Genomic DNA, 48,259 nt, shown 5'->3' with positions numbered 1-48,259 from the left:
CGCAGCGGACGGGACTCGAACCCGCGACCCCCGGCGTGACAGGCCGGTATTCTAACCGACTGAACTACCGCTGCGCGTCGGTGCAGGCACTTTCAGCCTACGTTCTTGCTTACGCAAGTATCTCGGGGAGTGGTGGGTGATGACGGGATCGAACCGCCGACATTCTGCTTGTAAGGCAGACGCTCTCCCAGCTGAGCTAATCACCCGTTTGCATCTCCGAGGCCGCGAAATTTACGCAGGTAGCGAACCTAAGTCAATAGCAGGATTGAAGTTTTTCTAAAAAAGACGAAATTGCTTCATTCCTCAAGATGCCATCAACTGTCAGACCGCTATCGCGAGCAGGCTCCCTCCTATAGGGGATCGCCGCTTCGGTCGCTATTCGCTGTAAATCATCTTCTTGGTCATGCCGCCATCGACGACGAATTCCTGCCCGGTGACAAACCCGGCATTCCTCGACAGCAACCAGGCGACCATCGCCGCCACATCTTCAACCGTCCCTACCCTGCCCGCCGGATGCTGAGCATGATCGGCATCGGCCAAAGGCTCGGCTCGACGCGCAGAAGGATCGCGCGCATCGATCCAGCCCGGACTGACGGCGTTGACGCGAATCTCCGGCCCCAAGCTGATCGCCAGCGCATGCGTCAGCGCCAGCAGTCCGCCCTTGCTCGCCGCATACGCTTCGGAGTCGGCCTCCGACTGCCGCGCACGGGTCGAGGCCAGATTGACGATCGAACCGTTGTGCGCGCGCAGATACGGCGCACAGTGCTTGGCCAGCAACATCGGCCCACTGAGGTTCACCGCCAGCACGCGATTCCAGTACGCCAGATCGAGGCTTTCCAGGGTGATGTTGTGCGGATCCGCCACCGCCGCGTTGCACACCAGCGCATCGAGACGACCAAACTGCCCCAACACCTCGGCAACGCCCAGCGCTACCTGGCCCTCATCGGCAACGTCCATGGCGATGAACCAGGCGTTTTCGCCCAGCACCTTCGCCACTTTCGAACCACGCGCGCGATCCAGATCGGTCAGCACCACCTGCCAGCCTTCGCTGATCAGCCACGCCGCAATCCCCAGACCGATACCGCGCGCGGCACCCGTGACCAGTGCAACGCGGCCATGGGTACCTGCTGTTGGCGTCGACAACTCGATCACAGCGCTGCCAGACCGCGCGCCAGATCGGCTTGCAGATCCGCCACGTCTTCGAGACCGACCGCGATGCGGATCAGGCTGTCGCGAATACCAGCTGCCTCACGTTCCTGCGGCGCCAGACGGCCGTGGGAGGTGGTGCTCGGATGGGTGATCGTGGTTTTGCTGTCGCCTAGGTTCGCAGTGATCGAAATCAGGCGAGTGGCATCGATAAAGCGCCAGGCGCCCTCTTTACCGCCCTTGACCTCAAAGCTTACAACCGCACCGAAGCCTTTCTGCTGACGCTGGGCCAGCTCATGTTGCGGATGGCTCTTGAGCCCGGCGTAATGGACTTTCTCGATACCGTCCTGCTGCTCCAGCCATTCGGCCAGTTGCTGGGCGTTGGCGCAGTGCGCCTTCATCCGCAGATTGAGGGTTTCCAGGCCTTTGAGGAAGATCCACGCATTGAACGGGCTCAGCGTCGGGCCGGCAGTGCGCAGGAAGCCGACGACTTCTTTCATCTGCTCGCCGCGACCGGCGACCACGCCACCCATGCAACGGCCCTGGCCGTCGATGAACTTGGTTGCCGAGTGCACGACGATGTCCGCACCCATTTTCAGCGGCTGCTGCAAGGCAGGTGTGCAGAAGCAGTTGTCGACCACCAGCATCGCGCCTTTGGCATGAGCGATTTCCGCCAGCGCGGCGATGTCGACCAGTTCAGCCAGAGGGTTAGACGGCGACTCAACAAAGAGCAATTTGGTGTTCGGCTTGATCGCCGCATCCCAACCCGACAGGTCAGCCAACGGGACGTAATCGACTTCCACACCAAAACGTTTGAAGTACTTCTCGAACAGACTGATGGTCGAGCCGAACACGCTGCGCGAGACCAGCACGTGATCGCCGGCACTGCACAGGCTCATCACCACTGCCATGATCGCCGCCATGCCGGTTGCGGTCGCAACGGCCTGCTCGGCGCTTTCCAGCGCAGCAATGCGCTCTTCGAACGCGCGTACAGTCGGGTTGGTGTAGCGCGAGTAAACGTTGCCCGGCACTTCGCCGGCAAACCGCGCAGCGGCGTCGGCAGCGGTGCGGAATACGTAGCTGGAAGTGAAGAACATCGGATCACCGTGCTCACCTTCCGGCGTACGGTGCTGACCGGCACGTACGGCCAGGGTATCGAACGCTACGCCTTCAAGGTCGCTGTCCAGCCGACCGGCATCCCATTCCTGACTCATGCTGTCACTCCTTGCGCTGTTCTCGAAAATAGAAAGTCAGATACAAAACCGGCCCCTCAGGGCCGGTAGAAACTCAGTTGTTGTACAGATCGATGATCGCACTGACCGCCTGGGTCTTGATCTTCGAGGAGTCGTTCCGCGCCTGCTCGATCTTGTTCAGGTACGCCTCGTCGACGTCGCCAGTGACGTACTTGCCGTCGAACACTGCGCAATCGAAGTTCTCGATCTTGATCTTGCCGCCACCAACCGCTTCGATCAAGTCAGGCAGGTCCTGATAGATCAGCCAGTCAGCGCCGATCAGATCCGCGACGTCCTGAGTCGAACGGTTGTGCGCGATCAGTTCGTGAGCGCTTGGCATGTCGATGCCGTAGACGTTCGGGAAGCGTACTGCCGGAGCAGCCGAGCAGAAGTAGACGTTTTTCGCGCCGGCTTCGCGGGCCATCTGGATGATCTGCTTGCAAGTGGTGCCACGCACGATCGAGTCGTCGACCAGCATCACGTTCTTGCCGCGGAATTCCAGCTCGATGGCATTGAGCTTCTGACGCACCGATTTCTTGCGAGCCGCCTGGCCCGGCATGATGAAGGTACGGCCGATGTAACGGTTCTTGACGAAACCTTCGCGGAATTTCACGCCCAAGTGGTTGGCCAGCTCCAGGGCCGCGGTACGGCTGGTGTCAGGAATCGGGATGACCACGTCGATGTCGTGCTCTGGACGCTCGCGCAGGATCTTCTCGGCGAGCTTCTCACCCATGCGCAGACGAGCCTTGTAGACCGACACGCCGTCGATGATCGAATCCGGACGCGCCAGGTAGACGTGTTCGAAAATGCACGGGGTCAAAGACGGGTTGGTCGCGCACTGACGGGTGTGCAGCTTGCCGTCTTCAGTGATGTAGACCGCTTCGCCCGGAGCCAGGTCGCGAATCAGGGTGAAACCGAGGACGTCCAGGGAAACGCTTTCCGAGGCGATCATGTACTCGACGCCTTCGTCAGTGTGACGCTGACCGAACACGATTGGACGGATGCCGTGCGGGTCACGGAAACCGACGATGCCGTAACCGGTCACCATGGCGACTACCGCGTAACCGCCGACGCAACGGTTGTGCACGTCGGTCACCGCGGCAAACACGTCTTCTTCGGTCGGTTGCAGCTTGCCGCGCTGGGCCAGCTCGTGAGCGAACACGTTCAGCAGCACTTCCGAGTCGGAACTGGTGTTGACGTGACGCAGGTCGGATTCGTAGATCTCTTTGGCCAACTGTTCAACGTTGGTCAGGTTACCGTTGTGCGCCAAGGTGATGCCGTAAGGCGAGTTGACGTAAAACGGTTGGGCTTCAGCCGAAGTCGAGCTGCCCGCGGTCGGGTAACGGACGTGCCCGATGCCCATGTGGCCAACCAGGCGCTGCATGTGACGCTGTTGAAACACGTCACGCACCAGACCATTGTCCTTGCGCAGGAACAACCGGCCATCATGGCTGGTGACGATACCGGCAGCGTCCTGGCCGCGGTGCTGGAGCACGGTTAGCGCGTCATACAGCGCCTGATTGACGTTCGACTTACCGACGATACCGACGATGCCACACATGCGACGCAACCCCTACTTAATGGATCTGAACTGAACAACACTCACTGAGGCGTTTTCGCCGACGGCAAGAGTTGCTCCTTGAACGGAAGATCAGCGGGTACGCTGATTCCGCTGGCAAGCCACTGACTGCTCCACCCGAGGATCAGGTTTTTGGACCAGTCGGCGACCAATAGAAACTTGGGAACGAGCTGGGATTCTTTCCACCACCCGTCCTGCTGTACCGGCCCCAGGCTCAACAGCCCGACCGCCACGACCACCAGCAACACGCCACGCGCTGCGCCGAAGGCCATGCCGAGGAATCGATCGGTCCCGGACAACCCGGTGACGCGAACCAACTCGCCGATAAGATAATTGATCATTGCGCCCACGATCAGTGTGGCGACAAACATGATGGCACAGCCCGCGATCACGCGAGCCGATGGGGTTTCGATGTATCCGGCGAGGTACTCGGACAATGAGCCACCGAACATCCAGGCGACGGCTCCTGCGATGATCCAGGTCACCAGCGATAATGCTTCCTTGACGAAGCCGCGGCTCAAACTGATCAAAGCGGAGATGGCGATGATTGCAACGATCGCCCAGTCAACCCAGGTAAATGGCACAGTGCAGCCTACAGACGGATAAGGCGGCGCATTTTAGCAGAGCGCATGCCTCTCGGTAAGCTGCGATTGTCAGTGCATTTCAATCGAAGCGATAGTTTTTAGCCGCGCTCAGGCTGGAAACGCACGACAAACCCTTTGAGGTTCTGTTGACGACCCAACAGATCACGCAGACGATCGGCTTCGGCGCGCTCGATCAGCGGCCCGACAAATACCCGATTCTTGCCATCGGCGGAACGGATATAGGCGTTGTAACCCTGGCTGCGCAGGGTTTTCTGCAGGCTTTCGGCACTGGCGCGGCTCGACAGGCTGGCCAACTGCACCGACCAGCTTACCGACAGGCCGTTGGCATCGACGCGACTTTGCGTGGTGTCAGGCTTGGACGAGGAAGCTGTGATTGGCTGAGCAGGCGCCGGAATCGGCTTGGCCACCGCAGGCGGCGCAGCGGGCTTGGCGATCAAAATAGGCGCAGTCGGTGCTGGCGTCGGCGCAACAGGTGCAGCAGGCGCCGTGTCTTGCGCGACTTCTTCATCCGTCGGCACCGGCTCTTGCGGCAGGGTTTGCGGCTCAGGCACGGCCACGGCCTCCATTTGCACCTGTGGCACCACGGGCGCTTGCGGAGCGGCCGGCGCATCGACAGTCACCTGACGCTGCTCATCCTCACGGGTAAACAACATCGGCAGAAAAATCACCGCCAGCGCCACCAGCACCAACGCGCCAACCATGCGCTGCTTGTACGCTTTATCCAGCAAAGCCATTTGCCGCTTCCTCCGTGGAGCGCCGGGCCAACCATTCAAGGGCCTCGGCGACACAATAAAATGATCCGAACAACAGAATCTCGTCGTCGCTGGTCGCTACGGCGCACTGCCCTTCCAGCGCAGCCGCGACACTGTCGTAAGACGTGACCGACGCGCCAAGGTTCTGCAATGCCGCCTGCAATTCAGCCACCGGGCGCGCACGCGGCGAATCCAGCGGCGCCACCGCCCAGTGCTCGACACTAGCATTCAATTCGCCGACAACACCATCCAGATCCTTGTCGGCCAGCAGACCAAACACCGCCAGGCGTTTGCCCACCGGCGGCCGCGAGGCCAGACGACGGGCCAGATACTCGGCAGCATGCGGATTGTGACCAACATCCAGCAACAAATTCAGGCGCTTGCCGTTCCACTCGAACGAGCGGCGATCGAGACGACCGACCACGCGAGTCGCCTGCAAAGCAGCGACGATCTGCTGCGGATTCCACGGCAAACCAAGCAACAAGTAAGCCTGCAACGCCAGCGCGGCGTTTTCCATCGGCAGATCCAGCAGCGGCAGGTCAAACAGCTCAACTGCCTGTCCTTGCGCATCGGTACCGCGCCATTGCCAGTGCTGATCAGTGATGCCGAGATCGAAATCACGACCCCGCAGGAAAAATGGACAGACCAGCTCACGCGCCTTGTCGAGCAACGGTTGCGGCGGATTCAGATCGCCACACAGGGCAGGCTTGCCCTGACGGAAGATCCCGGCCTTCTCGAACGCCACGGATTCACGGGTGTCGCCCAGATAATCGGCGTGATCGACACCAATACTGGTGACCAGCGCGATATCGGCATCGACCACGTTAACGGTATCCAGACGCCCGCCCAGACCGACTTCGAGCACCACAGCGTCAAGTTTTGCCTGTTGAAACAGCCAGAACGCCGCCAGGGTGCCCATTTCGAAGTAAGTCAGGGAAGTGTCGCCGCGCCCGGCCTCGACCGCAGCAAAGGCATCGCACAACTGCGCGTCAGTGGCTTCGACGCCATTGAGCTGCACCCGCTCGTTGTAACGCAGCAGGTGCGGAGAATTGTAGACACCAACGCTCAGGCCCTGCGCCCGCAGCAAGGAAGCCACGAAAGCGCAGGTCGAACCCTTGCCGTTGGTGCCGGTGACCGTAATCACCCGAGGCGCCGGCTGGCCCAGCCCCATCCGGGACGCTACCTGTTGCGAACGCTCCAGGCCCATGTCGATGGCCGACGGATGCAACTGCTCAAGGTAGGCGAGCCATTCGCCAAGGGTGCGCTCGGTCATAGGCCAGCAGGGACCGGTGGAACCACGATCGGCTCGATTGGCGCAGCAACGAATTTCGGCGTCGGCTTGCCAGTCATTTGTGCCAGCAGGTTACCCAGACGAGGGCGCAGTTCCTGACGATGGATGATCATGTCGATCGCGCCGTGTTCCAGCAGAAATTCGCTGCGCTGGAAGCCTTCCGGCAGTTTTTCACGCACGGTTTGCTCGATAACGCGCGGACCGGCGAAGCCGATCAGGGCCTTTGGCTCACCGACGATCACGTCGCCAAGCATTGCCAGACTGGCGGAAACACCGCCGTAAACCGGGTCTGTCAGCACGGAAATGAACGGAATACCTTCTTCACGCAGACGTGCCAGTACCGCCGAGGTCTTGGCCATCTGCATCAGCGAGATCAGCGCTTCCTGCATGCGCGCACCGCCGGAAGCGGCGAAGCAGATCATCGGGCAGCGGTTTTCCAGCGCGTAGTTGGCGGCACGTACAAAGCGCTCACCAACAATGGCACCCATCGAGCCGCCCATGAAGCTGAATTCAAAGGCCGAAACCACCACCGGCATGCCCAGCAGGGTGCCGCTGACGGAGATCAGTGCGTCTTTTTCGCCGGTCTGCTTTTGCGCAGCGACCAAACGATCCTTGTACTTTTTGCCGTCGCGGAATTTCAGACGGTCAACCGGCTCCAGATCGGCGCCCAGTTCGTTGCGACCTTCGGCATCGAGGAAGATGTCGATGCGCGCACGTGCGCCGATGCGCATGTGGTGGTTGCACTTGGGGCAAACGTCCAGGGTCTTTTCCAGTTCTGGACGATACAACACCGCCTCGCAAGACGGGCATTTGTGCCACAGACCTTCAGGGACCGAGCTCTTCTTGACCTCGGAACGCATGATCGAAGGGATCAGTTTGTCTACTAACCAGTTGCTCATGCTTTCTTTCTCCAGTACCGGCGGCCCGAACGCTCTGGTTCGCAGCCCCGCGTATGCCCTTCAGCTAAATTCATGTGTGTGGCGATGGTCGATGAATGGCCACGGTCAGCGCGAAACATGACCTGCGTGCCCTTCACAAACCCTCAGCCGCGCCTGCTTTGTGCAAGTGCATTGATGGACGGCGGCAGACTGCCAGCCGTCACATCAATATCGGCACCGCCGCTCTGTAGGAGCTGACGAGTGCAACGAGGCTGCGATCCTTTGATCTTGTTTTTTACGATCAAAAGATCGCAGCCTCGTTGCACTCGTCAGCTCCTACAGGCTCCTGCAGGTTCCTGCAGGTTCCTATTTGTCTTTTACTGCTTTGATAAATGCGCGGATCTTTGCGTGATCCTTGATGCCTTTGCTCGCTTCCACCCCGCCACTGACGTCTACGGCATAGGGTTTTACCCGGGCCACGGCGTCCGCAACGTTTTCCGGGGTCAGGCCCCCGGCCAGAATCAACGGTTTGCTCAAAGCTTGCGGAATCAATGACCAGTCGAACGCCTCACCGGTTCCGCCGGGCACTCCTTCGACATATGTGTCGAGCAGCACGCCACTGGCGCTCGGGTAGGCATCAACGGCGGCCGCAATATCATCACCGGCCTTGACCCGCAGCGCCTTGATGTACGGACGATGCCAGCCTTCGCAATCTTCAGCGACTTCATCACCATGAAACTGCAGCAAATCCAGCGGCACGGCATCGAGGATTTCCCCCAACTCGCAGCGGCTGGCGTTGACGAACAGGCCCACGGTGGTCACAAACGGCGGCAACGCCTGGATGATCGCTCGTGCCTGCTGCACGCTGACCGCACGCGGGCTCTTGGCGTAGAACACGAATCCGATCGCATCCGCCCCGGCCTCGACGGCGACCAGCGCATCTTCTATGCGGGTAATCCCGCAGATCTTGCTGCGAACGGCAGACATGTCGAGAAAAACTCCAAGGTAAAATCCGGGAAAGTCCCGGATGGTAACAAAAGCGTTCGTGGGCGTCAGCCGTCAAGTTCCGAGAAGCCCGTGAGGAAATGCGGGCCGATAAAACGCTCAGGCAACGGGAACTCGTCGTGGTACTCGACCTGCACCAGATACAAACCGTAAGGATGCGCAGTCACCCCACCGGAACGGCGCTCACGACTTTCCAGGACTTCTTTCATCCACTCCACCGGGCGCTCGCCAGCACCGATGGTCATCAGCACGCCGGCGATGTTGCGCACCATATGATGCAGGAAAGCATTGGCGCGGATGTCGAGCACGATCATCTTGCCGTGACGGGTCACGCGCAGATGATGCATCTTCTTGATCGGCGATTTGGCCTGGCACTGGCCGGCGCGGAACGCACTGAAATCGTGGGTGCCGATCAAGTATTGCGCGGCCTCGGCCATGCGCTCGACGTCCAGCGGACGGTGGTTCCAGGTGATTTCTTCGTTGAGATGCGCCGGACGGATCTGATCGTTGTAGATCACATAGCGATAACGCCGCGCGATAGCTTTGAAGCGCGCATGAAAATGCGCCGGCATCACCCGCGCCCAACTGACGCTGATGTCATGGGGCAGATTGATGTTGGCGCCCATGACCCAGGCTTTCAGCGAACGATCGACCGTGGTATCGAAATGCACCACTTGTCCGCAGGCATGCACGCCGGCATCGGTGCGCCCGGCGCACTGCAAGGAGACCGGCGAATTGGCGACTTTCGACAGGGCTTTTTCGAGCTCTTCCTGCACCGTTTTCACACCGGTCAGCTGACGCTGCCAGCCGCTGTAGCGCGAGCCTTTGTACTCAACGCCCAGCGCTACGCGGTAAAAGCCCTCGGGGGCCATTTCGGCGACCGGGTTATCTATGTTTGCCAAGGTGGGACAGCCTGCTGTTTTTGCAAAGGCGGGCATTATAAGGCTGTGGTTCAGGGATGCCAGTTTGAAGATCAAAAGATCGCAGCCTTCGGCAGCTCCTACAGGGGAATGCGATCTCATGCAGGAGCTGCCGAAGGCTGCGATCTTTTGACCTTAGAAACCAAACAAAAACGGCAGCCTCAATGGGCTGCCGTTTTTGTTTACCGCTGGACTGATTACAAGCTCGAGAGCATGTCCTTGGCCTCGCCACGCTGCTTCTCGTCACCCTCGGTCAACACTTCGTTGAGGATGTCACGCGCACCGTCGTTATCGCCCATGTCGATATAGGCCTGGGCCAGATCGAGCTTGGTCGCCGCTTCGTCGGTGCCGGCAAGGAAGTCGAAATCATCTTCGCCCAGATCACCACCCACCGCCGCATCGGCTTCGGTAAAGGTCGGTTCGGCGATGCTTTGCGACAGGCGATCCAGTTCGGCGTTGACGTCGTCCAGCTCAGCCGAGAAGGCATCCGGTTCGGCTGCTGGGTTGCTGTCCATTTCATCGGCCAGCGACAGGTCGAAATCGGCCGGCAACTCGAGATCATCCTGCGGCACGTCAGCCACGACCGGCGGTTCGACCGGCGACAGATCTTTCACGCCCTCGTCCAGATCCAGCAGGAAGTCATCGTCCGCCAGATCCACCGCAGGGGCCGGAGCAGGTTCGGCGCCGAGGTCCAGATCCAGGTCAAAGTCCGACAAGTCGTCCAGATTCTCTTTGATTTCGGTCTGCTGTTGCAGCACCGATTCAAAGCTCAGATCGTCGTCCGCCGGGAATTCGTCCAGCTCGACCGGGGCATCCAGTTCAACCGGCGCTTCTGGCTCGACGACCGGCGCAGGCTCTACCGGCGTGATGTTGTCGAGATCGTCCAGGCTCAGGTCAAACGCGCTGTCCAGGTCATCTTCAACCGGTGCCGGCGCAGGTGCTTCAGGCTCATCCAGCAGCAGATCCTTGACGTATTGCGCGTCCAGCTCGGCAGCCACGGCGGCAGCGGCCAGGCCACCGGCAGCAGCAACGGCAACAGCCATCGCCGGGAAGCGGCTCTTCAGCTCTTCGACCTTGGCGAAGTTGTCGCCATTGGCCACGAGTTGACGCTCCTGACCGACGAACGCATCGCGGTCGCCCTGCTGACCGTAGACTTCCATCAGCTTCAGACGCAGATCACTGCGCTGCGGCTCGAGGCTGACGCCCTCCTCCAGCAGCGCGGCCGCCTGGTTCAGGCGACCGGCATTGATGTGCGACTGCGCCTTGTCGAGTACGTCGTCGGAGCGTTCGGCGGCCGGCGCCACCAGCGGCGCGGCAATCGGCTCAGCCATCACGATCGGGGCGACTACCGCAGCAGCAGGGGCTGGCGCCGGGGTGTTGAGCTTGACGCTCGCCGCCGGAGTTTCCAGACCTTCGAAGCTGCTTTCCGGCAAATCCTGTTCGGCAGAGAACTCTTGCTCTTCAGACAGGGCGCGAGCCATGCGCAGGTGCTTTTCGGCTTCCTGCTGGGCTTTGCGGCGACGTGCCAGCAGCAACAGCAAGAGCAGCAGCACAACAGCGCCGCCACCGACCAGGCCCAGCAGGATCGGGTTGGTCAGCAGCTCATTGAAGGTTTTCTCGTCATCGACTGCCGGTTTCGGCTCGACCACTGGCGTAACCGGTGTTTCAGCGGGCGTTTCGGCCGGTGGCGCAATCGCCGATTCCGGTGTCGGCGCCGCGTCCGCCGGAGTGGCCGGCGGTGTGGCGGCCAGTTCAGCCGTAATCGCAGGCACCGCCGGAGCGGCAGGGTTGGCGGCCGGCGCCGTACCCGACCCTTCTGCCTGCAGTTTCGCCAGTTGGTTGTTTTTCAGCTCAATCAGTTTTTGCAGCTTATCCAGCTGACTTTGCAGATCGGACATGCGGCTTTTCAGTTCCTCGTTGTCACGACGGGTCGTGTCGAGGTTTTCCTGAGTGACCGCCAATTTGTTGCTCAGCGCCTTGGCATCACCGGCCGGGCCTTTGCCGCGACCTTTAGCGCTTTCGGCAGAGACCAGGCTCAGATTGTCCTGAGCGTTCTGGGCAGCGCCGGTGTTTGCACGACCGCGGTTGGTCGCATCAAGTTGCTGCTGACCAGTGCCTGGCTTAGCCACATAACGACGACCCGTGCGCCAGGCTTCGTTCTGCGCGGCGACTTCAGCAATTGCTTTGGACTGCGGCAGCGCGGTGCTTTGCACCGAATCCGGCAGACGCAGCACCTGACCGGTTTTCAAGCGGTTGATGTTGCCGCCGATGAACGCATCCGGGTTCAGCGCCTGAATCGCCAGCATGGTCTGCTGCACCGAACCGCCGGTGCGCGCCTTCGCGGCGATTTCCCACAGGGTATCGCGTGGCGTGGTGGTGTATTGCGTCGGGTGCGTGGCGCCAGTGGTTGGCGCTGTGATGGTCTGCGACGGCGCCGGTTGTGCGGCAGCGTCAGCGGTCTGCGGCGAGAACTTCGACGGATCGAGCAGCACGCTGTAGTCGCGCAGCAGACGACCGTTCGGCCACATCACCTGCACGAGGAATTTCACCATCGGCTCCGACAGCGGCTTGCTCGAAGTGACGCGCAGCACGCTTTTGCCGCTGGCGTTGAGCACCGGGGTGAAGGTCAGGTCGTTGAGGAAGGCCTGGCGATCAACGCCGGCCTTGGCAAAATCTTCGGGTGAAGCCAGGCTCGGCACCACTTCGGCAGCGGTGAGATCCTTGACGTCGAGCAGCTCGATTTCAGCCACCAGCGGCTGGTTCAGGGTCGACTTCAGGGTCAGCTCCCCGAGCCCGAGGGCATGCGCCATACCGGAGGACAGCGCCGAGGCGGCCGCTATTGCTAACACCAGTTTGCGAACTTGAACCATAGCCTCATCCTTTGTTTGAACGTTCCTCGGCCAGCGAGAAGATATTGAACACCGCTGCCGTAAGGCATTGCGCGCGACGACGACACATGCCGCGCGCGATCATTTCTTTGATGCCCCGGAAAGTCCCGGAGGGTGACACGTTATCAAGCAATCTGGGCAAGCATAGCGCTCACCTAGAATCAGTCGACAAATTGTTGCCAAGTATCTTTTACAGCAGGTCTTTTATCAACAATTCAGCCACCTGCACAGCGTTTAGGGCTGCGCCTTTGCGTACGTTATCTGACGTCAGCCACAGATTAAGTTCCGCCGGGTCGTCGACACCGCTGCGCACGCGCCCGACATAGACAACGTCCTGCCCCACCGCGTCACCGACCGCAGTCGGATAATCACCCGCCTCGACCAGTTCGATACCGGCTGCGTCTTCAAGCGCCGCGTTGACCTTTACCAGGTCGACAGGCTGCGTTGACTGCAAGGTCACGCTAAAGCTATCGCCAAAAAACACCGGGGCTTGAACGCAAGTTGCGGAAATCTTTAATAAAGGCAGCGCCAGCACCTGACGCAGCTCGCGCACCAGGCGTTTTTCCAGCAGCGTGTGGCCCTGCGCGTCAGGCGTGCCGACCTGGGCCAGCACGTTGAACGCCATCTGCCGATCGAAGAAGGTCGGCTCCAGTGGGCGCATGTTCAGCAGCTCGGCGGTCTGCCGCGCCAGCTCGGTGACGGCTTCACGACCTTGGGCGGAAACTGCCAGATTGGCGGTGACATGCACCGATTGCAGGTCGATCAGCTCGAGCAGCGGCGCCAGCACCACGGCCAGCGAAGTGGCCGACGGGCTTGGGCTACTGACCTGGAACGGCGCCTTCAAACCGTCGACCTTGCTGGCGTTGGCCTCAGGGACGATTTGTGGCGCCTGATCGGCCGGCAGCGCGCCGGACAGGTCGATCAGCGAGCAACCGGCGGCATGCGCGCGCGCGGCGTAGCTCAGGGTGATGGCCGGGCCGGCAGCGAAAAACACCAGTTTGACCTTGCTGAAATCGAACTCGTCGACTTCGCGAACGCGCACGTTCTTGTTGCGGAACAGCAGCGAGCTGCCAGCGGATTCGCTGCTCGCCAACAGGTGCAGGGTGCCGACCGGGAAGTCGCGTTCTTCGAGAATCTGTACGAGGGTTTCGCCGACAGTACCGGTGGCGCCGATCACGGCAATATCTAGGGTCTGGGTCATGGAGCGAGCCTCTGGCGAAACGGGGGGAGCGGCACTTTACCGGGTGACTGGCGCACAGGCAATTTCTGCCGGGGATTTGCCGCGCCTCAACCGGCCTCATCGCTGGCAAGCCAGCTCCCACAGGTTTCTGTGTTGTGCATGAATCTTGTGTACAACACTGAACACTGTGGGAGCTGGCTTGCCAGCGATGAGGCCGGTACAAACACCCGAGAAACCCCAGGCATAAAAAAACCCGCACCTCTCACAAGGCACGGGCTCTTTCATTGCTGCAAACGATCAACGCTCGAGCAAAATCCGCAGCATACGACGCAGCGGTTCGGCCGCGCCCCACAGCAGTTGGTCGCCCACGGTGAACGCGCCGAGGAACTGCGAGCCCATGTTCAGCTTGCGCAGACGGCCGACCGGCACATTCAGGGTGCCGGTGACCTTTGTCGGGCTCAACTCCTGCATGCTGATATCGCGGTTGTTCGGCACCAGCTTGACCCAAGGGTTGTGCTGGCTGATCAGCCCTTCGATATCGGCGATCGGCACATCTTTGTTCAGCTTGATGGTCAGCGCCTGGCTGTGGCAACGCATGGCGCCGATGCGCACGCAGATACCGTCGACCGGGATCGGGCTCTTGAAGCGACCGAGGATCTTGTTGGTCTCGGCCTGAGCCTTCCACTCTTCACGGCTCTGGCCGTTCGGCAGTTCCTTGTCGATCCACGGGATCAGGCTGCCGGCCAACGGTACGCCGAAGTTTTCGGTCGGGTACGCTTCACTGCGCATGGCATCAGCCACGCGACGGTCGATGTCGAGGATCGCGCTGGCCGGATCGGCCAGTTGATCAGCGACAGCGGCGTGGGTCGCGCCCATTTGCTTGATCAGTTCACGCATGTTCTGCGCGCCGGCACCGGAAGCCGCCTGATAGGTCATGGCGCTCATCCACTCGACCAGACCGGCTTCGAACAGACCGCCCAGGCCCATCAGCATCAGGCTGACAGTGCAGTTGCCGCCGATGTAGTTCTTGGTGCCTGCATCGAGCTGCTGATCGATGACCTTGCGGTTCACAGGATCAAGAATGATCACTGCGTCATCGTTCATGCGCAGGCTCGAGGCTGCGTCGATCCAGTAACCCTGCCAGCCGGCTTCGCGCAGTTTCGGGAACACTTCGCTGGTGTAGTCGCCGCCCTGGCAGGTCAGAATCACGTCGAGGGTCTTCAGCTCGTCAATGCTGTAAGCGTCCTTGAGCGGAGCAATGTCCTTGCCCACGGACGGGCCTTGGCCACCGACGTTGGAAGTGGTGAAAAACACCGGCTCGATTAGATCGAAATCCTGCTCTTCCAGCATCCGCTGCATGAGCACGGAACCGACCATCCCGCGCCAACCGATCAGACCTACACGTTTCATCGCAACTACACCTTCTTGAAAAGTGGGCCGCTGCTTTGTATTGAATTTCGCAGCGGGCCCGAGAGATTACAGATTCCGCAGCGCGGCGACTACTGCGTCGCCCATTTCCTGCGTACCGACTTTGCTGCAACCGGCCGAATAGATGTCGCCAGTGCGCAGCCCTTGGTCGAGCACGACGCTGACGGCTTTTTCGATGGCATCAGCCGCATCCTGCAAATTGAAGCTGTAACGCAGCATCATCGAGACCGACAGAATGGTCGCCAACGGGTTGGCGATGCCTTTTCCGGCGATGTCCGGAGCGGAACCGTGGCAAGGCTCGTACATGCCCTTGTTGTTGGTGTCCAGCGAGGCCGACGGCAGCATGCCGATGGAACCGGTAAGCATCGACGCCTGGTCGGACAGGATGTCGCCGAACATGTTGTCGGTGACGATCACGTCGAACTGCTTCGGTGCGCGCACCAGTTGCATGGCAGCGTTGTCGACGTACATGTGGCTCAATTCGACTTCTGGATAATCCTTGGCCACTTCTTCGACGATTTCACGCCACAGTTGGCTGGACGCCAGCACGTTAGCCTTGTCCACCGAGCAGAGTTTCTTGCCACGGACCATGGCCATGTCGAAACCGACGCGGGCGATGCGGCGGATTTCGCTTTCGCTGTACGGCAGCGTGTCGTAGGACTGACGCTCGCCGTTTTCCAGAGTACGGGTGCCGCGTGGCGCGCCGAAGTAGATGCCACCGGTCAGCTCACGGACGATGAGGATGTCCAGACCGGCAACGATTTCCGGCTTCAGGCTCGAAGCCTCGGCCAGTTGCGGATACAGAATCGCCGGACGCAGGTTGCCGAAAAGGCCGAGTTGCGCACGGATTTTCAGCAGACCGCGCTCAGGGCGGATATCACGCTCGATGGTGTCCCATTTCGGGCCACCGACGGCGCCCAGCAGTACTGCGTCGGCAGCGCGGGCACGGTCGAGGGTTTCGTCGGCCAGCGGCACGCCGTGCTTGTCGATGGCGGCGCCACCGATCAGGTCATGGCTCAGCTCAAAGCCCAGGCTGTATTTGTCGTTGGCCAGTTCCAGAACCTTGACCGCTTCGGCCATGATTTCCGGTCCAATACCGTCACCTGGGAGAATCAGAATCTGCTTGCTCATGCTTTCCTCGTGTCTTCAGTCGGTGCGCCATCTGAGGCGCGCCCGGAAAAATTCTTATCGCTCAGCCATCAATACGATTACATCTGTACTGAACGAGCCGTCGGCATCAATCTCAAAATATTCGCGCACTTCGTGGCCCATCGACTGCTGCAACTGGCGGATCGCCGCGCGCATCACTTCGGGTGTGCGCATGCGTTCAACCCAGGTGGTGTACTCCAGACGCAGGCGCTGACGCGCAGTGCTGCGCACACGCAAACCGGCCTCGCTGACCTGGCGCAGCCATTCAGCGCCTGAATAATCGCGCACATGGCTGGTGTCGCGCAGCACTTCGACGCTTTGCAGGTAAGTGTCGAACAACGGGCTGCCCGGTGACAACACATCCACGAACGCCGCCACACCGCCCGGCTTCAGCACCCGCCGCACTTCGCGCAGGGCCACGCCGAGATCGCTCCAGTGATGCGCCGAATAACGGCTGAACACGAAGTCGAACTCACCATCGGCAAACGGCAGACGCTCGGCGGCACCGTTGACGGTGGCGATGTTGGTGAAACCGCGATCAACGGCAGCGGCGGCGACCACGTCGAGCATCTGCTGCGACAGGTCGTAGGCGACCACTTCCCTGACCAGCGGTGCGACATGGAAACTGACATGACCGGCGCCGCAACCCAAGTCCAAAACCCGCGCCTCGCCCTGCCCCGCCAGCTCAGCTTGTAGCAGGGCGAATTCGGTGCCTTGAGCGTGAACGGCGCTGCTCAGGTAGGCGGCGGCCTGTTCACCGAATTGCTTTTGTACGACCTGAGTGTGTTGGGCGGTGCTGGTCATGGGATCTTTCCTTGAATCTTATGGTGCTTGTTCCGGCCTCATCGCTGGCAAGCCAGCTCCCACAGGTTTTGTGAAGAACGCAAATCCCTGTGGGAGCTGGCTTGCCAGCGAAGGGGCCGGCCCTGACTACATCAATCTCGAATCAATCACGCGTCGCGGAACAACCACGGCTGGCTAACCCGATGCTTGGCCTCAAACGTCGCAATCGCATCACCGTCCTGCAAGGTCAAACCGATATCGTCCAGACCGTTCAACAAGCAATGCTTGCGAAACGCATCGATCTCAAAGCTGTACACCTTGCCATCCGGACGGGTCACGGTCTGCGCTTGCAGATCAACCTGCAATTGATAACCCGGCTCGGCCTCGACCTGCTTGAACAACTCATCGACTTCAGCGTCGCTCAAGATGATCGGCAGCAAGCCGTTCTTGAAGCTGTTGTTGAAGAAGATGTCGGCGTAGCTCGGCGCGATGATGCTGCGGAAACCGTATTCTTCCAGCGCCCACGGCGCGTGTTCACGGCTGGAGCCGCAACCGAAGTTCTCGCGGGCCAGCAACACGCTGGCGCCTTGATAACGCTCGGCGTTGAGGACGAAGTCCTTGTTCAGCGGGCGCCTGGAGTTGTCCTGATACGGTTGACCGACATCGAGGTAACGCCATTCGTCGAACAGGTTCGGACCGAAACCGGTGCGCTTGATCGACTTCAAAAATTGTTTCGGAATGATTTGGTCAGTGTCGACGTTGGCACGATCCAAAGGCGCGACAAGACCAGTGTGCTGAGTAAAAGCTTTCATGCTGCGCTCCTTAAATCAATTCGCGAACGTCGATGAAACGACCGTTCACCGCTGCCGCCGCCGCCATGGCCGGGCTGACGAGGTGGGTACGGCCCCCGGCGCCCTGACGGCCTTCGAAGTTACGGTTGGAGGTCGAGGCACAATGCTCGCCGGACTCCAAACGGTCCGGGTTCATCGCCAGGCACATCGAGCAACCCGGCTCACGCCATTCGAAACCGGCTTCGAGGAAAATCTTGTCGAGACCTTCGGCCTCAGCCTGCGCCTTGACCAGACCCGAGCCCGGCACCACGATCGCTTGCTTGATGGTCGAAGCGACTTTACGGCCCTTGGCAATGACTGCCGCAGCGCGCAAGTCTTCGATCCGCGAGTTGGTGCAGGAACCGATGAACACGCGATCCAGCTGAATGTCGGTGATCGCCTGATTGGCGGTCAAACCCATGTATTTCAAGGCGCGGACGATCGAGTCGCGCTTGACCAGATCCATCTCTTTGGCTGGATCCGGCACGTTCTGATCAACGGCCAAAACCATCTCAGGCGAAGTGCCCCAGCTGACTTGCGGCTTGATCTGCGTAGCGTCGAGCTCAACCACGGTGTCGAACTTGGCGTCGGCGTCGGAAACCAGGTCTTTCCAGGCTTCGACGGCCATGTCCCATTCCGCGCCTTTCGGGGCGAATGGACGGCCCTTCACGTAGTCGACAGTCTTCTGATCCGCTGCCACCAAACCTACGCGGGCGCCGGCTTCGATGGACATGTTGCAGATGGTCATGCGGCCTTCAACGGACAAATCGCGGATCGCGCTGCCAGCGAATTCGATGGCGTGGCCGTTACCGCCGGCGGTGCCGATCTTGCCGATCACCGCAAGGACGATGTCCTTGGCGGTCACGCCGAACGGCAACTGCCCTTCAACGCGCACCAGCATGTTTTTCATTTTCTTGGCGACCAGGCACTGGGTGGCGAGCACATGCTCGACCTCGGAGGTGCCGATACCGTGAGCCAAGGCGCCGAATGCGCCGTGGGTCGAGGTGTGCGAGTCGCCGCAGACCACGGTCATACCCGGCAAGGTTGCGCCCTGCTCCGGGCTGATCACGTGAACGATGCCTTGGCGCACGTCATTCATCTTGAATTCGACAATGCCGTACTCATCGCAGTTGTCGTCGAGGGTCTGAACCTGCAAACGCGAGACCTGGTCGGCAATGGCTTCGATGCCGCCCTTGCGTTCCGGGGTGGTCGGTACGTTGTGATCCGGGGTCGCGATGTTGGCATCGATGCGCCAAGGCTTGCGCCCGGCCAGACGCAGGCCTTCAAAGGCTTGCGGCGAGGTCACTTCGTGAATGATGTGACGATCGATATAGATCAGCGCAGAGCCATCGTCGCGCTGCTTGACCAAATGCGAATCCCAGAGCTTGTCGTAGAGCGTTTTGCCGGCCATCAGACGGTTCCTCATCAGCTTGTTTCTATGCCCTGGGCTTATCAATAACCCTTTGGCTTGTGAGGCCGATCCTATGGGGTTAGATTAAATAACTCAAATTCATATTTTTTATGCTTTGGATAACCAACTGGAATACGAACATGGATCTGGCCAACCTCAACGCTTTTATCGCGATTGCCGAGACCGGCAGCTTCTCCGGCGCCGGCGAACGCCTACACCTGACGCAGCCGGCGATCAGCAAACGCATCGCCGGGCTGGAGCAGCAATTGAAGGTGCGCCTGTTTGATCGGCTGGGCCGTGAAGTCGGCCTGACCGAGGCTGGCCGCGCCCTGCTGCCTCGGGCGTACCAGATTCTTAATGTGCTGGATGACACCCGCCGCGCGCTGACAAATTTGACCGGCGAAGTCAGCGGGCGCCTGACCCTGGCCACCAGTCACCACATCGGTTTGCACCGTTTGCCGCCGCTTTTACGGGAATTCACCCGCCGTTACCCACAAGTCGCGCTGGATATTCAGTTCCTCGATTCGGAAGTGGCCTACGAGGAAATTCTCCATGGCCGCGCAGAATTGGCGGTCATCACCCTCGCGCCCGAGCCTCACGCGCTGGTGAAAGCCACGCCGGTGTGGGACGACCCGCTGGATTTCGTGGTCGCCCCGGAGCATTCGCTGATCAATAACGGCGCGGTCAATCTGGCGGACATTGCCGGTCATCCGGCGGTTTTCCCCGGCGGCAACACTTTTACACACCATATCGTGCAGCGTTTATTCGAGGCTCAGGGCCTGACGCCGAACATCGCCATGAGCACCAACTATCTGGAAACCATCAAGATGATGGTCTCGATCGGTCTGGCCTGGAGCGTTCTGCCACGGACCATGCTCGATGAACAGGTGGCAAGCATCGCTTTGCCGGGCATACAGCTCAGTCGCCAGCTAGGCTATATCTTGCACACCGAACGGACGCTATCGAATGCGGCAAGAGCCTTTATGGCCTTGCTGGATGCACAAATCGATCTGCCAGGGACATAAGGCCAACTTGTGCTACTCCTATAGAGCCGCTGTCCCTGTGCCTAACGCCACCATCAGCTCAAGGCCTGTCCACAATGCCGAAATCTGTTGACCGCATTCCGCCGATGCCGCGTATCCAGGCGATTGACCCGCGTCATTCCGAGCAGAGCTGGGAGAGCGCGCCGCAATTGCTCGCCGCGCTCAACGGCGCGCGGCTCGGCGCGTGGTATTGGGACATCGAGCGCGGGCAGATCAGTTGGTCACGGGGCACCCAGGCATTGTTCGGCTTCGATCCACGGCAACCGCTGCCGGCGGACCTTGAATACCTCGATCTGCTGCCCCCGGAAGATCGCGCCAAGACCGTTCGCGCCTTCCACGCGGTGATCGCCGGCGCACCGCTGGAACAAGCGATGCACCACCGCATCCGCTGGCCCGACGGCAGCCTGCACTGGCTGGAAATCAGCGGCAGCCTGCTGCCGGATAAACACGGCCGCCCCCGAATGATCGGGGTGATTCGCGAAATCACCCACCAGCGTCAACGCGAACAGGCGCTGAGCAGCTCGGAGAAACGTTTCGCCACCCTGTTTCACCTGTGTCCGAACATGGTCTTGCTGACGCGTCAGGAAGACGGCCTGATCAGCGAGGCCAATCAGTATTTCGAAAGCCTGTTCGGCTGGCCGGTGCAGAGCGCCATTGGCCGCACCACGCTGGAACTGGGCTTGTGGGTACACCCCGAGCAGCGCGCCGAACTGGTCAAAAAGACCAACACCAAGGGCGAACTGATCAGCATGGAGGTGCAGTTTCGCGCCAGCAACGGGCAGATTCACGACGGTATCCTCAGTGCGCAGAAGGTCGAACTCGAAGGCCAGCCGTATCTGCTCAGCACCTTCCTCGACACCACCGAACGCAAAGCCGCCGAACACGCTTTGAAGGACAGCCAGGAACGCCTCGACCTGGCGCTGGATTCGGCGCAGCTCGGCACGTGGGACTGGCACATTCCCAGCGGCATGCTTTACGGCTCGGCACGGGCTGCGCAACTGCACGGGCTGGAGCCGAAACCCTTTCATGAGTCGTTCGACGAGTTTTTCGAAGGCGTGCCGGGCGAGGAACGCGACAGCATGCGCGATGCCTATCGCAGCCTGCGCGAAGGCCCGGCGGGCAATTATCAACTGACCTACCGCGTGCAACTGCCGGACGGCAGCTCGCGTTATCTGGAAAGCCGCGCCCGCCTCTATCGCGATGACAACGGTGCGCCGCTGCGCATGGCCGGCACCCTGCTGGACATCACCGATCAGGTCGAACGCGAACAACGGCTGGTCGCGTCGGAGGAGAAATTCGCCACGCTGTTTCAGGTCAGTCCCGACCCGATTTGCGTGACCCGTCAGGACAGCGGCGAGTTCATCGAGATCAACTCCAGCTTCAGCCAGACCTTTGGCTGGAGCGCCGCCGACGTGATCGGCCACACCGCCGAAGAAATCGGCCTGTGGGACGCCTCGGCGAAAAGCCTGCAACGCATCGAGCGAGTGATCCGCGAACAAGGCCTGAGCAATGTTGCGATCATCGTCCAGCACAAGGACGGCCAGTCGCTGACCTGCGTGATTTCCAGCCGGCAGATCAGCGTCGGCGACCAGCCGTGCATCGTCACCACCCTGCGCGACATTACCCAGCAACAACGCTCGGAAGCGGCGCTGAAGGCCAGTGAAGAGAAATTCGCCAAGGCGTTCCACTCCAGCCCCGACGCGATCACCATCACCGAGCGCGATACCGGCCGTTATCTGGAGGTCAACGACGGTTTCTGCCGACTCACCGGTTATCGCGCCGACGAAGTGGTGGGCAAAACCGTGTATCAGGTCGGCATCTGGGCCGAAGAGAAGCAACGCTCGGCGCTGCTGGCCGAGTTGCAGATCAAGGGCCGCGTGCACCATCAGGAAATGCTCGGGCGCAACAAGCGCGGCGAATTGCTGACCGTGGAAGTCTCAGTCGAGCCGATCACCCTCAATGAAACCGCGTGCCTGCTGCTGACCGCGCGGGACGTCAGCCTGCTGAAAAACGCCGAAGCGCAGATTCGTCATCTGGCGTACCACGACCCGCTGACCAACCTGCCGAATCGCGCCTTGCTGATGGATCGCCTGAGCCAACAGATCGCCCTGCTCAAACGGCATAACCTGCGCGGCGCCTTGCTGTTTCTCGACCTCGACCACTTCAAGCACATCAACGATTCGCTCGGCCATCCGGTGGGCGACACGGTGCTGAAGATCATTACCGCGCGGCTCGAAGCCAGTGTGCGCATGGAAGATACCGTCGCACGCCTCGGTGGCGACGAGTTTGTCGTCCTGCTCAGCGGCCTCGAAGGCTCGCGCAATGAAGTCAGCGCGCAAGTGCGCAACCTCGCCGACACCCTGCGTGAGTTGCTCTCCGAGCCGATGTTCCTCGACGGTCAGCGCCTGCAAGTGACGCCGAGCATCGGCGTGGCGCTGATTCCCGATCACGGTTCGACCCCGACCGACCTGCTCAAGCGCGCCGACATCGCCCTGTATCGGGCCAAGGATTCCGGGCGCAACACCACGCAGATGTACCACAACACCATGCAGAAAGCGGCCAGCGAGCGGCTGCGCATGGAGACCGACCTGCGCCTGGCGCTGTCACGCGGCGAATTCAATGTGCACTTCCAGCCGCAGATCGACGCCCGCGACAACCGCATCATCGGCGCCGAAGCGCTGGTGCGCTGGAATCACCCGGAGCTCGGCGCGCAATCGCCCACCGAATTCATCAAGGTGCTGGAGGACAGCGGGCTGATTCTCGAAGTCGGCACGTGGATCCTCGACGAAGCCTGCGACGCGTTCAAACAGCTGATCGCGCTGAAACTGGTCGACCCGCTCAACTTCAGCCTGTGCGTGAACATCAGCCCACGACAGTTCCGCCAGAACGATTTTGTCGAACGCATCGAACACAGCATGAGCAGCCACGGCCTGCCCTGCTCGCTGCTGAAACTGGAAATCACCGAAGGCATCGTCATCCAGAACCTGGAGGACACCATCAGCAAAATGCGCCGCCTGAAAAAGCTCGGCGTGAGCTTCGCCATGGACGATTTCGGCACCGGTTATTCGTCGCTGACTTACCTCAAGCGCCTGCCGGTCGACACATTGAAAATCGACCAGTCGTTTATCCGCGACGCCACCACCGACCCGAATGACGCCGAAATCATCCGCGCCATCGTCGCCATGGCCCGCAGCCTGGAACTGGAGGTGATCGCCGAAGGCGTGGAAACCCCCGAGCAATTGGCGTTCCTGCAAGGTTTAGGCTGCCACTTGTACCAAGGCTACCTGCACAGCCGGCCACTGCCACTGGAGGGTTTGAAAAAGCTGCTGCCCTGACACTCGCCGCTGCGCAGCTTGCAACAGAGCCGCAATTGCCAGCGTTTGCGCCAACCTGTAGGGTCGCTTTTTTTGCGCCGTTTCGGGATCTTTCATGCAGGATGCAACCCTCCCCCGCCCAGCCCTGCTGGGCATCGACCTTGGCACCACCAACAGCCTGATCGCCGTCTGGCGCGACGGTCGCGCCGAATTGATCCGCAACGCCCTCGGCGACGTGTTGACCCCCTCGGTGGTCAGCCTCGATGAAGACGACACGATTCTGGTCGGCAAAGCCGCCCGCGCCCGCCTGACCACCCACCCGGATCGCACCGCTGCCGCGTTCAAGCGTTTCATGGGCAGCGATAAACGGGTCGAACTCGGCGCTCGCGCGTTCAGCCCGGAAGAATTGTCGGCGCTGGTATTGGGCTCACTGAAGCAGGACGCCGAAGCGTTTATTGGCCATCCGGTCACTGAGGCGGTGATTTCAGTGCCGGCCTATTTCAGCGACGAACAACGCAAGCGCACCCTGTTCGCCGCCGAGTTGGCGGGGCTGGCGGTCACACGGTTGATCAATGAACCCACGGCAGCGGCCATGGCTTACGGGCTGCATGAGCAGAAATTCGAGCGCACGCTGATTTTCGACCTGGGCGGCGGCACCTTCGACGTTACGGTGCTGGAATACGCGCTGCCGCTGATCGAGGTGCATGCGTCGACTGGCGACAACTTTCTCGGCGGCGAAGACTTTACCGCCGCGCTGCTCGAAGACTGCCTCAAGACCTGGCAACTGACGCCGTCAATGATCGACGCGCACAGCCTGGCCAGCCTCGGCGATGCGCTGGAGCAACTCAAGTGCAATCTCGGTGAAGGCGTCCAGCATTTAAGCTGGCGCCACGCCGACAATGTCTACGAGTGGTCGCTGGACGAAGCGGCCGCGCTGAAAATCTGGGAGCCGCTGCTGTCACGCTTGCGCGCACCGATCGAACAGGCCCTGCGCGATGCCCGACTGAAACCCCGCGACCTCGACAGCCTGGTGCTGGTCGGCGGCGCCACGCGCATGCTCGCGGTGCAGCAAATGGTCGCCACGCTGTTCGGGCGCCTGCCGTATCGTCACCTCGACCCGGACACGATTGTCGCCCTTGGCGCCGCGACACAAGCGGCCTGCAAGGCCCGCGACGGTGCGGTAGAAGAGCTGATCCTCACCGATGTCTGCCCCTACACCCTGGGTATCGAGACGATGCGCGGCAGAGGCGTCGAAGGCGCGTTCTCGCCCATTATCGAGCGCAACACAATCATCCCGACGTCACGGGTGGAGCGCTATTGCACCACCTATCCCAAGCAGGAACAGATCCGTATCTCGGTGTATCAGGGTGAGCGCCCATGGGTGCGCGACAACATTTTCATCGACGGTTTCGATGTCACGCTGACGCCCACCGAACACCGCCAGGAACTCGACGTGCGCTTCAGTTACGACATCAATGGCCTGCTTGAGGTCGACGTCACGCTGCTGGAGACCGGCAAGCGCCACAGCCACAGCATCGACCGCAGCCCGACCGGGCTGGATGACGAGGCTCGGCAAAACAGCCACGACCGGCTCGCCGCGCTCAAGGTTCATCCACGTGATGCCTTGCCCAACCGCACGCTGCTGGCACGCTTGGAACGCGCCTGGATGCAGAGCCTGGGCACCGAGCGCGAGCGCATTGCCGAATGGCTGCACAGCTTCACGGCCGTGCTCGGCGGCCAACAACCGGCGGAGATTGCCAGCCAGCGTTCACAACTCAACAGCGCCCTGGATGAACTGCGCTTCTAGCCGATGAGTCGCCGCAGCGCCGCCTGCAAGCCGGCGGCCAACGGGTCTTCACGAAAGCTTTCCGGGGGCATGCCGTAGCGGTTGGGCAGTTTTTCCCCGGGAAAACCGAACAGCACCAGCGGCAGAAACGGCAAGGCTGGCGTCAACCCGGCCAACACCAGAAAGGTCGCGACACCCCGGCCCATGTCATGCAGGCGCCGCAGCATGGCGCCGAGCAGAATCAACACCCCGAGCACCAGCACCACCAAGGCGGGCGGCGTCGATCCACTGAGCACGGCGACCAGCGGGGTCAGCAGCACCAGGCCAAGCACTTGCCCGACAAAGGCCTCGCGACTCAGCCGCGAACCCAGGCGCCAGAACGCCATGGCCGATGTCGGCCGCGCCTCGGCCTTGGCCATCATCAATCGCTCCGACCACGACAGCAGCGCACTGCAAGCAAACCGCACACCCAGGCCGTTCTGCTGATTGTCCTTGGCCCGCTGCAGGCGTATCAGGTGCTTCTGCCGTGGCACGCCCGCGTCGCCGTACCTGACCAGATCCTTGAGCACATCAAGCGCCAGGTAAAAATCGTCGCAGTCGTTGATGCCCTCGTCTTCGAGCGCCTGACGCGGCGGACGCACTGGTTCGCCCTTGATCAAGCTGTGCCGGAAACCGTCGAACCACTCCTGCGGGTTGACGACTTCGGTAATCCTGTCGAGCAAAAAGCGCCGCTGTTTGGCATCAAACAATGACGTGTGATACAGCACGCCCGTCAGCAGCATCCGCCCGAGCAGGTCGTCGCCAAAAGCACGCAGATCACGGCGCATGCACAGGAACAACCGGTCGTTGCTGAGCAAGCGCAGGCTGTCCAGCGCCTCCTGAACCCCGCACATCTGCTGGGCCAGCAGCGCCTGCACCGGCTCTTCGGTTTGCAGCAGGCCGAGCAAGCCGCTGCAATGACCCTGTTCACGCAGCAATCGCTGCAACAACGGCTGCAAGCGGCTGAGCGGATGGGCCGGGTTGAATGCCAGCGACTCCAGCATCCGCGCGTCGATCAATGGCAACCAACGCTCCGTCTGCCCCAGCAACATCAGCAAAAACAGCGTTTGCGCGTGCCATTGCCACAGCCCTTCGCCCGCCTCCGGTGCGGGCAACAGCACATCGAGTTGAGCCAGTTGCAGCAACTGCGTCAGTTCCGACAGGTCAGTGCCGGCGTATGAGCCGTTGAGTTTGAAGTCTTGGTCAATGCGCGCGAGCGCGGCGTGACTGTAGGGACGCAACCGGCGCAACCAGCCTCGGCACAGGCTGTGCGACTGATCGCTGGTCTGCGCCACAGGCAGTTGTGGCGATTCTGCGTTTTGATCGGTGTAGGCGGTCATCGCCCGCGCGATCGGCGATTTTTTCAGCCAGCGCAGATGTTGCTCAGCCTGATACTGGAAACCGCTCAGCACCAGCGCTTCAAGCGCGTCCGGCGGCAACGCCTCATCGAGCACTTGTTGCAACAACAGCACGTCACCGCGGTGCAACGCCCAGGCATGCCGGTAAAGTCGTTGCAGGCGCTGGTCGGCATGCTCGCCGAGCAACAGCGCCACCAGCGGCAATTCGTCATCGTGCAGGCGCCAATCGACAAAAGCCCCGGCCAGCCCCTGTAGTTGCAGAGGACCGACGTCCAGCCAGCGCAACAAGGTCTGTGGTTGCTGAGTCGGGCTGCCATACGCCTGACTGGCGTCGTCCAGATCAAGCGGCCAGGCACTGAAAGGCCGGGCACAATCGAAGGCTTGAATCAGCAACGGCAGCAGGTCCGGCGAACGCTCGCCACATAGCGCCAACAAATGGCCTTCGGCTTTCGGATGACGGTGTTCCTGCCACAAGCGGATCCAGCACGGCCACGCCTGATCATCCAGCCCCTGCAAACTGTACTGGCTGGCCAGCATGTACAGCCAGTCGAGGTCGTCAGGGTGCTGACGCTGTTGTTCGATGCAGGACTGCAGCAGCCCTTCCCCGCCGATGCCCGCCTGAGTGAACTGCGCGAGCAGACGTTTGATGTATGCCTCATCGTTCGGCAACGGCAAGCAGGTGTGTCGAAGGGCGAAATGGCGGAATTCGTTTAGCGGACGCTGGGTGAAGGTGACCACCAGGCTGCGGGCGTACCACAACGCTTCAACCTGCGCGGGCTCCGGCCAATGGCTCATCAACGCCACATCGAACGGGTCCGGGGTTTTTATCCGCCGCAGAAACGCATCGACCCGCTCCGCCTGATCGTAGCCAAGATCAAGCAACTGTTGATCCCAGGCCATGCGCTCGGCCAGCAGGTTCGCGCATTGATGCGACAGCAAACCGGCATCGGTCATGCGGTGGTAGAAACCCCAACTGAGATCGTCGAGGTCATCGAGGGGCAATTGATCCAGCGTGCGGATAAACGCCTGCCAGGCGGCAATATTGAAGCGCCGTGCAGGATCGTCGAGCAGTTCACAGAAATCCACGAAGGCTTGGGGGGGCTCGGCGACCTGCGCGTCTGGCGCCTCGAACTCGGCGTAATCCTCTTCCTCGTCGTTCTCTTCCAGGTCGTCTTCACGGGCCAGACGCAGGGCTTTTTCGTACGCCATGCGCAATGCTTGAAAGCCTTCGGGGTCGGTCTCCGGGTGATGCGCCGGCAAGCGTGCGCGGTAGGCATCACGGATCAGGGTTTCGTCGGCAGTGGGCTCGATGCCCAGTTGGATCCAGCAACTCATGACCAGTCGAACTCCTTGAGCGATGCCGGACGCGGCGGCGGGTCGATGTCCATATGCCAAGGCAAGTCAGGCAGAAACTGCGGGATGTTCTGCTCAAGACCCCGGGTGATCAGCAGGTTATGCGCAGTCTGCCCTTGTCGATCCAGCTCGAACGCCAGCGCATCATCACTTTTGTTCTGGCAGCACCAGAACGCCCGGCCGATAAGAAAGCCGTGGTAATACGCCATCCAGCTGTCGTAGTGAAATTGCGCCCTGACGGCCAGGCGCGAATGCAGCCATTGACTCTCGACCAGATCGATCCACTTGTTGCGCACACCGCAGCGCAAGAGGAAGCCCATGCGCCCGTAATCCCAAGACAGAATCCCACCGGCCCCGCAGCTATCGAAGGTGCGGCTGGCAAACTCATGCAGGATGCGTTCACGCGGGTCGAGACGCTCGAGCAGCGTCGGCCATTCACTCGGCAGGCAACGCTGCCAGGCCAGATAACCGTCACTGAGGTGTTTGGCGTGGCCGTCGTCGGTCATCCCCCTGAGCATGCCGAACAGCTCCTGGCGGGTATCAATGCCCCAGCTGTGCTCCAGATTGATGTACGCGTCGTCGCAGAAAGCAGGGTCGTCATACCCGGCGCCAGGATTGAGCGCCGCCATCGGCGCCGACAGGGCCCACAGCCAGCGCTGCTGAATCTCGTCCATGAAAAATGCTCCACGCCGACCGAGTGAGAAATGGGAGGTCGGCAAAACTGCGGCGGATTGTAGAGAAAGCGCTGCCGTGCGGCAAAGCCGGTGTGCAGCGCCCATAAAAAAGCCCCGACGTATCGGGGCATTTTTTCGAGCGGAATCAGGCGGCTTCGGCGACGGGCAAACCGAGCAAGCGCGAGACATGATCAGGCTCGGTCTCGCGACGCAGCACAGTGAACAGTTCGGTGGCTTGCGGGTAATTGCGGGTCAGCATCGCCAGCCATTGCTTCAAACGGCCCGGCGATTGACGCGCGGTCATCTGCGCCTTGGCTTGCAGCCAGAAATCCTGGATCAGCGGCATCAGCTCGGCCCAGGTCATCTCGACCACTTCTTCGCCGGCACGCGCGGCGGCGATCTGCCTGGCCAGATCCGGGCGCGACACCAGACCGCGGCCGAGCATGATGTCTTCCACGCCACTGATTTCGCGGCAACGACGCCAGTCTTCAACGCTCCAGATATCGCCGTTGGCGAACACCGGCACCTTGACCACGTCCTGCACGCGTGGAATCCACTCCCAGTGCGCCGGCGGTTTGTAGCCGTCCATTTTGGTTCGCGCGTGCACCACGATGTGTTCGGCGCCGCCTTCGGCCAACGCCGTGGCGCAGACCAGCGAGCCGTCCGGGCTGTCGAAGCCCAGGCGCATTTTCGCGGTGACTGGAATGTGCGCAGGCACCGCGCGGCGCACGTGCTCGACGATCTGGTTGAGCAGCTCCGGCTCTTTCAGCAGTACCGCGCCGCCACGGGATTTGTTCACGGTCTTGGCCGGGCAGCCGAAGTTGAGGTCGATCACTTCGGAACCGAGTTCGCAGGCCAGTGCAGCGTTTTCCGCCAGGCACACCGGGTCGGAACCGAGCAATTGCACACGCAATGGCACACCGGACGCCGTGCGGGCACCGTTGAGCAGCTCGGGGCCGAACTTGTGGAAGTAAGCCGGGGTGAGCAACTGATCGTTGACCCGAATGAATTCAGTCACGCACCAATCGATGCCGCCAACGCGGGTCAGCACGTCGCGGAGGATGTCGTCGACCAACCCCTCCATGGGCGCCAGAGCAATTTGCATGGGGAAACACTACTTAGAGAAAAACGTGCCGCAGTTTACTGGATTACCGCCATAAAGCGGAAACCCTGTAGGAGCTGCCGCAGGCTGCGATCTTTTGATCTTGATCTTAAAAAAAACAACATCAAAAGATCGCAGCCTGCGGCAGCTCCTACATGAGTTAGAGCAGAGTTCGAGGCAGAGGGCGGGTCAGGCGGGGAGCTGGATCGCCGGGCCGTAGCCTTCGATGAATTCGGCAGGCATGCGCTTGGGCTTGCCGGTGGACAGCTCGATGCAGACGAAGGTGGTTTGCGCGCGCAGCAGCGTGGTGTTGTCGCTCGGGCGCTTGAGCTGGAAATGCCGGGTCATTTTCAGGCGCTGATCCCAATCGACGATCCACGTCGCCAATTGCAACTCGTCGCCCTCATAGGCGGCGGCCAGATAATCGATTTCGTGACGGACCACGGCCATCGCCCGATCCAGACGCCGGTACTCGACCAGATCCAGCCCCAGACGCTGCGAATGGCGCCAGGCGCAGCGTTCGAGCCAGGTCACGTACACCGCGTTATTGGCGTGGCCCAGCCCGTCGATGTCCTCGGCGCCTACTTGCAGATCAATGGTAAACGGCGTTGCCCGATCCCAGCCCATGCCCCACTCCCGGTCAGTTATTCAACCGGGGCAGTGTAACGGAGCTCACGCCGATTGGCGCGCCTGAAGGCTGCGACCGGCCAGCAGTGATAACACGCCATCAATCACGCGCGGGTCGGCCAGCACACGCTGATGACCGCCACCTTCCAGACGCAGCAAACGACTGTCGAACCAGGATTCATGGATCAGTTGCGACTCTTTGACCGAGACAAAATTGTCGTCCTCGGCATGCACGATCAGGCCCGGCATATCCAGTTGATAGTGGGCGACATCCAGCGTGGCGGCGCGCATGCCAACGTCTTGCTCAACCTGGCGGATAAACGCGGAGCGCGCTCTGGGCGGCATACCGACGTAGCGGGCGAAGCCGCGCAGTACACCGAGAATTCGCGCCGGCGCAGCGATGCTGACGAGGGTTTCGGTACGCAGGCCCAATTGCACGGCGAGCATGGCGCTGGCACCGCCCATCGAGTGGCCGATGACGGCTTGCAGCGGCGGCAGTTCGGCGGCAGCTTCAAGCATGGCGCGGGCGAACAGGACGACGTTGGCCTCACGCCCCGGTGAGCGACCGTGCGCCGGGCCGTCGAGTGCAACAACGGTATAACCGGCATCGACGAGTGCAGTGATCAGCGCGGCGAACTGGGTGGGCCGCCCTTCCCAACCGTGCATCAGCAGCACGGCAGGGCCTTGGCCCCAGCGCAATGCCGAAAGCCCGAAGCGCAGCGTGATGCGCTCGGCACTGGCCAGCATCGGCAGCTCCCAATCGCGCAGTGGCAGCGCGCGCGGCGTCATGAACGCCAGGCGCATTTTGCTCGCCACTCGTTGCGGTGCAATCCAGCCCAAGGTGCCATTAACGCCACGAACCCACTTCAACGTGTTCATCGCTCTCTCCTCAGGCCTGTTGCCTTCAGGTCAACGCACCGCCGACTTGGCCGCGCGCAGCAATCGATCGGATAAATCACCCGGGCCCAGTGCTCGTGCGAGCGCCAGACCACCCACCATCAGGGCCATGTCGGCCAGGGCTTTGTCGGTGTCCTCAGGGCTGGACGCCAACTGCGCAACCATCAATTCCAGGTGTTCGTTCAGCGCGAGGCGGAACGAATCCGGCAAACGCCCCAACTCACCGATCGAGGCAGGAATAGGGCACGCCGCCTCACTGGAATCACGGTGCTTGCGCGACAGATAGAACGCTGCGACCAGCGCGCGACGCTCTTCGCCGGTCAGTTCGCTGTCCATGTCGGCAATCAGGTCGCGGCGGCGACCGAGCAATTGCTTGAACGCTTCGAGCATCATCGCGTCCTTGCTTTCGAAGTGCGCATAGAAGCCACCGACCGTGAGGCCGGCTGCGCCCATCACTTCGCCCACGCTTGGGTCTGCCGGGCCGCGCTGGATCAGCGCGGAGCTGGCGGCCTTGAGGATGCGTTCGCGGGTTTGAGCTTTTTTATCGTTCATCGTTGCCTCCGAATATTACGACTAGAATATTATTCGCATAATAATAATCTGCAAGTCAAGAATATGACCGCTGGTCTGAAGCACAGTTTAGGAAAAGGAGAATTGGCCAAACGCCAGACAAACAAAAGGGCCATTCAATAATTGAATGACCCTTATAAAATCCCGCAGAGCGGGTAATCGTGGCGTCCCCTAGGGGACTCGAACCCCTGTTACCGCCGTGAAAGGGCGGTGTCCTAGGCCACTAGACGAAGGGGACACAAACCTTCTATACAACTGATCAGTGCTGAGTGCTGATCGATTCAAGGCCGGTGTGGCCAGACCTTGAACTGTAAAATTGGTGGAGCTTAGCGGGATCGAACCGCTGACCTCCTGCATGCCATGCAGGCGCTCTCCCAGCTGAGCTAAAGCCCCGGATTTTTCGCCTCGCGGCGGAGTGACATCTTGCAACATCACTTCTGTAAAACTGGCGTCCCCTAGGGGACTCGAACCCCTGTTACCGCCGTGAAAGGGCGGTGTCCTAGGCCACTAGACGAAGGGGACGCAAACCCTTCTATACAACTGATCAACGCTGAGTGTTGATCGCTTCAAGGCCGGTGTGGCCAGGCCTTGAAGTGTAAAATTGGTGGAGCTAAACGGGATCGAACCGTTGACCTCCTGCATGCCATGCAGGCGCTCTCCCAGCTGAGCTATAGCCCCTCATCGTTGATGTCATCGCTGAGGACGGGGCGAATCTTAAGGGCGTATCGAAAGCCTGTCAAACTTATTTTTGAAATTTTTCAAAGTTTTTCGTCGGCATAACAATCACTTACCGCCCTCCTCCCGAAAATCCGGGACTTGGGATAAAGCATGCCCTGTAGGAGCTGCCGCAGGCTGCGATCTTTTGATCTGGTTTTTAAAAGCCAAAATCAAAAGATCGCAGCCTGCGGCAGCTCCTACAGGGGGGTTAGGCTATCAGGCGATGGCGGCCAGGAGCTTTTCCCACTCTTTGTTTTCTTTCTTCGACACGCCGCCCAGCAGGTCGATCGCCTGGCGCAGACGGAAACGGGTCAGGTCCGGGCCGAGGATTTCCATCGCATCGAGCACCGACACCGAACTCGCCTGACCGGTGATCGCAGCAAACATCAGCGGCATCGCGTCACGCAGTTTCAGCTCCAGCGATTCGACCACTGCCTGAATCGTCGCGGTGATGTTGTCTTTCTCCCACTGACGCAGGCTTTCCAGCTTCCACAGGATCAACTGCATCAACTGACGCACCTGATCGCCGGAGAGCTTTTTCGATTCGAACAGTTTGGCATCCGGGTTGACGCCACCGGCGAAGAAGAACCCGCCCAGCGGTGCAACCTGGCTGAAGGTTTCAACGCGACCCTGCACCAGCGGCGCGATCTTCATCATGTATTCCGGGTTCAATGCCCAGGTCTGCAGACGGCTGGCGAACTCTTCCACCGGCAGATCACGCAGCCACTGGCCGTTGAGCCACGACAGCTTCTCGATGTCGAAGATTGGCCCACCGAGCGAGACGCGCTTGAGGTCGAAGTTATCGACCATTTCCTGCAGCGAGAACTTCTCGCGCTCGTCCGGCATCGACCAGCCCATGCGGCCGAGGTAGTTGAGCATCGCTTCCGGCATGAAGCCCATGCGCTCGTAGAAGGTTACCGAGGTCGGGTTCTTGCGCTTGGACAGCTTGCTCTTGTCCGGGTTACGCAGCAGCGGCATGTAGCACAGCTCCGGTTGTTCCCAGCCGAAGTATTCGTAGAGCAAGATCAGTTTCGGTGCCGATGGCAGCCATTCTTCGCCGCGCAATACATGGGTAATGCCCATCAGGTGATCGTCAACGACGTTGGCGAGGAAGTACGTCGGCAGGCCGTCGGTCTTCATCAGCACTTGCATGTCCATGCGATCCCACGGGATCTCGACGTCGCCACGGAGCATGTCCGGCACCACGCAAACGCCTTCGCTCGGCACTTTCATGCGGATCACGTGCGGTTCACCAGCCGCCAGGCGGGCCGCGACTTCTTCTTTCGACAGCAGCAGCGCGCGACCGTCGTAACGTGGTGTTTCGCCGCGAGCCATTTGCTCGGCGCGCATCTGATCGAGTTCTTCAGCGGTGCAGAAGCATGGGAACGCGTGGCCCATTTCAACCAGTTGCTGGCAGTACTTCTGGTAAATGTCGCCGCGCTCGCTCTGGCGATACGGGCCGTGCGGGCCGCCAACGTCCGGGCCTTCGCTCCAGTCGATGCCCAACCAGCGCAGGGCGTCGAAGATCTGCTGTTCGGACTCGCGGGTCGAACGCAACTGGTCGGTGTCTTCGATCCGCAGGATGAACTCACCACCATGCTGCTTGGCAAAGCAGTAGTTGAACAATGCGATGTAAGCGGTACCTACGTGGGGATCCCCGGTAGGCGATGGCGCGATGCGAGTGCGGACGGTGGTCATGGCATGTCTCGAAAAGAATGAAAAGCAAAACAATTAAGCGGCGAATGGTAACAGGCGACACCCGCCCCGCTCCAGCAGGCAGGGCATTTAAGCCAAGTTTGCGTCTGTAATGCCCGTAAGCCGTGGCGAATGGCCGATTATCAAGCGGGGGCATTTACCGTTTATCGGCGGTGTGCGAGATTCAGCGGCTGATAACTTTCCTTACAATTCCTCGACTACAGTTTGCCCATGCCTGCCCAACTCAAGCGTCGCCTGTTGATTTTCCTGCTGCTCGTCCTGCTGATTGCCGGGGGTTTCTTCGCCCACTGGTTTTTCAAGGGACGCTTTTATGAAAGCACCGACAACGCCTATGTCCAGGGTGAGATCACCCGTGTGTCGAGCCAATTGGGCGCGCGCATTGATGAAGTGCTGGTGCAAGACAATCAGCACGTGGAAAAAGGCCAGTTGCTGGTGCGCCTCGAACCGAATGATTTCCGTCTGGCGGTAGACCGCGCGAACGCCGCCCTCGCCACCCGCGAAGCCGAACGCCTGCAAGCGCAAAGCAAACTGACCCAGCAATCGAGCCTGATCGCCGCCAGCGATGCGCAAGTAGCGACCACCCAAGCCACGCTTGGCCGCTCGCAGATGGATTTGTCGCGCGCTGAAACCCTGCGCAAACCTGGTTATGTTTCCGAGGAACGCGTGACCACCCTCTCCGCCGACGCCCACATCGCCCGCTCGCAAGTGGCCAAGGCGCAGGCGGATGCACAGGGCCAGCGCCAACAGGTCAACGCCCTGAACGCTGAAATCAAACGCCTCGACGCGCAGATCGCCAACGCCCGCGCCGATCTCGCGCAAGCCGAACTCAACCTGACCCGCAGCGAAATCCACGCACCGATCAGCGGCCTGGTCGGCCAACGCGCCGCGCGCAATGGTCAAGTGGTGCAGGCCGGCGCCTATTTGCTGTCGATCGTTCCGGACGAAGACATCTGGGTACAGGCCAACTTCAAGGAAACCCAGATCGGCCACATGCAACCCGGTCAGAAAGCCGAGCTGACCTTCGATGCCTACGGCGACACGCCGATCGAAGCGCGGGTCGACAGTCTGTTCGCCGCGTCCGGCGCGCAGTTCAGCCTGCTGCCACCGGATAACGCCACTGGCAACTTCACCAAAGTCGTGCAACGGATTCCGGTGAAACTGACCTTCAAAGCCGATAACCCGCTGCACGGCAAGATCCGCCCGGGCATGTCCGCCACCGCCACCGTGAACATCAAAGACGCCCCGGACAATGGCCGGTGATTCGCTGATCCGCCCGGTCGGCGAACCGACCCGGCGCGATTGGATCGCAGTGATGAGCGTGATGCTCGGCGCCTTTATGGCCGTGCTCGACATCCAGATCACCAACTCTTCGCTCAAGGACATTCAAGGCGCCCTGTCGGCGACGCTGGAAGAAGGTTCGTGGATTTCCACTTCCTATCTGGTCGCGGAAATCATCATGATCCCGCTGACCGCGTGGCTGGTGCAATTGCTCTCGGCGCGGCGATTAGCGGTTTGGGTGTCACTGGGTTTTCTGGTGTCTTCGCTGCTGTGCTCGATGGCCTGGAGCCTGGAGAGCATGATCGTCTTTCGCGCCATGCAAGGCTTCACTGGCGGCGCGCTGATCCCGCTGGCATTCACCCTCACCCTGATCAAACTCCCCGAACACCACCGCGCCAAAGGCATGGCGATGTTCGCCATGACCGCGACGTTTGCGCCGTCAATCGGCCCGACGCTGGGCGGCTGGCTCACGGAAAACTGGGGCTGGGAATACATCTTCTATATCAACATCCCGCCGGGCCTGATCATGATCGCCGGGTTGATGTATGGGCTGGAAAAGAAAGAAGCGCACTGGGAATTGCTGAAAAGCACCGATTACACCGGCATCCTCACGCTGGGCATCGGCCTCGGTTGCTTGCAGGTTTTTCTCGAGGAAGGCCATCGCAAGGACTGGCTGGAATCGAGTTTGATCGTGACGCTGGGCAGTATTGCGTTGGTGAGTTTGATCACCTTTGTCATCGTGCAGATTTCCAAACCCAATCCGCTGATCAACCTTGGCATTCTGCGCAATCGCAATTTTGGTTTATCGAGTATTTCCAGTTTGGGCATGGGTGTCGGGTTGTACGGCTCGATCTATTTGTTGCCGCTGTACCTGGCGCAGATCCAGAACTACAACGCCCTGCAGATCGGTGAAGTGATCATGTGGATGGGTGTGCCGCAGTTGTTCCTGATTCCGCTGGTGCCGAAACTGATGAAGTTCATTTCGCCAAAATGGCTGTGCACGCTCGGGTTTGGCTTGTTTGGTCTGGCAAGTTTTTCGTCGGGGGTGCTCAACCCGGATTTCGCCGGGCCGCAGTTCAATCAGATTCAGATCATTCGCGCGCTGGGGCAGCCGTTGATCATGGTGACCATTTCCCTGATTGCCACGGCGTACATCCTGCCGCAGGACGCGGGGTCGGCGTCGAGTCTGTTCAACATTTTGCGTAACCTTGGCGGTGCGATCGGTATTGCTCTGCTGGCGACGCTGCTGGACGCGCGCACCAAGACTTACTTCGATTATTTACGCGAGGCGGTGGTGCCGACCAATCCGCAGGTGGCCGAGCGCCTGGCATCGATGACGGACCGGTTTGGCAGTGACACGGCGGCGCTGGGCAAGCTGAGTGAGATCGTCCATCAGCAGGCGGCGATCATGGCGTACAACGATGCGTTTCACTTTGTCGGGATTGCGCTGGGGGTCAGCATGCTGGCGATCTTATTGACCAAGAAATTGCCACAAGGATTGAAGGCTGGGGAATCCCACTGATATTTGCTGTGCCTGGTCTGGCCCCATCGCTGGCAAGCCAGCTCCCACAGGTTTCTTTGGTGTTCACAAATTTCGTGTACGCCATCAATCCTTGTGGGAGCTGGCTTGCCAGCGATGAGGCCCGACCAGACAGCACAAATCAAACAGCCAAAAGGCGTTCACGCAGTTTGGCAATCTCATCGCGCATCTGCGCCGCTGCTTCAAACTCCAGATCCCGTGCCAGCTGATACATCTTCTCTTCCAGCGCACGAATACGCTTGGTGATCTCGCTCGGCGAACGCAATTCGGCTTCGTACTTGGCGTTTTCTTCGGCAGCCTTGGCCATGCCTTTGCGTTTCTTGCTGCGCGAACCGGGCACGGTGGCGCCTTCCATGATGTCGGCGACGTCCTTGAATACGCCTTTCGGGGTGATGCCGTTTTCCAGGTTGAACGCGATCTGCTTGTCGCGACGACGTTCGGTTTCACCGATCGCCCGCTCCATCGAACCGGTCATGCGGTCGGCGTAGAGAATCGCCCGGCCATTGAGGTTACGCGCCGCGCGGCCAATGGTCTGGATCAACGAACGCTCGGAGCGCAGGAAACCTTCCTTGTCCGCATCAAGAATCGCCACCAGCGACACTTCTGGCATGTCCAGACCTTCTCGCAGAAGGTTGATGCCGACCAGCACATCGAACGTGCCGAGGCGCAGGTCGCGAATGATTTCGACGCGCTCGACGGTGTCGATGTCCGAGTGCAGATAACGCACGCGCACACCGTGATCGGCGAGGTAATCAGTAAGGTCTTCGGCCATGCGCTTGGTCAGCGTGGTGACCAGCACGCGCTCTTCGATGGCCACGCGCTTGGAGATTTCCGACAGCAGATCGTCGACCTGCGTCAGCGCCGGACGCACTTCAATCTGCGGATCGACCAGCCCGGTCGGGCGCACCAGTTGCTCGACCACACGCCCGGCGTGCTCGGCTTCGTAGTTGCCGGGCGTCGCCGAAACAAAAATGGTCTGCGGGCTCACCCCTTCCCACTCATCGAAACGCATCGGCCGGTTATCCAGTGCCGAAGGCAGACGGAAACCATATTCGACGAGGGTTTCCTTGCGCGAACGGTCGCCCTTATACATCGCGCCAACCTGCGGCACGCTGACGTGGGATTCGTCGATCACCAGCAAGGCATCCGCCGGCAAGTAATCGTAAAGGGTGGGCGGCGCGGCACCGGCCGGACGCCCGGACAGGTAACGCGAGTAGTTTTCGATGCCGTTGCAGTAACCCAGTTCGAGGATCATTTCCAAGTCAAAACGGGTGCGCTGTTCCAAGCGCTGAGCCTCGACCAGTTTGTTGTTGCTGCGCAGGTATTCGAGGCGTTCCTGCAATTCGACCTTGATGTGTTCGATGGCGTCGAGCAGGGTTTCCCGTGGCGTCACATAGTGGCTCTTCGGGTAGAAGGTGAAGCGTGGCATCTTGCGGATGACTTCGCCGGTCAGCGGGTCGAACGCGGAAATGCTTTCGACTTCGTCATCGAACAGCTCGATGCGAATCGCTTCCAGATCGGATTCCGCCGGATAAATGTCGATCACGTCGCCGCGAACACGGAAGGTCGCACGGGCAAAATCCATATCGTTGCGGGTGTATTGCAAGTCGGCCAGACGGCGCAGCAGCGCACGCTGATCGAGTTTGTCGCCGCGATCGACGTGCAAGACCATCTTCAGATAAGTTTCCGGGCTACCGAGACCGTAAATGCACGACACCGTGGTGACGATGATCGCGTCTTTTCGTTCCAGCAAGGCTTTGGTCGCGGACAGGCGCATTTGCTCAATGTGGTCGTTGATCGACGCGTCCTTCTCGATGAAGGTGTCGGACGACGGCACATAGGCTTCAGGCTGGTAGTAGTCGTAGTAGGAAACGAAGTATTCGACAGCGTTGTTCGGGAAGAACGCCTTGAACTCGCCATACAACTGCGCAGCCAGGGTTTTGTTCGGCGCCAGCACCAGCGTCGGACGCTGAATCTGCGAGATGACATTGGCGATGCTGAAGGTCTTGCCCGAGCCGGTCACACCGAGCAGCGTCTGGTGCGCCAGGCCGGCTTCGATGCCCTCGACCAATTGGCGAATGGCTTCCGGCTGGTCGCCGGCGGGCTCGAAGCGAGTGACGAGCTGGAATTCGGACATATACACCTCTGGGATCGCGGCATTCCGAGCAAAGCGGAGCACCACGGGGACGACCGCAAACGACCGGTGTCGCGCAAGAAAAAACCTGGATTGTGCTCAATGTGGTGGCGATTGCCTCACCTTTCAAGGCAAACGTCCTACATCCGGTAAAGACTCTGACATGGCCAATCGACTAACGGTCAAGAAATAATCGGAAAAACTTGCTGTAAAAGCCGATTCGCCTGTCGCCATCGCTCAGTAATGGCCTCTATACTAGCTCCCCGTTTGTGCACCGCTCTAGTGCATTCGGCTGGAGCGCGACACGTCCCTCCACACTCCATTCAGAGCCGCCGTAATAATGAGCCTGTTCTCCGCTGTCGAAATGGCACCCCGCGATCCAATCCTGGGCCTCAACGAAGCATTCAACGCCGATACCCGGACCACCAAGGTCAACCTGGGCGTTGGCGTGTACTGCAACGAAGAGGGGCGAATTCCACTTCTGCGCGCCGTGATCGAAGCCGAAACCGTTCGCGCTGCTCAACACGCTTCGCGCGGTTACCTGCCGATCGATGGCATCGCTGCCTACGACCAGGCCGTGCAAAAGCTGCTGTTCGGCAACGACTCGCCGCTGATCAGCGCCGGTCGCGTCATCACCACTCAGGCCGTCGGCGGTACTGGCGCCCTGAAAATCGGTGCCGACTTCCTCAAGCAATTGCTGCCGAACGCCGTTGTGGCGATCAGCGACCCGAGCTGGGAAAACCACCGCGCGCTGTTCGAAACCGCCGGTTTCCCGGTGCAGAACTACCGTTACTACGACGCTGCCACCCACGACGTTAACCGTGCCGGCATGCTCGAAGACCTCAACGCTCTGCCGAACGGCTCGATCATCATCCTCCACGCTTGCTGCCACAACCCGACCGGCGTCGACCTGACCCCGGCGGACTGGAACAACGTGCTGGAAGTGGTTAAAGCCAAAGGTCACGTGCCGTTCCTCGACATGGCGTACCAAGGTTTTGGCGACGGTATCGACGAAGACGCCGCCGCTGTGCGCTTGTTCGCTGAATCCGGCCTGACTTTCTTCGTCTCGAGCTCGTTCTCCAAGTCGTTCTCGCTGTACGGCGAGCGCGTTGGCGCCCTGTCGATCATCAGCGAATCGAAAGAAGAAAGCGCGCGCGTGCTGTCGCAAGTCAAACGCGTGATCCGCACCAACTACTCCAACCCGCCGACTCACGGTGCAAGCATCGTTGCTGCGGTGTTGAACAGCCCGGAACTGCGTGCGCAGTGGGAAGCGGAACTGGCTGAAATGCGTCTGCGCATTCGCGGCATGCGTGAGCAGATGGTTGCCCTGTTGGCCGAGAAAGCACCGGGCCGCGATTTCAGCTTCGTCGGTCGTCAGCGCGGCATGTTCTCCTACTCCGGCCTGACCACTGAACAAGTGCATCGCCTGCGTAACGAGTTCGGCATCTACGCACTGGATACCGGTCGTATCTGTGTGGCAGCGCTGAACCAGAGCAACATCAAGGCTGTGACGGACGCGATCGTTCAGGTCATCTGATAACGCCGCGTGACGAAAAACGGGAAGCCTTGGGGCTTCCCGTTTTTTATTTGTCCGAAGGAATGCAACATTCCCTCTAAACTGCACACAAATCCAAAACTGTAGGAGTGAGCCTGCTCGCGATAGCGCCCTGTCAGCCGAAGCATCACTGTCTGACACACTGCTATCGCGAGCAGGCTCACTCCTACAGGTTTTTGTGTACACCCGAGAACCTTGTGAGAAGCCCAATGAAAAACGACAACCTGCGCGCCGACCGTGACGATCTGGATGATTTCATCCCTCGCACCCCGGCCAAGCGCGAAAAAAGCCTGGTACTGCAAGTCGCGGCCGGGGTGTTTCTCGGTGGCCTGGCATTGTGGCTGGTACAACTGGCGGTGACGGCGGCTTACGCCAAACTGCTGCTCGGCACCATCACCTTCGGCAGTTAGGCCAGTTCGCTGGCGCGCTGGGTGGCGGCATCGTCATAGGCGACATACATCGATTCGGCGATCTGGCTCTTGATCGCTTTGGCGCTTTCCAGACCGAGGACAAAACCTTCTGCCTTGCCGCCGGCGCGGTTCAGTTCTTCAGCGGTGCTGGCCTGGGTAATTGCGTCGAAGAGTTTTTCGGCGTGGGGGCCGACGCCTTTGGGCAGGCTGATTTGCGTGATGCTCATGCGAGCACCTGTTTTTTACGGGCTGTGTAGTTCATGGCGCATACCTTTTTCGGCGGATGGCCGGTAGCGCGTGTGACCACTTCCGGGCGGCCATGGTAGACCTCTGTTGCGATTCTGGTAACCGCCAATCGCTGACAAACCACCGTCCATCCTGATGAATCGCATTTTTTTACATCTCACGCTTGACTTCTCTTTTTGAATCAGTAACATACGCACCAATTCCGCAATAGCTCAGTTGGTAGAGCAAATGACTGTTAATCATTGGGTCCCTGGTTCGAGTCCAGGTTGTGGAGCCAAATAGCAAAGCCCCTGAATCGCAAGATTCAGGGGCTTTTTTGTGGGCGCTTGAAAAGATCAAAAGATCGCAGCCTGCGGCAGCTCCTACAGGGATTGGTGTTCTCATGTAGGAGCTGCCGCAGGCTGCGATCTTTTGATCTACCAACGAAAAGGGCCGATCTGCGCTACAGATCGGCCCTTTCCTGTTCAGTTGCAGCCGTCAGACATGCTCGCTGCTCTTCACCTGAACTTTCGGCGCGCCATGCCCATGATCATGGTCATCCGGCTCGATCACTGGCACTTCATTGCCGTCGCAGTCATGCAGTTTGCCGTCGCTGAAGTAATCGCCTTCGCGCAGCGCATCCAGATCGCGATATCGCAGAGTCCGCTCTTCCGCCGCCGCAAACACCGACTGCTGATCCGAGTTACCGGTCGTGAAGTGGTTGAACGCCAGGTTGAGCAGGATCGCCATGATCGCCGACGAGCTGATGCCCGAATGGAAAATGGTCGCGAACCAGCTTGGGAAGTGATCGTAGAAGTTCGGCGCAGCAATCGGGATCATGCCGAAACCGATTGAGGTAGCGACGATGATCAGGTTGACGTTGTTGCGGTAATCCACCTTCGACAGCGTGCGAATGCCACTCGCTGCCACGGTGCCGAACAGCACGATACCGGCGCCGCCGAGTACCGAAGTCGGTACCGCCGCAATGACCCGGCCCATGAACGGCAGCAGGCCGAGGATCACCAGGAACACACCGCCGGTGGCCACCACGAAACGACTCTTGATCCCGGTCACCGCCACCAGACCAACGTTCTGGGCGAAGGCGCTCTGGGTGAACGAACCGAAGATTGGCGCAAACATGCTAGACAGCATGTCGGCCCGCAGGCCATTGCCCAGGCGTTTGGAATCGACTTTGGTGCCGATGATTTCACCGACGGCGAGGATGTCCGCCGAGGTTTCCACCAGTGTCACCATAACCACGATGCACATCGACAAAATCGCGGCAAAGTGGAACGTCGGCATGCCGAAGTGGAACGGCGTCGGGAAGCCGAACATCGGCCCGGTGGTGACGTTGGAGAAGTCCGCCATGCCGAGGAACACCGCCAGCACCGTACCGATCACCATGGCCAACAGGATCGACAGACGCGAGATGGTCGAGCTGCCGACCTTACTCAGCAGCAACACCAGCACCAGCGTGACTGCCGCCAGACCGATGTTTTGCATGCTGCCGAAGTCCGGCGCGTGGCTGTTGCCGCCCATCGCCCAGCGTGCGGCCACCGGCATCAGCGTCAGGCCGATGGTGGTGATCACGATGCCCGTAACCAATGGCGGGAAGAACTTGGTGATGCGCGAGAACACTGGCGTGATCAGCAAGCCGATCAGCGACGCCGCAATCACGGCGCCGAGCACCGACTGGAAGCCGCCCTCCCCGCCACTGCTGACGATTGCGACCATGGTCGCCACACCGGAAAACGACACACCCTGTACCAGCGGCAACTGACAGCCAAAAAACGGTAGACCGAGGGTTTGCAGCAGCGTCGCCAGCCCCCCCGCAAACAATGAAGCAGCAATCAGCAAACCGATGTCCGCCGGCGACAGGCCGGCCGCCTGGCCGATGATCAGTGGCACCGCAACGATACCGCCGTACATGGTCAGAACATGTTGCAGGCCGTAAGCCATATTCGCGCCGACCCCGAGATTTTCGTCCTCGGGCCGTTGGTGTGAAACATGGGGCGTTTTCATGGTGGGGGGTTCCCTGGTTTTTGTTATGCGCACACTGTATTCAATACTCAGGACAAATGTCCATAGAGTTGTATACAACTTGCCAGTCACAAAATGGATAGTTAGCCACCCAAGCTTCTAGCCCGCTGCTCCCATCGCCCACAAATCCGGCAACACATCCCCTCCGGCTTCTTCGCCCGCCCCCACTACGCTGAACGATTCATGGCGACCGACGGTGCGGGCTCGCTCTTTTTTATACATATAAAGTATGCATAATGCAGTTAATCGATATTCAGTTCGACAAAAGCAAGAACGCAGCCAACAAACTCAAGCACAGGGGCATCAGCCTCGCCGAGACCGAAGCGGTCCTTTACGACGAACGAGCAATAACCGTTGAAGACAACGACCACGACGAACAACGCTGGATCACCCTCGGTCTCGACGCCAAGGGACGCTTGCTGGTCGTTGCATACAGCTATCGCGAGCCGAATGTCGTTCGAATCATTTCTGCACGTGTCGCCACATCGAGCGAACGTTGCGTCTATTTTCTGGAGGCTTGACCGATGAAAGACGAATATGACTTCTCCCAGGGCAAACGCGGCGCTGTGGCGTCCACCAAGGGCAAAACCCGCATCACCATCATGCTCGACGATGCTGTTATCGACGCCGCGCGCACGGTGGCGGAGAACGAAGGGTTTGGTTATCAGACGGTGATCAACAACACGCTGCGCCATGCCTTGCTCGATGCTGAAAAGCACGATCAGGACGATCCGCTGCAATTCAGCAAAGGCATTACCGCCGCCGACCTGAAGAGTCTTGAGAAAAGATTGTCGGCAGCGGCCGTGGAAATTCGCCGGGTGCTGGAGCCGGACGCGAAGCCTTAGGCTTTAACCGGTACGATCATTCGCTCGAGGGAATGCCGTGCCTGCGGCAAGTCCGGCAGGTGAATGTCGAATTCCTGTTCCAGCAACTCAATCAATGCCGCCACCTCGGTGATTTCGCGCCGCTCGCTGCTCGCGCCCATGCGATGGAGGGCGAAACTGCCGTTGTTGAGGGTTTTGCGCCAGCCATCACCGGTACGCGCCGCCATCAGACGTTGGGTAAACGGAGAGTCGGGATGGGCCGAGACGTACCAGTTGCCGATGGTGAAATCGATGTCTTCCTGGCGTTGCAGATCGAACAGGTACATCGGCCGCCATTCGCCCGCGACGTTGGCGCGCAGCATGTAGCCATCCGCTTGTTTTTCGATGCGATAGGGTTCGTGCGGGGTGGTTTGTTCTGCCTCGGTATCGAGAAGCAGCGGCGCGGTGGGTACCATGCCGCCGAAACCGACGTCAGTGATGTAACGCACGTCGTCGAGGGTCACCAGCGTCAGGCGGTGCGTGCGCGCCGTCCAACTGCCTTCCGGCTGATTCATCACTACGCGCCCGCTGATGGCGCGTGCGTCGAAGCCCAGCTCAAGCAACAAGGCAAAAAACAGCTGGTTCAGTTCATAGCAGTAGCCGCCGCGACCACCGAGCAGGACTTTCTCTTCAATGGACGGCAGATCGATCAGTACCGGCGCCCCGGTGATCGTCGCCAGATTTTCAAACGGGAATACGCCGGTGTGGCGCCACTGCAATTGGCGCAGCGTTTCCAGGGTCGGTGCCGGCGGCGCAGCAAACCCCAGGCGTTGCAGGTACAGCTTCAGATTCGTCAGGCGTGGCTCGCTCATTGCTCGGTCCTTATGCATGGGGCCGCAGTTCACTGCGTTGATGGTCGCCATGTATACGGGATCGGGCAGTGTGTTCGACAATTGATTTCGCCAATCGCCTGCTAGCGTTTCTTGCGTGAACCGATACGAATCCACGTCGGCGCATGGTCGCTGGCATGCGGCTCATTGCGCACCCAGGCGTCTACCCCGGCCTCGTGCAGATACGGACTCAGCGCCCGGTTGAGCAGCAGATGATCGATGCGCAGGCCGGAGTTGGTTTGCCAGTGTTGGCGAAAGTAGTCCCAGAACGTATAGAGCCGATCCTCGGGATACAAATGCCGCAGCGAATCGGTCCAGCCCTGATCGAGCAAGCGCTGATAACACTCGCGACTCTCGGGTTGCAGCAACGCGTCCTTGAGCCATGAGCGGGTGTTGTAGATGTCCATGTCGGTGGGCACAACGTTGTAGTCACCAGCCAGCACCACCGGGTGATCGCTGCTTTGCAGGTCTTTGGCGTAGCTGATCAGCCGTTCGAACCACGCCAGTTTGTAATCAAATTTCGGCCCCGGCTGCGGGTTGCCGTTGGGCAGGTACAGGCAACCGACCAGCACGCCGTGCACCGCCGCTTCCAGGTAGCGACTGTGCTTGTCGTCGGGATCGCCCGGCAAACCGCGACGGCTCTCCAGCGGCTGCGCGTCACGGGCGAGAATCGCCACACCGTTCCACGAGGCCTGGCCCTGCCAGATCACGCCGTAACCGGCGGCTTCAAGTTCGGCGGCGGGGAATGCCGTGTCGACCGATTTGAGTTCTTGCAGGCAGGCGATGTCCGGTTGCTCGCGCTTGAGCCAATCCAGCAGATTCGGCAAACGTGCGCGTAAGCCGTTGACGTTGTAGGTGGCGATTCGCAGGTTTTTCATCGGCTGAGGCTCCTGCCCGAGGGCTGTGAAAATTGTGACCGCGTGAACATCTTGGCGGTTGCATCGGATCCGTCCGCTGCGGCGTAATAGGCGCTCGCCCTTCGCCCGCTCTGCCGAGACCTGAATCCCATGCCAACCACGCTGCAAGGTCAGCGCATCCTTCTGCGCCCGCTTGAGTATTCCGACGCCGCCGCCCTGCTCCATGCGGCTGCCGACGGCGAGTTGTGGAACCTCACCGTCACCGTTGTGCCCTCGGCCAGCACCGTCGACAGTTACTTGAAAAGAGCGCTCGATGGCCGTGACGCCGGCACGGTGATGCCATTTGTCATCGTGCTGAAAGACACCGGTGAAGTGATCGGCTCAACACGTTTCTGGAAGATTGATCCGCTCAATCGCAAGCTGGAAATCGGCAGCAGCTGGATCTCGGCGAGCTGGCAGAAATCCTTCGTCAACACCGAAGCCAAATACCTGATGCTGCGCCACGCCTTCGAAGTGCTTGATTGCGTGCGCGTGCAGTTCACCACCGACGAGAACAACCAGAAGTCACGCCAGGCGATCCTGCGGCTCGGCGCGCAGCAGGAAGGTATCGTCCGGCATGAACGGATCATGCCGGACGGGCGCAAGCGCAACTCGGTGCGTTTCAGCATCATCGACGACGAGTGGCCGCAAGTGCGTCTGCACCTGGAGCGGAAACTCGCCGTCTACGCGTAAAACATTCAGGCGCGACTGCGCAGCCACTGCAGAAAGCCCTTTTTCGGCACCACCACCGGCGCTTCCTCGGTCAGCGATTGCGCCTTGTGCAGGCGGTAATCGAGCAAGGCTTTCATGGCGTCGTTGATGTCGTGGCGGGCGTCGAGACAGGGTTTCAGGTAAGTCTTCTCGATGCGGTACAGGGCGCAGAAGGTTTTCGCGGCAAACTTGGCCGGCACCGAGGTATCGGAAAGAATGCCGGCCTCGCCGATGACTTCGCCCGGGCCCATGCGCCCCGACTCGAACGGCGTGCCGTGGCGGGTCAGCGTCACTGTGACCACGCCCGACTCGATGATGAACAAGTGATCGCTGACCTCCCCCGCCTCCAGGATCGTCTCGCCAGTGCGGAAATTTTGCAGGGTCATGTTCTGGCTGAAGGTTTCCTTCTCTTCCTGACGCAGCGTCGAGAAGATCGGCGAACTGTCGAGTAATGCCCGTGGCCGTGAAAGGTTGGTCGGTGTGCTGGCTTCGTCGCTCGACAGCAAATTCACCCCGGAAGCCTGCAAGTGCCGGTACGCCAGGTCGAACAACTGATTGCGCACCACGCGCTTCTCGCCCATCGAGGCGACGAATCCACTGATCTCGTATTCCGCGCCGCTGCTGCCGGAGCTTTTCAGCGCGACACTCGGCGCCGGGTTATCGAGCAACTGTCGACAGCCCTGCATCGCCCGCTCCAGTGCATCGATCACCGAGTTGGGCCGTGCATGCGGACTGACCTGGACGCTGACCGCGACGCCGAACATATTGCTCGGCCGGCTGAAGTTAATGATCTTGGCCTTGGCCGCCAGCGAATTGGGAATCACCGCCATGCTGCCCTGGCTGGTTTGCAGGCGCGTGGCGCGCCAGTCGATGTCGGTGACCCGGCCTTCGGTGCCGTCAATGGAGATCCAGTCATCGAGTTGATAAGGCTTGGTGGTGTTGAGGACGATCCCGGAAAACACGTCGCTGAGCGTGCTCTGCAAGGCCAGACCGACGATGATCGCCAACGCCCCGGAGGTCGCCAGCACGCCTTTGACCGGCAGATCGAGCACGTAGGCCAGCGCCGCAATGATCGCGATGAGGAAAATCACCGCCCCCAGCAAGTCCTGCAACAGCCGCCCGGTGTGGCCGACCCGCTGCATCATCACGGCGCCGATCAATACTGTCAGGGTGCGGGCGCCGAACAGCCACCAGCCGATCTGCAACCCCGTCGCCGCGAGGTGCAGCGGCACGTTGTCGGCCCACGGCGCGGGCTCCATCGGGTTAAGGCCTTCGTTGAACAGCAAGATGCTGAACAGGGTGAAAATCAGCACGCGCACCAGCAATTTCCATTCGCTGCCACGGGAACTGATCAGGCGCCAAAGACCGAGATCGAGAAGGATCAGGACCAACGCGCAAAACAACGGGTGTTCAGTCAGCAGAGACAGCATCAAACAACTCCGACGAAGGCCAATCGCGAGAAGATCGCACAGATTGGGAGAGTGTAGGAGCAATTGATTTCAGC

General features: G+C 60.4%; 39 protein-coding genes and 7 tRNA genes. 11 read left to right on the top strand and 35 right to left on the bottom strand.

Annotated features, from left to right (window positions below; genetic code table 11):
• The 18 genes from ACQ4MY_RS27155 to leuC form a co-directional block, all read right to left on the bottom strand.
• A tRNA-Asp gene (locus ACQ4MY_RS27155) sits at nt 1-74 on the bottom strand.
• A 56-nt stretch (nt 75-130) separates the two neighbouring features.
• A tRNA-Val gene (locus ACQ4MY_RS27150) sits at nt 131-206 on the bottom strand.
• Nucleotides 207-375: 169 nt separating this feature from the next.
• Nucleotides 376-1,152 carry an SDR family oxidoreductase gene (locus ACQ4MY_RS27145; protein WP_008083223.1) on the bottom strand — a complete coding sequence of 259 codons (777 nt, stop codon included), beginning with the start codon at nt 1,150-1,152 and terminating at the stop codon, nt 376-378.
• Nucleotides 1,149-2,360: an O-succinylhomoserine sulfhydrylase gene (locus tag ACQ4MY_RS27140; protein WP_440097055.1), complete on the bottom strand. Its 1,212-nt coding sequence runs from the start codon at nt 2,358-2,360 to the stop codon at nt 1,149-1,151. Before ACQ4MY_RS27140 ends, ACQ4MY_RS27145 begins: the two co-directional genes overlap by 4 nt.
• 73 nt (nt 2,361-2,433) lie before the next feature.
• Complete coding sequence (gene purF / locus ACQ4MY_RS27135) at nt 2,434-3,939, bottom strand: amidophosphoribosyltransferase (RefSeq protein ID WP_007913462.1); 1,506 nt, start codon at nt 3,937-3,939, stop codon at nt 2,434-2,436.
• 41 nt (nt 3,940-3,980) lie between these two features.
• The gene (locus ACQ4MY_RS27130) at nt 3,981-4,541 is read right to left on the bottom strand and encodes a CvpA family protein (RefSeq protein ID WP_008083218.1); all 561 of its coding nucleotides are present in this window, start codon (nt 4,539-4,541) and stop codon (nt 3,981-3,983) included.
• A gap of 98 nt (nt 4,542-4,639) precedes the next feature.
• Nucleotides 4,640-5,296: an SPOR domain-containing protein gene (locus ACQ4MY_RS27125; RefSeq protein ID WP_440097054.1), complete on the bottom strand. Its 657-nt coding sequence runs from the start codon at nt 5,294-5,296 to the stop codon at nt 4,640-4,642.
• Complete coding sequence (gene folC / locus ACQ4MY_RS27120) at nt 5,280-6,587, bottom strand: bifunctional tetrahydrofolate synthase/dihydrofolate synthase (RefSeq protein WP_440097053.1); 1,308 nt, start codon at nt 6,585-6,587, stop codon at nt 5,280-5,282. The genes ACQ4MY_RS27125 and folC overlap by 17 nt, the downstream gene beginning before the upstream one ends.
• Nucleotides 6,584-7,504: an acetyl-CoA carboxylase, carboxyltransferase subunit beta gene (gene accD / locus ACQ4MY_RS27115; RefSeq protein ID WP_008083214.1), complete on the bottom strand. Its 921-nt coding sequence runs from the start codon at nt 7,502-7,504 to the stop codon at nt 6,584-6,586. The genes folC and accD overlap by 4 nt, the downstream gene beginning before the upstream one ends.
• A 345-nt stretch (nt 7,505-7,849) precedes the next feature.
• Nucleotides 7,850-8,470 carry a phosphoribosylanthranilate isomerase gene (locus ACQ4MY_RS27110; RefSeq protein ID WP_440097052.1) on the bottom strand — a complete coding sequence of 207 codons (621 nt, stop codon included), beginning with the start codon at nt 8,468-8,470 and terminating at the stop codon, nt 7,850-7,852.
• Between the two features lie 65 nt (nt 8,471-8,535).
• Nucleotides 8,536-9,360 (bottom strand): tRNA pseudouridine(38-40) synthase TruA, encoded by an 825-nt coding sequence (truA, locus tag ACQ4MY_RS27105; RefSeq protein ID WP_045123178.1) that lies wholly within the window; start codon nt 9,358-9,360, stop codon nt 8,536-8,538.
• A gap of 245 nt (nt 9,361-9,605) precedes the next feature.
• A complete protein-coding gene (locus ACQ4MY_RS27100) occupies nt 9,606-12,278 on the bottom strand; it encodes a FimV/HubP family polar landmark protein (protein ID WP_440097051.1) in 2,673 nt (890 codons plus the stop codon).
• 208 nt (nt 12,279-12,486) lie between these two features.
• Nucleotides 12,487-13,497 (bottom strand): aspartate-semialdehyde dehydrogenase, encoded by a 1,011-nt coding sequence (locus tag ACQ4MY_RS27095; protein ID WP_440097050.1) that lies wholly within the window; start codon nt 13,495-13,497, stop codon nt 12,487-12,489.
• A gap of 276 nt (nt 13,498-13,773) precedes the next feature.
• A complete protein-coding gene (gene asd, locus ACQ4MY_RS27090) occupies nt 13,774-14,886 on the bottom strand; it encodes an aspartate-semialdehyde dehydrogenase (protein ID WP_008083209.1) in 1,113 nt (370 codons plus the stop codon).
• 66 nt (nt 14,887-14,952) lie between these two features.
• The gene (leuB, locus tag ACQ4MY_RS27085) at nt 14,953-16,035 is read right to left on the bottom strand and encodes a 3-isopropylmalate dehydrogenase (RefSeq protein WP_008083207.1); all 1,083 of its coding nucleotides are present in this window, start codon (nt 16,033-16,035) and stop codon (nt 14,953-14,955) included.
• Nucleotides 16,036-16,089: 54 nt separating this feature from the next.
• A complete protein-coding gene (locus ACQ4MY_RS27080; protein WP_440097049.1) occupies nt 16,090-16,857 on the bottom strand; it encodes a class I SAM-dependent methyltransferase in 768 nt (255 codons plus the stop codon).
• 146 nt (nt 16,858-17,003) lie between these two features.
• The gene (gene leuD / locus ACQ4MY_RS27075) at nt 17,004-17,648 is read right to left on the bottom strand and encodes a 3-isopropylmalate dehydratase small subunit (protein ID WP_440097048.1); all 645 of its coding nucleotides are present in this window, start codon (nt 17,646-17,648) and stop codon (nt 17,004-17,006) included.
• A 10-nt stretch (nt 17,649-17,658) separates the two neighbouring features.
• Nucleotides 17,659-19,077 (bottom strand): 3-isopropylmalate dehydratase large subunit, encoded by a 1,419-nt coding sequence (leuC, locus tag ACQ4MY_RS27070; RefSeq protein WP_008083205.1) that lies wholly within the window; start codon nt 19,075-19,077, stop codon nt 17,659-17,661.
• 140 nt (nt 19,078-19,217) lie between these two features.
• Here leuC and ACQ4MY_RS27065 point away from each other — a divergent pair, with 140 nt between their 5' ends.
• The 3 genes from ACQ4MY_RS27065 to ACQ4MY_RS27055 all read left to right on the top strand — a co-directional run bounded on the left by ACQ4MY_RS27065 (nt 19,218) and on the right by ACQ4MY_RS27055 (nt 25,241).
• The gene (locus ACQ4MY_RS27065; RefSeq protein WP_158834782.1) at nt 19,218-20,102 is read left to right on the top strand and encodes a LysR family transcriptional regulator; all 885 of its coding nucleotides are present in this window, start codon (nt 19,218-19,220) and stop codon (nt 20,100-20,102) included.
• Nucleotides 20,103-20,176: 74 nt separating this feature from the next.
• On the top strand, nt 20,177-23,455 hold the full coding sequence (locus ACQ4MY_RS27060; protein ID WP_440097047.1) for a sensor domain-containing protein: 3,279 nt from the start codon (nt 20,177-20,179) through the stop codon (nt 23,453-23,455).
• Between the two features lie 94 nt (nt 23,456-23,549).
• On the top strand, nt 23,550-25,241 hold the full coding sequence (locus tag ACQ4MY_RS27055; protein WP_440097046.1) for an Hsp70 family protein: 1,692 nt from the start codon (nt 23,550-23,552) through the stop codon (nt 25,239-25,241).
• Here ACQ4MY_RS27055 and ACQ4MY_RS27050 read toward each other — a convergent pair.
• The 11 genes from ACQ4MY_RS27050 to gltX form a co-directional block, all read right to left on the bottom strand.
• Nucleotides 25,238-27,952, bottom strand: a complete 2,715-nt coding sequence (locus ACQ4MY_RS27050) for a DUF805 domain-containing protein (protein WP_440097045.1) — start codon at nt 27,950-27,952, stop codon at nt 25,238-25,240. The genes ACQ4MY_RS27055 and ACQ4MY_RS27050 overlap by 4 nt on opposite strands.
• Complete coding sequence (locus ACQ4MY_RS27045) at nt 27,949-28,644, bottom strand: DUF1266 domain-containing protein (protein WP_440097043.1); 696 nt, start codon at nt 28,642-28,644, stop codon at nt 27,949-27,951. The genes ACQ4MY_RS27050 and ACQ4MY_RS27045 overlap by 4 nt, the downstream gene beginning before the upstream one ends.
• Nucleotides 28,645-28,789: 145 nt before the next feature.
• Nucleotides 28,790-29,749 (bottom strand): tRNA dihydrouridine synthase, encoded by a 960-nt coding sequence (locus ACQ4MY_RS27040; RefSeq protein ID WP_008083198.1) that lies wholly within the window; start codon nt 29,747-29,749, stop codon nt 28,790-28,792.
• A 186-nt stretch (nt 29,750-29,935) separates the two neighbouring features.
• Nucleotides 29,936-30,373 (bottom strand): acyl-CoA thioesterase, encoded by a 438-nt coding sequence (locus ACQ4MY_RS27035; protein ID WP_008083001.1) that lies wholly within the window; start codon nt 30,371-30,373, stop codon nt 29,936-29,938.
• A 45-nt stretch (nt 30,374-30,418) separates the two neighbouring features.
• Complete coding sequence (locus ACQ4MY_RS27030) at nt 30,419-31,252, bottom strand: alpha/beta fold hydrolase (protein ID WP_008083003.1); 834 nt, start codon at nt 31,250-31,252, stop codon at nt 30,419-30,421.
• Nucleotides 31,253-31,282: 30 nt separating this feature from the next.
• Nucleotides 31,283-31,822: a TetR/AcrR family transcriptional regulator gene (locus tag ACQ4MY_RS27025; RefSeq protein WP_008083008.1), complete on the bottom strand. Its 540-nt coding sequence runs from the start codon at nt 31,820-31,822 to the stop codon at nt 31,283-31,285.
• A gap of 180 nt (nt 31,823-32,002) precedes the next feature.
• Nucleotides 32,003-32,078, bottom strand: a tRNA-Glu gene (locus tag ACQ4MY_RS27020).
• Nucleotides 32,079-32,157: 79 nt separating this feature from the next.
• Nucleotides 32,158-32,233, bottom strand: a tRNA-Ala gene (locus tag ACQ4MY_RS27015).
• A 53-nt stretch (nt 32,234-32,286) separates the two neighbouring features.
• Nucleotides 32,287-32,362: transfer RNA gene (locus ACQ4MY_RS27010), tRNA-Glu, on the bottom strand.
• 80 nt (nt 32,363-32,442) lie between these two features.
• Nucleotides 32,443-32,518, bottom strand: a tRNA-Ala gene (locus tag ACQ4MY_RS27005).
• Nucleotides 32,519-32,773: 255 nt separating this feature from the next.
• Nucleotides 32,774-34,255, bottom strand: a complete 1,482-nt coding sequence (gltX, locus tag ACQ4MY_RS27000; protein ID WP_158834761.1) for a glutamate--tRNA ligase — start codon at nt 34,253-34,255, stop codon at nt 32,774-32,776.
• A 228-nt stretch (nt 34,256-34,483) separates the two neighbouring features.
• On the opposite strand from gltX, the gene ACQ4MY_RS26995 reads away from it, so the two are divergent.
• Together ACQ4MY_RS26995 and ACQ4MY_RS26990 are read left to right on the top strand one after the other, a co-directional pair.
• A complete protein-coding gene (locus ACQ4MY_RS26995) occupies nt 34,484-35,533 on the top strand; it encodes an HlyD family secretion protein (RefSeq protein ID WP_440097041.1) in 1,050 nt (349 codons plus the stop codon).
• 49 nt (nt 35,534-35,582) lie between these two features.
• Nucleotides 35,583-37,073, top strand: coding sequence for an MDR family MFS transporter (locus ACQ4MY_RS26990; protein WP_440097057.1), 1,491 nt, complete (start codon nt 35,583-35,585; stop codon nt 37,071-37,073).
• 139 nt (nt 37,074-37,212) lie between these two features.
• Here the strand turns inward: ACQ4MY_RS26990 and uvrB are convergent, their stop codons facing one another.
• Nucleotides 37,213-39,228, bottom strand: coding sequence for an excinuclease ABC subunit UvrB (uvrB, locus tag ACQ4MY_RS26985; protein ID WP_008083013.1), 2,016 nt, complete (start codon nt 39,226-39,228; stop codon nt 37,213-37,215).
• Nucleotides 39,229-39,565: 337 nt separating this feature from the next.
• Here uvrB and ACQ4MY_RS26980 point away from each other — a divergent pair, with 337 nt between their 5' ends.
• Entirely contained in the window at nt 39,566-40,762 is a 1,197-nt protein-coding gene (locus ACQ4MY_RS26980) for an amino acid aminotransferase (protein ID WP_008083015.1), read from the top strand.
• Between the two features lie 227 nt (nt 40,763-40,989).
• Nucleotides 40,990-41,190, top strand: a complete 201-nt coding sequence (locus ACQ4MY_RS26975; RefSeq protein ID WP_008083017.1) for a hypothetical protein — start codon at nt 40,990-40,992, stop codon at nt 41,188-41,190.
• Here ACQ4MY_RS26975 and ACQ4MY_RS26970 read toward each other — a convergent pair.
• On the bottom strand, nt 41,187-41,417 hold the full coding sequence (locus ACQ4MY_RS26970) for a hypothetical protein (protein WP_008083020.1): 231 nt from the start codon (nt 41,415-41,417) through the stop codon (nt 41,187-41,189). The genes ACQ4MY_RS26975 and ACQ4MY_RS26970 overlap by 4 nt on opposite strands.
• Nucleotides 41,418-41,637: 220 nt before the next feature.
• Between ACQ4MY_RS26970 and ACQ4MY_RS26965 the strand changes: the two genes are divergently transcribed.
• A tRNA-Asn gene (locus ACQ4MY_RS26965) sits at nt 41,638-41,713 on the top strand.
• A 200-nt stretch (nt 41,714-41,913) separates the two neighbouring features.
• Here the strand turns inward: ACQ4MY_RS26965 and ACQ4MY_RS26960 are convergent.
• Nucleotides 41,914-43,437, bottom strand: coding sequence for a nucleobase:cation symporter-2 family protein (locus ACQ4MY_RS26960; RefSeq protein ID WP_440097040.1), 1,524 nt, complete (start codon nt 43,435-43,437; stop codon nt 41,914-41,916).
• 254 nt (nt 43,438-43,691) lie between these two features.
• On the opposite strand from ACQ4MY_RS26960, the gene ACQ4MY_RS26955 reads away from it, so the two are divergent.
• Nucleotides 43,692-43,976 carry a BrnT family toxin gene (locus tag ACQ4MY_RS26955; RefSeq protein WP_440097038.1) on the top strand — a complete coding sequence of 95 codons (285 nt, stop codon included), beginning with the start codon at nt 43,692-43,694 and terminating at the stop codon, nt 43,974-43,976.
• Nucleotides 43,977-43,979: 3 nt separating this feature from the next.
• The gene (locus ACQ4MY_RS26950; RefSeq protein ID WP_008083030.1) at nt 43,980-44,300 is read left to right on the top strand and encodes a BrnA antitoxin family protein; all 321 of its coding nucleotides are present in this window, start codon (nt 43,980-43,982) and stop codon (nt 44,298-44,300) included.
• Here ACQ4MY_RS26950 and ACQ4MY_RS26945 read toward each other — a convergent pair.
• Nucleotides 44,297-45,130: an arylamine N-acetyltransferase family protein gene (locus ACQ4MY_RS26945; protein ID WP_440097037.1), complete on the bottom strand. Its 834-nt coding sequence runs from the start codon at nt 45,128-45,130 to the stop codon at nt 44,297-44,299. The genes ACQ4MY_RS26950 and ACQ4MY_RS26945 overlap by 4 nt on opposite strands.
• 101 nt (nt 45,131-45,231) lie before the next feature.
• Nucleotides 45,232-46,026, bottom strand: coding sequence for an exodeoxyribonuclease III (gene xth / locus ACQ4MY_RS26940; RefSeq protein WP_440097036.1), 795 nt, complete (start codon nt 46,024-46,026; stop codon nt 45,232-45,234).
• Nucleotides 46,027-46,155: 129 nt separating this feature from the next.
• Here xth and ACQ4MY_RS26935 point away from each other — a divergent pair, with 129 nt between their 5' ends.
• Nucleotides 46,156-46,737: a GNAT family N-acetyltransferase gene (locus tag ACQ4MY_RS26935; RefSeq protein WP_440097035.1), complete on the top strand. Its 582-nt coding sequence runs from the start codon at nt 46,156-46,158 to the stop codon at nt 46,735-46,737.
• Between the two features lie 5 nt (nt 46,738-46,742).
• Here ACQ4MY_RS26935 and ACQ4MY_RS26930 read toward each other — a convergent pair whose 3' ends face one another.
• The gene (locus ACQ4MY_RS26930) at nt 46,743-48,185 is read right to left on the bottom strand and encodes a mechanosensitive ion channel domain-containing protein (RefSeq protein ID WP_440097034.1); all 1,443 of its coding nucleotides are present in this window, start codon (nt 48,183-48,185) and stop codon (nt 46,743-46,745) included.
• Nucleotides 48,186-48,259: the final 74 nt, after the last annotated feature.

It is taken from the genome of Pseudomonas sp. SM4, from assembly GCF_051913165.1.
Classification (GTDB): Bacteria; Pseudomonadota; Gammaproteobacteria; order Pseudomonadales; family Pseudomonadaceae; genus Aquipseudomonas.
The sequence above is the reverse complement of the archived record's forward strand: the minus strand, read 5'-3'. Positions and strand labels throughout refer to the sequence as shown.

Coding starts and splice junctions, on each gene's coding strand:
- ACQ4MY_RS26970 (WP_008083020.1), bottom strand. CDS start 41,417: ATGAGCATCACGCAAATCAGCCTGCCCAAAGGCGTCGGCCCCCACGCC.
- folC (WP_440097053.1), bottom strand. CDS start 6,587: ATGACCGAGCGCACCCTTGGCGAATGGCTCGCCTACCTTGAGCAGTTG.
- ACQ4MY_RS26955 (WP_440097038.1), top strand. CDS start 43,692: ATGCAGTTAATCGATATTCAGTTCGACAAAAGCAAGAACGCAGCCAAC.
- purF (WP_007913462.1), bottom strand. CDS start 3,939: ATGTGTGGCATCGTCGGTATCGTCGGTAAGTCGAACGTCAATCAGGCG.
- gltX (WP_158834761.1), bottom strand. CDS start 34,255: ATGACCACCGTCCGCACTCGCATCGCGCCATCGCCTACCGGGGATCCC.
- ACQ4MY_RS27125 (WP_440097054.1), bottom strand. CDS start 5,296: ATGGCTTTGCTGGATAAAGCGTACAAGCAGCGCATGGTTGGCGCGTTG.
- ACQ4MY_RS27040 (WP_008083198.1), bottom strand. CDS start 29,749: ATGCAAATTGCTCTGGCGCCCATGGAGGGGTTGGTCGACGACATCCTC.
- ACQ4MY_RS27080 (WP_440097049.1), bottom strand. CDS start 16,857: ATGACCAGCACCGCCCAACACACTCAGGTCGTACAAAAGCAATTCGGT.
- ACQ4MY_RS27045 (WP_440097043.1), bottom strand. CDS start 28,644: ATGGACGAGATTCAGCAGCGCTGGCTGTGGGCCCTGTCGGCGCCGATG.
- leuC (WP_008083205.1), bottom strand. CDS start 19,077: ATGGCCGGCAAAACGCTCTACGACAAGCTCTGGGATTCGCATTTGGTC.
- ACQ4MY_RS27065 (WP_158834782.1), top strand. CDS start 19,218: ATGGATCTGGCCAACCTCAACGCTTTTATCGCGATTGCCGAGACCGGC.
- leuB (WP_008083207.1), bottom strand. CDS start 16,035: ATGAGCAAGCAGATTCTGATTCTCCCAGGTGACGGTATTGGACCGGAA.
- truA (WP_045123178.1), bottom strand. CDS start 9,360: ATGGCCCCCGAGGGCTTTTACCGCGTAGCGCTGGGCGTTGAGTACAAA.
- leuD (WP_440097048.1), bottom strand. CDS start 17,648: ATGAAAGCTTTTACTCAGCACACTGGTCTTGTCGCGCCTTTGGATCGT.
- ACQ4MY_RS26945 (WP_440097037.1), bottom strand. CDS start 45,130: ATGAGCGAGCCACGCCTGACGAATCTGAAGCTGTACCTGCAACGCCTG.
- ACQ4MY_RS27035 (WP_008083001.1), bottom strand. CDS start 30,373: ATGGGCTGGGATCGGGCAACGCCGTTTACCATTGATCTGCAAGTAGGC.
- ACQ4MY_RS26935 (WP_440097035.1), top strand. CDS start 46,156: ATGCCAACCACGCTGCAAGGTCAGCGCATCCTTCTGCGCCCGCTTGAG.
- ACQ4MY_RS26995 (WP_440097041.1), top strand. CDS start 34,484: ATGCCTGCCCAACTCAAGCGTCGCCTGTTGATTTTCCTGCTGCTCGTC.
- ACQ4MY_RS27050 (WP_440097045.1), bottom strand. CDS start 27,952: ATGAGTTGCTGGATCCAACTGGGCATCGAGCCCACTGCCGACGAAACC.
- ACQ4MY_RS26975 (WP_008083017.1), top strand. CDS start 40,990: ATGAAAAACGACAACCTGCGCGCCGACCGTGACGATCTGGATGATTTC.
- ACQ4MY_RS27110 (WP_440097052.1), bottom strand. CDS start 8,470: ATGTCTGCCGTTCGCAGCAAGATCTGCGGGATTACCCGCATAGAAGAT.
- ACQ4MY_RS27025 (WP_008083008.1), bottom strand. CDS start 31,822: ATGAACGATAAAAAAGCTCAAACCCGCGAACGCATCCTCAAGGCCGCC.
- ACQ4MY_RS27060 (WP_440097047.1), top strand. CDS start 20,177: ATGCCGAAATCTGTTGACCGCATTCCGCCGATGCCGCGTATCCAGGCG.
- ACQ4MY_RS27100 (WP_440097051.1), bottom strand. CDS start 12,278: ATGGTTCAAGTTCGCAAACTGGTGTTAGCAATAGCGGCCGCCTCGGCG.
- asd (WP_008083209.1), bottom strand. CDS start 14,886: ATGAAACGTGTAGGTCTGATCGGTTGGCGCGGGATGGTCGGTTCCGTG.
- ACQ4MY_RS27055 (WP_440097046.1), top strand. CDS start 23,550: ATGCAGGATGCAACCCTCCCCCGCCCAGCCCTGCTGGGCATCGACCTT.
- ACQ4MY_RS26980 (WP_008083015.1), top strand. CDS start 39,566: ATGAGCCTGTTCTCCGCTGTCGAAATGGCACCCCGCGATCCAATCCTG.
- ACQ4MY_RS27095 (WP_440097050.1), bottom strand. CDS start 13,497: ATGACCCAGACCCTAGATATTGCCGTGATCGGCGCCACCGGTACTGTC.
- ACQ4MY_RS26960 (WP_440097040.1), bottom strand. CDS start 43,437: ATGAAAACGCCCCATGTTTCACACCAACGGCCCGAGGACGAAAATCTC.
- xth (WP_440097036.1), bottom strand. CDS start 46,026: ATGAAAAACCTGCGAATCGCCACCTACAACGTCAACGGCTTACGCGCA.
- ACQ4MY_RS27140 (WP_440097055.1), bottom strand. CDS start 2,360: ATGAGTCAGGAATGGGATGCCGGTCGGCTGGACAGCGACCTTGAAGGC.
- ACQ4MY_RS26930 (WP_440097034.1), bottom strand. CDS start 48,185: ATGCTGTCTCTGCTGACTGAACACCCGTTGTTTTGCGCGTTGGTCCTG.
- ACQ4MY_RS27030 (WP_008083003.1), bottom strand. CDS start 31,252: ATGAACACGTTGAAGTGGGTTCGTGGCGTTAATGGCACCTTGGGCTGG.
- ACQ4MY_RS26950 (WP_008083030.1), top strand. CDS start 43,980: ATGAAAGACGAATATGACTTCTCCCAGGGCAAACGCGGCGCTGTGGCG.
- uvrB (WP_008083013.1), bottom strand. CDS start 39,228: ATGTCCGAATTCCAGCTCGTCACTCGCTTCGAGCCCGCCGGCGACCAG.
- accD (WP_008083214.1), bottom strand. CDS start 7,504: ATGAGCAACTGGTTAGTAGACAAACTGATCCCTTCGATCATGCGTTCC.